This window comes from Mesorhizobium sp. WSM4821 (assembly GCF_055901555.1).
Map to the genome: position 1 here is coordinate 3,638,036 of NZ_CM148371.1, position 57,671 is coordinate 3,695,706.

Annotated in this window: 45 protein-coding genes (2 of these 45 running past the window's edge); 21 read left to right on the forward strand and 24 right to left on the reverse strand. The window is 64.3% G+C overall.

The features are described from left to right. Both AC0NID_RS17670 and AC0NID_RS17675 read right to left on the reverse strand, forming a co-directional pair. Window positions 1–251, reverse strand: the 5' portion of a protein-coding gene (locus AC0NID_RS17670; RefSeq protein WP_473455236.1) for an HAL/PAL/TAL family ammonia-lyase. It extends 1,231 nt beyond the left edge of the window; 251 of the gene's 1,482 nt are visible here — the first part of the coding sequence; it begins with the start codon at window positions 249–251; the stop codon falls past the left edge of the window. Then, a complete protein-coding gene (locus tag AC0NID_RS17675; RefSeq protein ID WP_473455235.1) occupies window positions 248–1,249 on the reverse strand; it encodes an ornithine cyclodeaminase family protein in 1,002 nt (333 codons plus the stop codon). Before AC0NID_RS17675 ends, AC0NID_RS17670 begins: the two co-directional genes overlap by 4 nt. Before the next feature lie 235 nt (window positions 1,250–1,484). On the opposite strand from AC0NID_RS17675, the gene AC0NID_RS17680 reads away from it, so the two are divergent. Then, a complete protein-coding gene (locus AC0NID_RS17680) occupies window positions 1,485–2,936 on the forward strand; it encodes a DHA2 family efflux MFS transporter permease subunit (protein ID WP_473455234.1) in 1,452 nt (483 codons plus the stop codon). A gap of 48 nt (window positions 2,937–2,984) precedes the next feature. On the opposite strand, the gene AC0NID_RS17685 is transcribed toward AC0NID_RS17680, so the two are convergent. The 12 genes from AC0NID_RS17685 to AC0NID_RS17740 form a co-directional block, all read right to left on the reverse strand. Continuing rightward, window positions 2,985–3,872, reverse strand: a complete 888-nt coding sequence (locus AC0NID_RS17685) for an amidohydrolase family protein (protein WP_473455233.1) — start codon at window positions 3,870–3,872, stop codon at window positions 2,985–2,987. Next, the gene (locus tag AC0NID_RS17690; protein WP_473455310.1) at window positions 3,872–4,870 is read right to left on the reverse strand and encodes a vWA domain-containing protein; all 999 of its coding nucleotides are present in this window, start codon (window positions 4,868–4,870) and stop codon (window positions 3,872–3,874) included. The genes AC0NID_RS17685 and AC0NID_RS17690 overlap by 1 nt, the downstream gene beginning before the upstream one ends. Window positions 4,871–5,004: 134 nt before the next feature. After that, window positions 5,005–5,886 carry an AAA family ATPase gene (locus AC0NID_RS17695; protein ID WP_473455232.1) on the reverse strand — a complete coding sequence of 294 codons (882 nt, stop codon included), beginning with the start codon at window positions 5,884–5,886 and terminating at the stop codon, window positions 5,005–5,007. Between the two features lie 9 nt (window positions 5,887–5,895). Next, complete coding sequence (locus AC0NID_RS17700) at window positions 5,896–6,906, reverse strand: xanthine dehydrogenase family protein molybdopterin-binding subunit (RefSeq protein WP_473455231.1); 1,011 nt, start codon at window positions 6,904–6,906, stop codon at window positions 5,896–5,898. Between the two features lies 1 nt (window position 6,907). Next, the gene (locus AC0NID_RS17705) at window positions 6,908–8,275 is read right to left on the reverse strand and encodes a xanthine dehydrogenase family protein molybdopterin-binding subunit (RefSeq protein ID WP_473455230.1); all 1,368 of its coding nucleotides are present in this window, start codon (window positions 8,273–8,275) and stop codon (window positions 6,908–6,910) included. Window positions 8,276–8,289: 14 nt separating this feature from the next. Continuing rightward, window positions 8,290–8,772, reverse strand: coding sequence for a (2Fe-2S)-binding protein (locus AC0NID_RS17710; protein WP_473455228.1), 483 nt, complete (start codon window positions 8,770–8,772; stop codon window positions 8,290–8,292). Between the two features lie 52 nt (window positions 8,773–8,824). After that, complete coding sequence (locus AC0NID_RS17715; protein ID WP_473455227.1) at window positions 8,825–9,619, reverse strand: FAD binding domain-containing protein; 795 nt, start codon at window positions 9,617–9,619, stop codon at window positions 8,825–8,827. Between the two features lie 16 nt (window positions 9,620–9,635). Further along, a complete protein-coding gene (locus AC0NID_RS17720) occupies window positions 9,636–10,079 on the reverse strand; it encodes an SRPBCC family protein (protein WP_473455226.1) in 444 nt (147 codons plus the stop codon). Window positions 10,080–10,236: 157 nt separating this feature from the next. Beyond that, on the reverse strand, window positions 10,237–11,064 hold the full coding sequence (locus AC0NID_RS17725; protein ID WP_473455224.1) for an AraC family transcriptional regulator: 828 nt from the start codon (window positions 11,062–11,064) through the stop codon (window positions 10,237–10,239). Between the two features lie 176 nt (window positions 11,065–11,240). Further along, window positions 11,241–12,008, reverse strand: a complete 768-nt coding sequence (locus tag AC0NID_RS17730; protein WP_473455223.1) for an SDR family oxidoreductase — start codon at window positions 12,006–12,008, stop codon at window positions 11,241–11,243. Window positions 12,009–12,110: 102 nt separating this feature from the next. Beyond that, a complete protein-coding gene (locus AC0NID_RS17735; protein ID WP_473455221.1) occupies window positions 12,111–13,109 on the reverse strand; it encodes an ABC transporter permease in 999 nt (332 codons plus the stop codon). A gap of 33 nt (window positions 13,110–13,142) precedes the next feature. Next, window positions 13,143–13,883 carry an ATP-binding cassette domain-containing protein gene (locus tag AC0NID_RS17740; RefSeq protein ID WP_473455220.1) on the reverse strand — a complete coding sequence of 247 codons (741 nt, stop codon included), beginning with the start codon at window positions 13,881–13,883 and terminating at the stop codon, window positions 13,143–13,145. Window positions 13,884–14,314: 431 nt separating this feature from the next. Here AC0NID_RS17740 and AC0NID_RS17745 point away from each other — a divergent pair, with 431 nt between their 5' ends. Next, window positions 14,315–15,304, forward strand: coding sequence for a sugar-binding protein (locus AC0NID_RS17745; RefSeq protein WP_473455219.1), 990 nt, complete (start codon window positions 14,315–14,317; stop codon window positions 15,302–15,304). Between the two features lie 136 nt (window positions 15,305–15,440). Further along, window positions 15,441–16,292 (forward strand): FadR/GntR family transcriptional regulator, encoded by an 852-nt coding sequence (locus AC0NID_RS17750; RefSeq protein ID WP_473455218.1) that lies wholly within the window; start codon window positions 15,441–15,443, stop codon window positions 16,290–16,292. 27 nt (window positions 16,293–16,319) lie between these two features. On the opposite strand, the gene AC0NID_RS17755 is transcribed toward AC0NID_RS17750, so the two are convergent. Beyond that, window positions 16,320–17,249, reverse strand: coding sequence for an NAD(P)-dependent oxidoreductase (locus AC0NID_RS17755; protein ID WP_473455217.1), 930 nt, complete (start codon window positions 17,247–17,249; stop codon window positions 16,320–16,322). A gap of 153 nt (window positions 17,250–17,402) precedes the next feature. On the opposite strand from AC0NID_RS17755, the gene AC0NID_RS17760 reads away from it, so the two are divergent. Both AC0NID_RS17760 and AC0NID_RS17765 read left to right on the forward strand, forming a co-directional pair. Then, window positions 17,403–18,320 (forward strand): NAD-dependent epimerase/dehydratase family protein, encoded by a 918-nt coding sequence (locus AC0NID_RS17760; RefSeq protein WP_473455216.1) that lies wholly within the window; start codon window positions 17,403–17,405, stop codon window positions 18,318–18,320. 79 nt (window positions 18,321–18,399) lie between these two features. After that, on the forward strand, window positions 18,400–19,197 hold the full coding sequence (locus AC0NID_RS17765) for a FadR/GntR family transcriptional regulator (protein ID WP_473455215.1): 798 nt from the start codon (window positions 18,400–18,402) through the stop codon (window positions 19,195–19,197). Window positions 19,198–19,207: 10 nt separating this feature from the next. On the opposite strand, the gene AC0NID_RS17770 is transcribed toward AC0NID_RS17765, so the two are convergent. Then, entirely contained in the window at window positions 19,208–19,495 is a 288-nt protein-coding gene (locus tag AC0NID_RS17770; protein WP_473455214.1) for a DUF3175 domain-containing protein, read from the reverse strand. Between the two features lie 177 nt (window positions 19,496–19,672). Here AC0NID_RS17770 and AC0NID_RS17775 point away from each other — a divergent pair, with 177 nt between their 5' ends. The 8 genes from AC0NID_RS17775 (at window position 19,673) to AC0NID_RS17810 (ending at window position 28,058) form a co-directional block, all read left to right on the forward strand. Then, on the forward strand, window positions 19,673–20,905 hold the full coding sequence (locus AC0NID_RS17775; RefSeq protein ID WP_473455213.1) for an MFS transporter: 1,233 nt from the start codon (window positions 19,673–19,675) through the stop codon (window positions 20,903–20,905). 370 nt (window positions 20,906–21,275) lie between these two features. Next, window positions 21,276–21,452, forward strand: coding sequence for a hypothetical protein (locus AC0NID_RS17780; protein WP_473455212.1), 177 nt, complete (start codon window positions 21,276–21,278; stop codon window positions 21,450–21,452). Then, window positions 21,449–22,477: an HTH-type transcriptional regulator GntR gene (gene gntR, locus AC0NID_RS17785; protein ID WP_473455211.1), complete on the forward strand. Its 1,029-nt coding sequence runs from the start codon at window positions 21,449–21,451 to the stop codon at window positions 22,475–22,477. Before AC0NID_RS17780 ends, gntR begins: the two co-directional genes overlap by 4 nt. A gap of 300 nt (window positions 22,478–22,777) precedes the next feature. Then, a complete protein-coding gene (locus AC0NID_RS17790) occupies window positions 22,778–23,902 on the forward strand; it encodes a sugar ABC transporter substrate-binding protein (RefSeq protein ID WP_473455210.1) in 1,125 nt (374 codons plus the stop codon). Window positions 23,903–23,972: 70 nt separating this feature from the next. Further along, on the forward strand, window positions 23,973–25,541 hold the full coding sequence (locus tag AC0NID_RS17795) for a sugar ABC transporter ATP-binding protein (protein ID WP_473455208.1): 1,569 nt from the start codon (window positions 23,973–23,975) through the stop codon (window positions 25,539–25,541). Continuing rightward, a complete protein-coding gene (locus AC0NID_RS17800) occupies window positions 25,538–26,518 on the forward strand; it encodes an ABC transporter permease (RefSeq protein WP_292160587.1) in 981 nt (326 codons plus the stop codon). Before AC0NID_RS17795 ends, AC0NID_RS17800 begins: the two co-directional genes overlap by 4 nt. Then, window positions 26,515–27,501: an ABC transporter permease gene (locus AC0NID_RS17805; RefSeq protein WP_473455206.1), complete on the forward strand. Its 987-nt coding sequence runs from the start codon at window positions 26,515–26,517 to the stop codon at window positions 27,499–27,501. Before AC0NID_RS17800 ends, AC0NID_RS17805 begins: the two co-directional genes overlap by 4 nt. A gap of 8 nt (window positions 27,502–27,509) precedes the next feature. After that, window positions 27,510–28,058 (forward strand): gluconokinase, encoded by a 549-nt coding sequence (locus AC0NID_RS17810; RefSeq protein WP_473455205.1) that lies wholly within the window; start codon window positions 27,510–27,512, stop codon window positions 28,056–28,058. A 31-nt stretch (window positions 28,059–28,089) separates the two neighbouring features. Here AC0NID_RS17810 and AC0NID_RS17815 read toward each other — a convergent pair whose 3' ends face one another. Next, the gene (locus AC0NID_RS17815) at window positions 28,090–28,539 is read right to left on the reverse strand and encodes an RrF2 family transcriptional regulator (RefSeq protein ID WP_473455204.1); all 450 of its coding nucleotides are present in this window, start codon (window positions 28,537–28,539) and stop codon (window positions 28,090–28,092) included. Window positions 28,540–28,788: 249 nt separating this feature from the next. Next, window positions 28,789–29,775 carry a sulfate ABC transporter substrate-binding protein gene (locus tag AC0NID_RS17820; RefSeq protein ID WP_473455203.1) on the reverse strand — a complete coding sequence of 329 codons (987 nt, stop codon included), beginning with the start codon at window positions 29,773–29,775 and terminating at the stop codon, window positions 28,789–28,791. A 266-nt stretch (window positions 29,776–30,041) separates the two neighbouring features. On the opposite strand from AC0NID_RS17820, the gene AC0NID_RS17825 reads away from it, so the two are divergent. Continuing rightward, window positions 30,042–30,314: an antitoxin gene (locus AC0NID_RS17825; RefSeq protein ID WP_473455309.1), complete on the forward strand. Its 273-nt coding sequence runs from the start codon at window positions 30,042–30,044 to the stop codon at window positions 30,312–30,314. A gap of 8 nt (window positions 30,315–30,322) precedes the next feature. Beyond that, window positions 30,323–30,712, forward strand: coding sequence for a PIN domain-containing protein (locus AC0NID_RS17830; RefSeq protein ID WP_473455308.1), 390 nt, complete (start codon window positions 30,323–30,325; stop codon window positions 30,710–30,712). Window positions 30,713–30,726: 14 nt separating this feature from the next. On the opposite strand, the gene AC0NID_RS17835 is transcribed toward AC0NID_RS17830, so the two are convergent. From AC0NID_RS17835 to AC0NID_RS17860, 6 genes are all read right to left on the reverse strand, one after another. Next, the gene (locus AC0NID_RS17835) at window positions 30,727–31,767 is read right to left on the reverse strand and encodes a sulfate/molybdate ABC transporter ATP-binding protein (protein WP_473455202.1); all 1,041 of its coding nucleotides are present in this window, start codon (window positions 31,765–31,767) and stop codon (window positions 30,727–30,729) included. 20 nt (window positions 31,768–31,787) lie between these two features. Further along, a complete protein-coding gene (gene cysW / locus AC0NID_RS17840) occupies window positions 31,788–32,672 on the reverse strand; it encodes a sulfate ABC transporter permease subunit CysW (RefSeq protein ID WP_473455201.1) in 885 nt (294 codons plus the stop codon). Next, complete coding sequence (cysT, locus tag AC0NID_RS17845) at window positions 32,665–33,516, reverse strand: sulfate ABC transporter permease subunit CysT (protein WP_473455200.1); 852 nt, start codon at window positions 33,514–33,516, stop codon at window positions 32,665–32,667. The genes cysW and cysT overlap by 8 nt, the downstream gene beginning before the upstream one ends. Window positions 33,517–33,548: 32 nt before the next feature. Next, window positions 33,549–34,577 (reverse strand): sulfate ABC transporter substrate-binding protein, encoded by a 1,029-nt coding sequence (locus tag AC0NID_RS17850; protein ID WP_473455199.1) that lies wholly within the window; start codon window positions 34,575–34,577, stop codon window positions 33,549–33,551. A 406-nt stretch (window positions 34,578–34,983) separates the two neighbouring features. Next, window positions 34,984–37,074: a penicillin-binding protein 1C gene (pbpC, locus tag AC0NID_RS17855; protein WP_473455197.1), complete on the reverse strand. Its 2,091-nt coding sequence runs from the start codon at window positions 37,072–37,074 to the stop codon at window positions 34,984–34,986. 178 nt (window positions 37,075–37,252) lie between these two features. After that, window positions 37,253–42,733, reverse strand: a complete 5,481-nt coding sequence (locus AC0NID_RS17860) for an alpha-2-macroglobulin family protein (RefSeq protein ID WP_473455196.1) — start codon at window positions 42,731–42,733, stop codon at window positions 37,253–37,255. A gap of 376 nt (window positions 42,734–43,109) precedes the next feature. Here AC0NID_RS17860 and AC0NID_RS17865 point away from each other — a divergent pair, with 376 nt between their 5' ends. The 6 genes from AC0NID_RS17865 to AC0NID_RS17890 all read left to right on the forward strand — a co-directional run. Further along, a complete protein-coding gene (locus tag AC0NID_RS17865) occupies window positions 43,110–45,038 on the forward strand; it encodes an autotransporter assembly complex protein TamA (protein WP_473455195.1) in 1,929 nt (642 codons plus the stop codon). Continuing rightward, entirely contained in the window at window positions 45,038–51,088 is a 6,051-nt protein-coding gene (locus AC0NID_RS17870) for a translocation/assembly module TamB domain-containing protein (protein ID WP_473455194.1), read from the forward strand. Before AC0NID_RS17865 ends, AC0NID_RS17870 begins: the two co-directional genes overlap by 1 nt. Before the next feature lie 272 nt (window positions 51,089–51,360). Beyond that, window positions 51,361–53,013 carry an ABC transporter substrate-binding protein gene (locus tag AC0NID_RS17875; RefSeq protein WP_473455193.1) on the forward strand — a complete coding sequence of 551 codons (1,653 nt, stop codon included), beginning with the start codon at window positions 51,361–51,363 and terminating at the stop codon, window positions 53,011–53,013. A 166-nt stretch (window positions 53,014–53,179) separates the two neighbouring features. After that, window positions 53,180–54,214, forward strand: a complete 1,035-nt coding sequence (locus AC0NID_RS17880; RefSeq protein WP_473455192.1) for an ABC transporter permease — start codon at window positions 53,180–53,182, stop codon at window positions 54,212–54,214. Between the two features lie 12 nt (window positions 54,215–54,226). Beyond that, complete coding sequence (locus AC0NID_RS17885) at window positions 54,227–55,384, forward strand: ABC transporter permease (RefSeq protein ID WP_145719508.1); 1,158 nt, start codon at window positions 54,227–54,229, stop codon at window positions 55,382–55,384. A 69-nt stretch (window positions 55,385–55,453) separates the two neighbouring features. Beyond that, window positions 55,454–57,671, forward strand: the 5' portion of a protein-coding gene (locus AC0NID_RS17890) for a dipeptide ABC transporter ATP-binding protein (protein ID WP_473455191.1). Its footprint extends 23 nt past the window's final position; the window shows 2,218 of its 2,241 coding nt (coding positions 1–2,218); it begins with the start codon at window positions 55,454–55,456; its stop codon lies off the right edge, out of view.

Below are 57,671 nucleotides of genomic sequence, written 5' to 3' on the forward strand. Positions count from 1 at the left end.
CTGCGTCCCTCCAGCAACTGGCGCTGGAAGGCGCCGGCGTCGCCGCTGACCGACGTGCCGAGATTGGCGCCCAGCCCGGTGTTCAGCCCATAGATCGGCTGACCAGAAGCGGCGGCGCGATCGAGTACCTTGCGCGCCCTGTCCAGCCTCTCGCGGACGGCAGGCGCCACCTCCACCTTGCGTCCGCCGCGGGCAACCGCCGCGACATCCTCGATGCTGACGCCAGCTCCCGTGAGGACAAGCGCACTCATGCGAAGCGCAGCCGCTGGCCGATGCCTTGCGCTTGCGCCTTGGCCAGCATCGCCTTGCCCAGCGCGATGTCGGAGAGCGACAGGCCGCGATGCCAGAACAGGATCGTCTCGTGGTCGCTCTCACGCCCCGGCTTGCGGCCGGCGGCGATCTGGCCAAGTTCGGCGTGCAGCGTCTGTTCGCTCAGCCGTCCGGTCTCGACATGAGCGCGCAGCGAGCCGAATTTGCCGCCCTTGCACTGACCCCAGTCGTCGACGACGATCTTGGCCATGATGTCGGTCAGCGACAGTTCCACCGCGCTCATCGTGCCGTAGGGCATCACCAGCGCACCGGGCTTGATCCATTCGGTCTTCAGCAGCGGCTGCGGTTCCGGCAGCCGCGAGGCCTCGACGACGATGTCGGCGCCTTCGACGCAGGAGTGCCAGTCGGCGACCGCCGTGACCTTCTTGCCGAGATCGGCGGACAGCCTGGCGGCAAATCCGTCGCGGCTCTCCGGCCGACGCGAATGCACGCGGATCGCGTCGAAGTCGAAGAGATGATCGAGCAGGCGCACGTTCCAGTAGGCGGTGCCGCGCGCGCCGATATGGGCGAGAACCTTCGATGTCTTTTTCGCCAGATGTTTTGCGCCGATGGCGGTGACGGCGCCGGTTCGCATGTCGGTGATGACGGTGGCGTCGAGGATGGCGCGCGGCGTGCCGGTGCGCGGGTCGAACAGGTTGAGGATACCGAATTCCGACGGCAGGCCGTGCAGGTAATTGTCGACATAGTCGCCGACGATCTTGACGCCGGCCGCGTCGAGCGGCGCGACGTAGCCGCGCAGGACGTTGAAATGGCCGTTGAACGAAGGGTCCGGCTCGAGATGGACGCGCGGCTCGATCACCGTCTGGCCGTTGCCTTGCGCCACCAGGCCGGCCTCGACCGCTTCGATGATTTCCCCATCGGTCATATCAAGGGCTTCGATGTCGAGGGCGTTGAGATAATCGATGTAGATTGGCTTCATGCGCAGATTGGTCCTGATGAAGAGGGGTCCTAGTCAGAAAAGGCAAACGAAGTCGCGAAGTATCAAAGGCTGCTTCGGTGCGAGGTTCAGTCATCGCATAACTGGTCGCGATACGACACGAAAGTTTTGTTGGTCCATGTCTGGACGGCGCCGCCCAAATGCTGTTCAAACCGGTGCGTCATCGATTTGCCGGACAATTGTTCGGTCGCCGATGGAGCTTCGGACAGTTCTGCGCATGACCGCCATCCCCGAAAACAAAGCCATTCCCGAAAACAAAGCCTTGGCCGAAACCGCGACGGCGGCCCGGCGCGTGGCGCTGATCGTCGCCGTTGCCTTCTTCATGCAGCTTCTGGATTCGACGATCATCTCGACATCGCTGCCGCAGATGGGAGCATCCTTCGGCGTGCCGGCGGTGGCGATGAGCATCGGCATCACCGTCTACATGCTGACGATGGCGGTGTTCGTGCCGCTGTCCGGCTGGCTCGCCGACCGCTTTGGCGCGCGCAACATCTTCCTCGTGGCGATCGCGCTGTTCACGCTGGCCTCGATCGCCTGCGGCATCTCGCAGAACTTGACCCAGTTCGTCGCCGCGCGTGCCGTGCAAGGTCTGGGCAGTGCGCTGATGACGCCGGTCGGCCGCATCCTGGTGCTGCGCAACGCCCCGAAGTCCGAGCTTCTCAACGCCACCGCGCTGATCACCTGGCCGGCGCTGTTCGCGCCGGTGATCGGGCCGGTGCTTGGCGGCTTCGTCACCACCTACCTCTCCTGGCACTGGAATTTCTTCATCAACATTCCACTCGGCTTGGCCGGCCTGGCGCTGGTCGCCCGCTTCATTCCCGGCGACCGCGATTCCGAGACCAGGCCGTTCGACTGGCCGGGTTTCCTGTGGACGTCGGTGGGGCTCGCCTCGATGCTCTACGGCCTCGAGCGCATCGCCCATACCGAAGACGGCGCCTTGCCGACTATGGTGCCGCTTGTCGCCGGCACCCTGATCGGCTGGTTGGCAGTGCGGCATCTGGTGCGTGCAAACAATCCGCTGCTCGACCTCACCGCGTTCAAGGTGCAGACTTTCGCCATCTCGACGCTGTCGGCCGGCACCATTTTCCGGGTCGCCATCAACGCAACGCCGTTCCTGCTGCCGCTGCTGTTCCAGGTCGGCTTCGGCCTAAGGCCCGTCGATGCCGGCATGCTGATCCTCGCCTATTTTCTCGGCAATCTCGGCATGAAGACTGTGACGACACCGACGCTGAGGCGCTTCGGTTTCCGTTCGGTGCTGGTCGTCAACGGCGTGATCGCCTCTTTGTCGATCATGGCCTGCGCGGCGATCTCGCCGCAGACCCCGCAAGCGCTGGTGGTGGCACTGATGCTGATCGCCGGATTGACGCGTTCGATGCAGTTCACTGCACTCAATACGTTGGCCTTCGCCGACGTCGCCTCATCGCAGCGCAGCTCAGCCGCGACCTTGTCCAGCATGCTGCAACAGGTGGCGATGTTGTTCGGCGTGGCGGTGGCGGCGGCGCTGCTCAACCTGTCGCAGATCGCGAGGGGCGTCCCGGCGCTCGGCCTTGTCGACTTTCGCATCGCGTTCCTGGCGATCGGCGCCATCGGGCTAGCGGCCTCGTTCCGCTTCCTGGCGCTGCGGCCGGCCGCGGGCGCCGAGGTTTCGGGCCATCTTCCGCAGAACTGACGTCGAGCTCGACGTCCTCTCACAACCCGAGAAGGGAAGCGCGTACTCCTACACTGGCCGATAGACCCTATCCGCCGTGCTCCAGAAGATATCCGCTTCGGCGGCCGCTCCATGCTTACCAACCGCATCCCGGTGCGCCTTCATCAGTTCGGCGTGGCTGGTCCACAGTTTCTCGATCGGGAAGTTCGAGCCGAACATCAGGTGGTCGCTGCCGAGGATGTCGATCGCGTTGTCGACGATGTAGGCGATCAGCGCCGGATCGTTGCGGTGGACGAAGGTGCCGAGACCGGACAGCTTGGCGTAGAGGTTACGCGCCGCTGAAAGCGTGCGCAGCCCAGCCTTCCAGGCTTCCGTGGTTTCCTCCGACATGTCGGTCAGCATGCCGGCATGGGTGAGGATGAAATTGGTCTCTGGATTCTCGCCGACGAGCGTCAGCCCGTCCTGCATCTGGGCGGGGAAAAGCTGCAGGTCGAACGACAGGCCGTAATCCTTGAGCCGCGCCACATTGGCCCGGACCTTCGGGTCGATGACCTGATCTGCCGAAGCGGCGAAGCGGAAGGCCGGCGTTTCGTGCCAATGCAGTTGCATCCGCACGCCGCGCAGCAGGGGGTATTTGATCAGCCGGTCGATCTGGGGCCTGACATCGTCCACCGTCATATCGGCATAGCCGACGATGGCATGCGGCCAGCCGGTCTCGTCAGCCGTCTTCTGCAGGAAGGCGACCTCGGTCTCGCAATCCTCCTTGGCCCAGTTGGTCTGGACATAGACTGCCTTCTCGACGCCGGAGCCTTTCTGGTCGGCGAGGAATTCCTCGATCGGATAGTCGCGGCGGATCGGCTCGTAAGGTCCGAAGATGCGCGGCACCATCGGTCCGCGCAGCCAGGGCTGATCCTCTCGGCGCCAGATGTGGAAATGCGCGTCGATCGCCTTTTGCATCACGAAACCCTTTTCCAGATTGCCGCGGCCGCCGGGGCGGGGCGGGCGAGCGACAGGATGAAATCGGTGAGGCTTTTCACCGACGAACCGTCGACCAGATCGTCGAGCACCGGCAGCATGGCGCGCAGGGCCGCCGTCGCTGGCTGGAAACGCGGATCGCCGGCCAGCGGTGTCGCCAGCGAAAGCCGGAAGGCGCGGGCACTCAACCGGCGCATCGCCATTTCCAGCTCGGCATGGTCGCCGCGCTCCAGCGCATCGGACAGGATGACGACCGCCGCACCCCGAGCGAAAGCGGAAAAGCGCGGCACCGACAGGAAGGCGAGCAGCGTCGGTCCCATGCGGGTGCCACCGTCCCAGTCGTCGACCAGTGCAGCCACGCGGGCCAGCGCCTGGTCGCGGTCGCGAATGCGCAGCGCCGAAGTGATACGGGTCAATCTTGTGCCGAAGGTGAAGATCTCCGCCCGGTCCGCGCCTTGCACCGCCGCATGTGCCAGTTTGAGATAGTCTGACGTGTGCAGCTTCATCGACCCGGAAACATCGATCAACAGCAGCAGTTTGCGCGGCACGGTCTGGCGGCGGCGCAGCAGCGGCGACGGCACATCGCCGTCGGCACTGACGATTTCGCGGAGCGAACGGCGCAGATCGAGCTTGCCGCGCGCGTGCGTGCGCACGGTGCGGAAAGAGCGGCGCGCGGGCAAGGCGGACGCCAGTTTGCGGCGGAAGGCGGTCAACCCATCGCCGTCGCGCTGGAGGAAGTCGCGGGCGCTTAACCGTTCGGCGCCGGACGCCAGTTCGCCGCCTTCCTCCTGGCGCGCCACCTGGACTTCTTCTTCGCCCGCGCCGCCGTCGTCCTTGATGCGGTTTTCCTCGTCGGCCTCGCCTTCGACCACGGCCGCGGTATTGCCGTAGAAATAGCTCTGGAAATGCGCCTCGAATTCGTCGCGGCGGTCGGGCGGCGGCGCCAGCGTGGCGAGAGCGGCCTCGTGGATATCCGCCATCGAGCGGGGACCAAGCAGCGTCACCGCCTGCATGAAGCCTGACATCTGCTCCGGCGCGACGGGAAAACCGCAACGGCGAAGCAACCGGCCGAAACCGAGCAAGGGCGCGGCCGCTTGGGGCAAGGCTGTGGCGCTCACGCCAATGCCTCCTCGACGATCCGGCCAAGCTGGGGCGCGATATAGGACAAGTCCTCCTCGTCCTTGATCAGCACGCCGATGGCTCGGCGGAAGGCTTCCGGCCACGGGCTGCCGCCTTTTTCGAGGATCGTCGCGGCATTCGCCCATTCGACCGCCTCGGCGATGCCCGGCGGCTTGGCCAGCGGACGGGCGCGGATGTCGCGCACGGCAGAAGCGACGGCGCGCGCGGTGGCTTGCGCCACATCGCCAGCGCGCAGCATGATGATGGCGGCCTCGCGCTCGGCGTCGGGATAGGTGATCCAGTGGTAGACGCAGCGCCGCCGCAGTGCCTCCGCCAACTCGCGGGTGCGGTTCGAGGTCAGGATGACGATCGGCTGCGCCGTGGCGCGAATGGTGCCGCGCTCGGGAATGCTGATCTGGAAATCGGAGAGGAATTCCAGGAGCAGCGCTTCGAACTCATGATCCGAACGGTCGATCTCGTCGACCAGCAACACGCGCTTTTCCGGCGCCTTCAGCACCTGCAGCAGCGGCCGCGCGATCAGAAAGCGATCGTCATAGATATCGACCTCGTGCTCGCCGGCATGACGGATGGCGAGCAACTGGCGCTGGTAGTTCCATTCGTAGAGCGCGTGCGCGGCGTCGATGCCTTCGTAGCATTGCAGCCGCACCAGATCGCGCCCGAGCACTTCGGCGATCGCCTTCGCCGCTTCGGTCTTGCCGACGCCCGGCGCGCCTTCGAGCAGCAGCGGCTTGCCCAGCCGGATCGCCAGGAAGATGGCGGTCGCCAGGCTCTCATCGGCCAGATAGCGCGAGGCGGCGAGGCGGGTCGCCACCGCCTCGGGTGAGGCTGCTGATATCTCGGCGTTCACCTTTGGCATTTCCAACACTCAGTTCGGCGCGTCGGCCTGCGCCTTCAGCGCGCGCAAAATCCGCTCCGGCGTGATCGGCAGCGTGTCGATGCGCACGCCGACGGCGTCGAAAACGGCATTGGCCACGGCGGGGATCTGCGGGTTGGCGCACATTTCGCCCGGCCCCTTGGCGCCATAGGGTCCGTCGGCCGAAGGCCGTTCCAGCACGATGATCTCGGTTTGCGCGAGATCGCCCGGCCCCGGCATCAGATACTGGTTGAAGTCGGTGCCGCCATGGTCGCGATTGGGATAATAAGGTTCGGTCGTCTCGTAGAGCGCATGGCTGATGCCCATCCATGAGCCGCCGACAAGCTGCTGCTCGACCATTTTCGGGTTCAGCGCGCGGCCGATCTCGAAGACGTTCTTCACCGTCAGCACGGTGACTTCGCCGGTCTCGTCGTCGACCTCGACCTCGGCCACGGTGCAGGCATGCGCATAGCAGGTCGATGGCTTCATCGCGCCAGTTTCTTTCTCGGGGTAGGAGCGCGGGATGAGGAACATGCCGCGGCCGGAAATCGAGCGGCCGCGCTTGAAATGCGCCGATAGCGCGACGTCGAAGATCGAGATCGACTTCTGCGGCGCGCCCTTGACCAGGATGTTGCCCTGGCCGTCGGTGTCGAGGTCCGACGCGTTGACCTCCAGTTCCTCGGCCGCCACTTCCAGCATCACCTGGCGGGCCTCCCTGGCCGCCTGGATGACGGCGTTGCCGGCGCGGTGCGTGCCGCGCGAGGCGAAGGTGCCCATGCAGTGCGGGCCGGTGTCGGTGTCGGCGGTGTCGACGACGACGCGGTCGGTCGGTACGCCGATCGTCTCGGCGCAGATCTGCGCCATGATCTGCTTCATGCCCTGGCCGAGATCGACGCTCGACAGCGTGACCATGAAATTGCCGGTCGGCGTCGAATGCACCAGCGCCTGGGTCGGGTCGCCGCCGAGATTCATGCCGGTTGGATAGTTGATCGCGGCCACGCCGCGTCCTCGCCTGATCGCCATCTCAAGCTCCCTTCGCGTAGGACGACATGGAGAGGTACTTTTCCGCCACCGGCCAGTTGGCGGCGCGCGAGGCTTCCTGCATGCACTCGATCAGTGCCGCCCCTTCGGTCGGCTGGCGATGCGCCTTCATGTCGCCGTCGCGGTAGGCATTGATGAAGCGGAATTCGAGCGGGTCCATGCCGATCAGCCGGGCGAGCTTGTCCATCTGCACCTCCAGCGCGAAATCGCCGATGGTGACGCCGAAGCCGCGCATGGCGGAGGAGGGGGTGCGGTTGGTGTAGACGCAGTAGGTGTCGATCCAGACGTTCGGGATGGTGTAGGGGCCGGGGTAGTGGCCGGCGCCTTTCTGCGCGCCATAGGGCGAGTGGCGCGAATAGGCGCCGGCATCGGTGTAGCCGGTGACCTTGCGGGCGACGATGCGGCCGTCCTTCATGACGCCGTCCTTGATGACGACCTTTTCGGCGGCGCGCGGCGACGAGATCTGCATCTCTTCCTCGCGGCTGTAGATGAAGGAGACCGGACGGCCGGTGAGCTTGGCGCCAAGGATGGCGATCGGCTCGACGATGACGTCGACCTTGCCGCCGAAGCCGCCGCCGACGGTGCCGCCGACGAAATGCAGCTTGCTGCCGGGCATCTGCAGGATGATCGAGGCGTTGTCTAGGGTGAAGAACATCGCCTGCGTGTTGGTATAGCAGGTGAAACGGTCATTGCCCTCGGCCGCGACGATGCAACCGGTCGTCTCGGTCGGCGCGTGCTCGATCGGCGAGGACTGGTAGGTCTGTTCCAGGATGTGGTCGGCGCCGGCGAAGCCCGCATCGACATCGCCGAAGCGCACCTTGCGGCATTCGCCGCTGTCGTAGAGATAGTAGTTCTGGCCGTGATATTCATTGACCAGCGGCGCGCCGGGCTTCAGCGCTTCCTCCATGTCGAAGACGGCCGGCAGCACTTCGTAGTCGACCTTGACCTTGGCCGCCGCTTCCTGCGCCGCCCGCTCGGTCTCGGCCAGCACCGCAACCACGGCCTCGCCCTTCCAGCGCACCTTGCCGTCGGCCAGCACCGTCTCGTCCTCCGGTCCGATCTGGATGAGGATCAGGATGGTGTAGACATTGTGGGGCACGTCCTTGGCGGTCAGCACCTTGACGACGCCCGGGTGCTTCTCCGCCTCCGACGTGTCGATGCTGCGGATGCGCGCGTGATGGTGCGGGCTGCGCACCATCTTCAGATGCAGCATGCCGGGAAAATTTCGGTCGGCGAAATAGGTGGTCTTGCCGGTGACATGGCTGGGGGAATCCGAGCGCGGCCGCGGCTGGCCGATTTCGTGCAGATCGTCCTTGCGCTGGTCGGCGAAATAGCTCTTGCGGAGTTCCATCTTTTTGACTCCCCTCAAGCCGCGTTCTGCGAATTGGATCGCGCGGCCGTCAGCACCGCCTGGATGATCGGCTCGTAGCCGGTGCAGCGGCAGATATTGCCCGACAGCGCCTCGACCACCTCGTCGCGGCTGGGGTTCAGCGTGTGGTCGAGCAGCACCTTGGCGGCCATGATCATGCCCGGCGTGCAGAAGCCGCACTGCGTGGCGAAGGCGTCGAGGAAGGCGCGCTGCAAAGGATGCAGCACGCCACCCTCCGAAAGCCCCGATGTCGTGGTGATTGCCGCACCGTTGCAGGTTTCGGCCAGCGTCAGGCAGGAGAGCCGGAGTTCGCCGTCGATGATGACCGAGCAGGCGCCGCATGTGCCTTGATGGCAGCCGCCCTTCGGCGAGGTGTCGCCGATCTTGTCGCGCAGTGCGTTGAGCAGCGTCGTGCCGCTGTCGATGAATTCGGCCTTCTCCGCGCCGTTGAGCGTGAACTGAACCGGGACCTTTGCCATGTTTTCCTCCTTGCGCGCAGCCAAGCAAGCGCGCGCCTCCCAATGGGAATTTTCAGGCGAGCAGCAGCCGGCCGAGATGGACCGGCAGAACTTCATTGCGGTACCAGGCGCTGGCGATCTGATCGGTAATGGGCGAAGTGCCCTCGCTCGCCACAGTCAGCGCCGGCGCGATGCCGTCGCTGGTCAGCGTCCGGCCTACCAATGCCTTCTCCGCCGCCTTGGCGCGCATCGGACGGTCGGCCATGCAGCCAAGCGCGATCCGCGTCGAAGATACGGTCCCGTCCGGCGCCTGTTCCAGCACGGCGGCGATGCTCAGCACCGAGACGCCCTTCGGCTTGACCCGCGACACTTTCAGGAAGCGAAAGCCGTCTTCCGCTGGCAAGCTGAAACCGACCGCGGTGACGATGGCGTGATTGCTTTCGCGTGTTGCCAGGAAGGTTTCGATCGGCAGCTCGCCGCTATCGCTGCTGACGGTGGCGTCCAACGCCAGCAGCGCGACGGTGAAATCGCCATAGGGCGCCGGGGCGAAGAGATTGCCGCCGACGGTCGCCATGTTGCGGATCGCCGGGCCGCCGACGGCGCGCGCGGCGCGGGCGAGAGGTGCGAGTTCCGGATGACGGGCAATCGCGGCCATCGTCACCGAGGCGCCGATGCTGACCTTGCCGCCCGAAACGGTGATGGCCGACAGCGACGGCTCGGTCGACCTGATGAGGCCGGAGACCGAGATGTCGCCTTCATTGGCAGCGCGCACGACCAGCGTGCCGCCGCCGAGATAGCGGGTGCCGGCGGCTTTCAGCGCCGCATCCGCGTCCTTCACCGTCGAAAAAGTTTGCAGTGCAAGCGCCATGGAACGCTCCCTTGGCTCAACTTTGGCCAGCGAAATGACTTTTCAAAGCATTGAAGCCACCCTGGAAGACGTTGGCGCGCATGCCCTCGGCCAATTTGTCGGCTTCTTCCGGAGGCGCGTCGAAGCTGGCGGCCCATTCGGCATAGGTGCGGTCGCCATCGGTTACCCGGCGCAACTGCAGCGTGGCCTTGTGATTGGTGAGCGGTTGCGGGGTCTCCAGGATGGAGTAGCTGACGAGAAAGTTCTCGTCGGAGAAGTCGAGCAGCTTTTCGCGGATGCGGGCGCCGCTGGCGAGCTCGAAATTGCGCACGCAGCCAATCGTTTCGGCATCCTTTCCGTCCTCGATATGGCTTTCGACCATGCGCGGATGCCAGCTCGGCAGACCGTTGAAGTCGCGTATGCGCGCCCAGACCTTTTCGACCGGTGCGTCGATGACGCTGGAGATGGTGACTTTCGCCATATGATCGTTCCCTTGCGAGTTAGCACCTCAGAAGGCTAGGGCGGCAAGCCCGGCGGCGCTTATCAATGCGTCTTGAATGCCTATCAATGAGTCTGAAAAACAAGCGGTTTGAAATGGCAGTCTGAAAATGGGCAGGCTGGAAAAGCAGGCTGGCGGCTCAGGAAATGGCCCGCGCCGCCTCGCGGTAAAGTGTCGGCGGGACGCCGACATGATCGCGGAAGAAGCGCGAGAAATTGCCCTGCGTGGTGAAGCCGAGATTGCAGGCGACCGAGATCAGCGGCTCCTGGGACCACTGCAATTGCCGCACCGCTTCCTCCATGCGCAGCGTGTTCCAGTAGACGTTGGGCGTCAGGTTGGTCTGCTCCTTGAACAGCGCGAAGAAATGCGGCCGCGACAGGCCGACGCTGCGCGCCACATCGTCGAAGCAGATGCGTTCGCAGACATTGGCCTTCATCAGCTGGATCGCCTTGCGGACGCGGAAGTCCTGCATGGTGTGGACGCGGGCGCGCGCCACTTGCGGTGCCGAGGCGTCGGCGGCATCGAGCACGCTGTCGATGAAGCGCTCGATCTCGTAATTGGCGATGTCGTCGATGCTCTCATTGTCGCTGAGATGGTCGAGAAGGTTGGCCGCCGCCTGGTGCAGCCAGGGCTCCAGCGTGATCGCCGGTGCTGAAAACAGCGGCGCGGAGGCGGGCAGGTCGCGGCGCCGGCGCGCCCAGTCCGGATCGATGTAGAAGGCGAGGAAGAGGCCGGGACGGCCGTCGTGGGACAAAGCGTGGCTGTGCGGCTGGAAGGAATTGATGCCGGCGGCGGTACCGGGTCCAAGCCGCACCGTTTCGCGGCCGATGGTCATCTCGCCGGCCGTGCCTTCCAGCCAAATGATGATATGCGCCTCGACATGGGCATGGGTGACGAAGTCGCTGGCGACGTTCAGGACAGAAACATGTCCGAACCGGCCCCAGTAGAGCCTGATCGCTTCCGTCATGGGTATATCCTCCCGCAGGCGACTGGCCTCCCTTCGCCTGCAATCGGGATAGTGCGGCTCAGTTCGGGCCTGCGTCAAGGCGCATGCGCACGCCTGGTGCCCGCCATGGGCCGCGCCGGCCGATTTTCAGACTGAGCGATAGGAAGAAGAAGGTGAGTGTTTCCAGGCCGGCATGGCTAGACCGAAGCGGTCAGGCCGCCGTCGACAAAGAGCGTGTGGCCATTGACGAAGGACGACGCGTCCGAGGCCAGGAAGACGGCGGCGCCGATCAGTTCGTCGACATTGCCCCAGCGCCCGGCCGGCGTGCGCTTCTCCAGCCAGGCGGAGAATTCCGCGTTGTCGACCAGCGCCTGGTTCATCTCGGTGCGGAAATAACCGGGCGCAATGGCATTGATCTGCAGCCCGTGCTTCGCCCAGTCGGCGCACATGCCCCTGGTCAGGTTCCTGACCGCGCCCTTGGTCGCGGTATAGGGCGCGATGCCGGTTCTCGCCAGTTCGCTCTGCACCGAACCGATGTTGATGATCTTGCCCTTGCCGCGCGGGATCATATGCCGCGCCACGGCCTTGCCGGCGTGGAAGGCGCCGGAGACATTGGTCTTGAACAGTCGTTCCCACTGCTCCTCGGGAAAATCCTCCAGCGGGGCGCGGAACTGCACGCCGGCATTGTTGACGAGGATGTCGATGGCGCCGATCTCCGCTTCGATCCGGGCAACGTCCCGGTCGACCGCATGAAAGTCGGTCACGTCGAAGATCGATGCATGCGCCTCGAAGCCGGCGTCGCGCAGCCTTGCCACGGCGCCACCGACTTTGCCCGGGTCGCGGCCGTTCAGCACCAGGCTCGCGCCATGCTCGGCTAGGCCCCGCGCCAGCGCAAAGCCGATGCCTTGGCCGGAACCGGTAATCAGCACCAGCCGCCCGTCGAGGCTGAACAGCGATTTCGTCACCTGGCTCTCTTTCGTCTGACCTTATCCAAACCGGAGGTCAGCGCAGCAAAAACCGGCTTCGGCTTTTCGCTGACGCGGGGCCTTCGGCTGGGGATCATGGCCCTAATCGTTTCGCCTGAAATTGCGTATCCGGTCGAACAGGACCGCCATCAGAATGGCGCTGCCGATGAAGGTGCCTTGCCAGAAGGCATTGATGCCGAGCAGGCCGAGACTGTTGCGGATCACCTCGATCAGCGCCGCCCCGACGACGGCGCCAAATGCCGTGCCCATGCCGCCGGCCAGGTTGGCGCCACCGATGACGGTCGCGGCGATGACCTGTAGTTCCATGCCGTTGCCGAGATTGGTGGTGACGGCGCCCAGCCAGCCGGTCTGGATGATGCCGGCAATGCCCGCCGCCAGCGCCGAAATCATGTAGACCGCGACCTTGATCTGGCGCACCGGAACGCCGGTCAGCGTCGCCGCATGCTCGTTGCCGCCAATGGCGAAGATGTGCCGGCCGAACTTCGTCCAGCGCAGCGTGAAGCCGGTGATCAGCGCCAGCAGGATCGTATAGAGCACCGGATTGGCGATGCCGAACACCCAGGCGCCGCCGCCCAGTGCGAGAAGCTTGTCGTGGTCCGGTCCGAACTGGAAGACGACGGTGTTGTTGGAGGCGACCATGGCGAGGCTGCGCGCTATCGACAGCATGCCGAGCGTCACCACGAAGGGCGGAAAGCCGAGATAGGCGATCAGGATACCGTTGAAAGCGCCAATGATCAGCGCTGTCGCGATCGAAGCGGCAATGCCAACCTCGATGCCATAGCCGGCATGCATGGTCACGGCCAGCACCATCGAACATAGGCAAAGCACCGAGCCGACCGACAGGTCGATGCCTCCGGTAATTATGACGAAGGTCATGCCGAGCGCGATGATGGCGACGAAGGTGACGTTGCGGGTGATGTTGTAGAGGTTCTTGGTCGTGGCGAAGGAATCGGTGGCCACGGACAGGAACAGGCAGGCGAGGATGACCGCGATCACCACCCAGAAGGTCTGGCTGGCAAACACCCTGGACAGCAAAGTGTGCTGTTTCTGTGCGATCGTCTGGTCAAGAGTTACTGCCATCGTCGACCTTTGTCTGCTTGAGTGGTGGTGACATCAAACCTGTTCGATGGCGCCGGTGATCAGCCCGGTGACCTCCTCGGGCGAACTCGACGCGATCGACTTGTCGGCAACCTTGCGGCCGCGCCGCATGACGATGACGCGGTCGGCAACGTCAAAGACGTCGGGCATGCGGTGGCTGATCAGCACGACCGCAATGTCCTGGTCGCGCAAATGGCGGATCAGGTTCAACACTTCGGCGACCTGCCGGACCGAGATCGCTGCAGTCGGCTCGTCCATCAGCACGATCTTGGCTTGCGAAAGCATGGTACGGGCGATCGCCACCGCTTGCCGCTGGCCGCCCGACATCTGCTTGACCAGGTCGCGTGGGCGGGTTTCGGATTTCAGCTCGGCGAAGATCTGGCCGGCGCGCTTGTACATCGCGGCGTAGTCGAGAATGCGAAACGGCCCGACGCCGCGGCGCAGCTCGCGGCCGAGATAGACGTTCGCGGCGGCCGTCAGATTGTTGCACAGCGCCAGGTCCTGATGGACGATCTCGATGCCGTGCTGGCGCGCCTCCACCGGCTTGTGCAGGACCAGATCCTTGCCGTCCATCTGCATCGTGCCATGGCTCGGGGGAAAGTTGCCGGCGATCATCTTGACCAGCGTCGACTTGCCGGCGCCGTTGTCGCCCATCAGGCCGACCACCTGTCCGGGCTCGATCGACAGCGACACGTCGTTGACCGCCTGGATGGCGCCGAAGTGTTTCGAGATGTTGGTGAGTTCGAGAACCGCCACCAGCCTTCTTGCCTCCCCGTGCTTTCCCGGCCTGCGGTTCTGCCGCGGCCTCGCTCTCCCCAGCTCCTCCCGGAAACAGCGCTTTCGCCCATTTACGCACATGCCTTCTTGGCGTCAACAGCGGCTCCCTTCGAAAAATCCGTTTTGTAGGACAAATAGCAATTGACGTTGGTCGCACGCCGATATTAGCTAGGCGCTGGAGGAGATTATGCCGATCTCCTGTTCCGGCTCGCCGGGCGGGGCGGCGGAGGTTTATCGGTCGAGGATCGGCACGTCCGCGTTTATCGCGCTGGTCTGCGACCGCATCTGGAAATGCTTATCGGCCTGGGTTGACGACACGAGCGCTCGCGAAACGAACCTCTGTCATCACGCATCCGGGCTGGTCTGTGTGGCGGGCACGCCGTGTCCGTCTGTTTCAAGGGAGGACTGACATGAGGAAATCACTATTGCTCGCTGCCGTCGCCATGCTGGCGTTGGGCGCCGGGCCGGCTTTGGCCAAGAAACAGCTCGTCATCGTCGTGAAGGGTCTCGACAATCCGTTCTTCGAGGCCATCAACCAGGGGTGCCAGAAATGGAACTCGGAAAACGCCAGTTCGGAATATGAGTGTTTCTACACCGGCCCGGCGTCGACCTCGGACGAGGCCGGCGAAGCTCAGATCGTTCAGGACATGCTGAGCAAGCCCGATACAGCGGCGATGGCCATTTCGCCGTCCAACGCGCCGCTGATCGCGCAGACGATCAAAAGCGCCAATCCGTCGATCCCGATCATGACGCTCGACGCCGACCTCAGCAAGGAAGATGCGGGGCTGCGCAAGACCTATCTCGGCACCGACAACTACCTGATGGGATACAAGATCGGCGAGTACATCAAGAAGGGCAAGCCGGATGGTGGCAAGATCTGCACCATTGAAGGCAATCCGGCGGCTGACAACATCCTGCGCCGCGCCCAGGGCATGCGCGACGCGCTTTCAGGCCAGAAGGATCTCCCGGCGCTCGCCGGCGAGGGCGGCTGGACCGAGGTCGCCGGCTGCCCGGTGTTCACCAATGACGACGGCGCCAAGGGCGTGCAGGCGATGACCGATATCCTCGCCGCCAATCCCGACCTCGACGCCTTCGGCATCATGGGCGGCTGGCCGCTGTTCGGGGCACCGCAGCCCTATCGCGACCTGTTCAAGCCGATGGCCGAGAAAATCGCCAAGAATGAGTTCGTCATCGGCGCCGCCGATACGATCGGTGACGAAGTGGCCATTGCCAAGGAGGGTCTGGTGACCGCTCTGGTCGGCCAGCGGCCGTTCGAGATGGGCTACAAGGCACCCTCTGTGATGATCGATCTGATCGAAGGCAAGCCCGTCGAGGATCCGGTCTTCACCGGTCTCGACGAGTGCACCAAGGATACGGTCGACACCTGCATCCAGAAGTAGGTTCGCAGCTTTCGGGGCGTCCGATCGACGGGCGCCCCGTCACACCGGTTCACGAAAATGCACGAGGTGACACTGCCGGGGCGATACGCTCCTGCTTTGCCGCGCCTTGAGTTCAGCCTGTGCCGGGGAAACGTGGATGCCGGACGCAAGATCAAGAAAACGACTTACCAAGGTCAAGGCACCGGCCAAGGTCAGGGCACCAGCCGAGGTCAGGGCACCGGCCAAGGTCAAGGCACCAGTCAAGGTCAGGGCACAGGCGGCCCGTCCGTCCCGCACTCGCCGTGCCGACGCGGCGCTCATTCCCGGATCGAGCGTGCATGCGTCGCTGGCCAACGAGATCGGCCTCAGGATCGTGCGCGGCGACTACCCGCCGGGAACCATCCTGCCCAACGAGGCCAAATGGTCCGAGACTTTCAACGTCAGCCGCTCGGCGGTGCGCGAGGCGATCAAGATGCTGATGGCCAAGAGCCTGCTGGCCTCGCGCCCCAAGATCGGCAGCTGGGTCGAGCCGAAAGAGCGCTGGAACCTGCTCGACCGTGACGTGCTCGCCTGGTACGCGACCTCGCCCGACCGCGAAATGTTCCTGCGCACCGTCCAGGAGTTCCGTCACATCATCGAGCCGGAAGCCAGCGCCTTTGCCGCGATCCGGCACAGCGACGAGCAGATGGCCGAGATCAGCCAGGCCTGCCGGGAAATGGGCGAGGCGGCGACGCTGCCGGAGCGCACCCGCGCCGACACGCGTTTCCATCTCGCCATCCTGCGCGCCTCGGGCAACGATCTCTTGGTGCCGCTCGGCGTGCTGATCGAATCCGCGCTCGACCATCTGTTCGTCTTCGTCACACTCCAGACCAGCGACCAGCGGCGGGCACAGTCACTGCACGAGGCGATCGAAAAGAACATCCGTCTCAGGCGTCCGGCGGCTGCAAGGAGTGCCGTGCACAGGCTGCTCGCCAACACCGACGACGTCATCGGGCGATCGCGGCGGTGATTTATTCATCGACGCTGGCGCCGCCCCTCACTGTTTTTTCCCATCCTTGGCCGGCGTCAGGTCGACGCCGTTGACCTTGCCGATATGGGTCGCCAGCATCGGCACATATTGATCCGGCCCAGCGACGAAGGCGCCGGCGAATGCGTTCTTCGTGGCATTGCCGAGCGGGTTGGCGATGCCGGCGGCGCCCGCCATCGATTCGAGGTAGGTGAGGTCCTTGAAGGCGTTGGCGATGGTGAATTTGTGGGCGTCGCGGTCGCCTTCAAGCGTCCAGCGCATGAAGGTCTGGTAGAAGCCGCAATCCATGCGCCCGTTGCGGATGACGCTGTCGAAGCGCGGCGGCGAGATGCCGACCTTTTCGGCCAGCGCCAGCGCCTCGGAATAGAGCGCCGCGTAGCCCAGAGAAATGAAATTGTTGAGTAGCTTCATGCGGTGGCCGTCGCCGGTGTCGCCGATATGGACGATGCGTCCGGCCCAGGTGTCAAGCACCGGCTTGAGGCGGGCAAAGACCGCGTCGGACGCGCCGACCATGGCGTCGAGCGTGCCTTCCCACGCTTCCTTCGGCGTGCGGCTGAGCGGAGCGTCGACATAGTCGACGCCGAGCGCCTCGAGCTCGGCGGCAAGCGCCACGGTCGAGGTCGGATCCGAGGTCGAGCAGTCGACGACCACCGAGCCCTTCCTGAGGCCCTCCTTGAGGCCGCCGGGGCCGCGGATGATGGCTTCGACCTCGCGCGAGCCGGTGACGCAGAGGAAGACGATATCGGATGCCGCCGCCACATCGCGCGATGTCGCGGCTTCCTTCGCACCCCGGCCGAGCAGGTCTTCCGCCGGCGGGCGGTTCTTGCGGCCGAGAAACGTCAGGGAATAGCCCTTGTCGACGATGTTCTTCGCGATTCCGTGGCCCATCAGGCCAAGGCCGATGAAGCCGATCTTTTCGCTCGCGGCAGTCGTGTTCATGTCGTTTCGTCCTGTTTGCGGGTGGTCGATGGCAGCGCTGCTGTCGGCAGGCGAATTGTTGAAGCGGGTTTTTGCCGCAGGCGGTGGCAGGCGATTGCGGAGTTCGATATTGTCTGACAATACACATGAATCCTAGGGAATGTGGAGAGCAAAATGACGAAGCGGATCATGTTCACCGGCGGCAGCGGCAAGGCTGGGCGTCATGTCGTGCAGTATCTGGTCGAGCAGGGCTGCCAGGTGCTCAACATCGACACCAAGCCGCTTGACAATCCCAAGGTGCGTACGCTGATCACCGACATCACCGACAGCGGGCAGGTGTTCAATGCGCTGTCGAGCTATATGGGCCTGCATGAATTCGACCCGTCGCTGCGTTCGCAACCGGTCGATGCCGTGGTGCATTTCGCCGCCATCCCGCGCATCATGATCACGCCCGACAACGAGGTGTTCCGCATCAACGCGCTCGGCACCTACAATGTCATCGAGGCGGCGGTGAAGCTCGGTATCCGCAAGGTTGTGATCGCCTCCAGCGAGACGACCTATGGGCTGGTCTTCGCCAACGAGCCGCGTGATCCGACGCATTTCCCGCTCGACGAGGAGTATGACGTCGATCCAATGGACAGCTATGCGCTGTCCAAGATCGTCAACGAAAAAACGGCGCGCGCCTTCGCGCTGCGCAGCGGCACCGACATCTATGCCTTGCGCATCGGCAACGTCATCGAGCCGCATGAATATTCGCTGTTCCCAAAATGGTTCGCCGATCCGGGTTTCCGCAAGCGGATCGCCTGGAGCTATATCGACGCGCGCGACCTCGGCCAGATCACGCTGCGCGCCATCGAGAAGGACGGGCTCGGTTATCAGGTGTTCAACGCCGCCAATGACGACACTTCGTCCGACCTGCCGACGGCCGAATTGCTGAAGCGGTTTTATCCCGATGTGCCGGTCAAGGGCGAACTCGGCGAATACGAGACGCTACTGTCGAACCGCAAGGCGCGGGATCTCCTCGGTTTTCGTCCGGAGCATAGCTGGCGCAAATACGTCAAAAGGCCTGACGGGGCGACGAAACCGGGCTGACCTGTGCATAGAAGCGGGCTTGGCGGCGCGAGGCTTTTCCCGTGCTTGACAGCTTCCGCAATCCGGACTTTGTGGACGCATGCGGGACGGGAAGCCGAATAAGGGAGAAACTCCGGCCAAGGCGGCGTCCGCCGAGCGTCCGGCCGCCGCTCGCCGTACCCCGGCCGGCGTTCGCCATGCCGACGCCGCGCGGATGCCTGGCTCGAGCGTGCATGCGTCGCTGGCCAACGAGATCGGCCTGAGAATCGTGCGCGGCGACTATCCGCCGGGAACCATCCTGCCCAACGAAGCCAAATGGTCGGAGACCTTCGACGTCAGCCGCTCGGCGGTGCGCGAGGCGATCAAGATGCTGATGGCCAAGAGCCTGCTCGCCTCGCGTCCGAAGATCGGCAGCTGGGTCGAGCCGAAGGATCGCTGGAATCTGCTCGATCGCGACGTGCTCGCCTGGTACGCGACATCGCCCGACCGCGAGGTGTTCCTGAAAACGGTGCAGGAGTTCCGCCACATAATCGAACCTGAAGCGACAGCTTTCGCCGCCATGCGCCGCACCGGCGAGCAGATGGCCGAGATCAGCCAGGCCTGCCGGGAAATGGGCGAGGCGACGACGTTGCAGGAGCGCACCCGCGCCGACACGCGTTTTCATCTGGCCATCCTGCGCGCCTCGGGCAACGATCTCCTGGTGCCGCTCGGCGTGCTGATCGAATCGGCTTTCGATCATCTGTTCGCCTATACGACGCGGGAGCTGGACGATTTGCAGCATGCGCAGAAGCTGCACGAGGCGATCGAGAAGAGCATCCGCCTGCAGCGGCCGGATGCAGCCCGCAACGCGGTGCGCAAGCTGTTGGCCAACACCGACGCCGTCATCAAGTCGCGGTAAGTCGATGCCTCTAGTCCTCTCTCGGACGCCCAAACGCGGCGCGCAACTCGTCCTTGGCGTCCTCCAGCACTTTCTTCTGCTTGGCCGGCAGGTTCTTGCCGGCGCGGTTGATGTAGAAATTCAGCATCGACATGGCGGACTGGAACGGCTCGGCCTTACGCCGGTCGCTATGTTCGGCCGAGCGTTTGAGCGAGGCCGCGATCTTCTTGGGGTCGTGGGATTCGAAGACGTGCTCCTCGAGATCCATGGCATCGCTGTGCTCGGTCACATCGGCGGACCATTTCCTTTTCGCGGTCATTAAAAACTCCTTCCCTGGTGATCGATGGGGAAACTCCGGATGACGTTGGCGGTTCCCGGAGAACCCCCGAATCCCTGGAGCCACGGATTTGTGCGATGTGGCGCTGCACGGCACCGCGAATGCACCGATACTGGTGTCGAACCGGTCGATTTCACAGAACCGCGACAGGAAACGCCCTTGACCACAACCGTCTCCAGCCAGGCAGGCGCCTCCGGCATCGACAGTGGCTACGCCTGGATGCGGCTCGGCATTTCCGTGCTTTTGGCGACCATCGGCGGCGTCGGCATGTGGGCGGTGGTCGTGGTGCTGCCCGCCGTGCAGGCCGAATTCGGCCTCGATCGGGCAGCCGCGTCGATGCCCTATACCGCGACCATGGTGGGTTTCGCCGCCGGCAACGTTCTGGTCGGCCGCGCCATCGACCGCATGGGCTACTGGATCCCGGCGCTCATTGCCTCGGTGGCGCTCGGCGCCGGTTTCCTGCTGGCGTCGTTGACCACTTCGATCCTGCAATTCACCCTTGCCCAGGGGATTTTGATCGGCGTGGGCACATCGGCGATCTTCGGGCCGCTGATAGCCGACATCTCGCACTGGTTCAACCGCCGGCGCGGCGTCGCGGTGACGGCTGCCGCCGCCGGCAGCTATCTCGCCGGGACAATCTGGCCGATAGCCATGCCCTATGTCATGCGGTCCGAAGGCTGGCGCTTCACCTATGCCGCGATCGGCGTCGTCTGCGTCGCGACCATGGTGCCGCTGATCCTGCTGCTGAGGCGTGGCGCGCCGCGTGCCGCCGCTCCCGGGTCGCCCGGCAGCCGGCAGGTCCAACCGATCTCACTGTCGCCGGCAGCCCTGCAGGTGCTGCTCGTCGTCGCCGGCCTTGGCTGCTGCGTGGCGATGTCGATGCCGCAGGTCCATATAGTCGCCTATTGCATGGACCTCGGCTATGGCGTGGCGCGGGGCGCCGACATGCTGTCGATCATGATGGCGGCGGGCGTCGTCAGCCGGCTGGCGTCCGGCTTTCTCGCCGATCGCATCGGCGGCGTGAAAACCCTGCTGATCGGCTCGATGCTGCAAGCCCTGTCGCTGTTGTTCTACATCCCCTTCGACGGGCTTGTCTCGCTTTACGTGGTCTCGCTGGTCTTCGGCCTGTCGCAAGGCGGCATCGTGCCTTGCTATGCAATCATCGTGCGCGAATACATGCCAGCCAAGCAGGCCGGCCAGCGCGTCGGCATCGTCATAATGGCAACCATCTTCGGCATGGCGATCGGCGGCTGGATGTCGGGCTGGATCTACGATCTGACCGGCTCCTACGCCGCCGCTTTCCTCAACGGCATCGCCTGGAACCTGCTGAATGTAGCGGCCATGGTGCTGGTTTTGTGGAAGGCACGGCGCAGCGCCGCGGCGATGGCCTGAAGCGACGCTGCCCGAGCCGGCACAAAACCCGCCTCGGCAGCGGGTTGTGACGCAAATCAGCACCATGAATAAATTCCTAACATAACTGCCGTCACCTGTCAAGTTGATACTGCCCACAGTTGCAGGGCAATCGCTTCAGGTTGACGCTGCCCCTCATTGCCCTGCCGGGCATTTCTCCCCGTATAGTGACGGGGAGAAAGACAGTCTTCGCAAAGGATTTCGCCAATCTCCAGCGTTGCAGAAAGGCTGCCGACGTTGCGGCCAGCCCCTTCTCCCCGTCACTATACGGGGAGAAGATGCCGGCAGGCAGATGAGGGGCGGCACCGACATCGACAATCAGTAGCCTCCAATACGAGCTGGATGCCATCGTTTGTCTGAAGCGATTGTCCTGGCCGACCCCGCCCGTTCGCTTGACAATGCCGCAAGGCTGCGCGACGCCAGACAGGGTGCGGCAGGTCGGGTTGGCATGGCGACAGTGGCAAAGACGCTGAACATCGTTGCGCGGCCGCGCTTCGGCGCAGGTGCCGCGTTCGGGACAAGGCTGTGATCAAACCGCGCTCACGCCGCGGCGGCGGCCGTCCGACTATCGCCGATGTCGCGCGCAAGGCTGGCGTCGGCGCCATCACCGTCTCCCGCGCCTTACGCAAGCCGGAGCGCGTTTCGGAGGATCTGCGCCGCCAGATCCAGGCGGCCGTCGATGAGCTCGGCTATCTGCCCGATCCGAATGCGCGGGCGCTGGCTTCGGCGCGCGCCGAGGTCTTTGGCGTGCTGGTGCCGTCGCTCACCAACAGCGTCTTCGCCGAAGTGCTGCGCGGCATCTATGACAGCCTGTCCGACAGCTCCTTCCGCATCCAGCTCGGCAATACCCATTATTCCGGCCTCGAGGAGGAACGGCTGCTGCAGGTGTTCGGCCCCCAGCGCCCGGCGGCGCTGATCGTGGCGGGCATCGACCAGACGCCAACATCGCGAAGACTGCTCGAGACAGCCGGCTGCCCTGTGGTCCAGGTCATGGAGACCGGACCCGATCCGGTCGACATGATGGTTGGCTTCTCGCATTTCGACGGGGGCAGGGCGGCGACCGAGCACATGATCGAAATGGGCTATCGCCGCGTCGGCTTCATCGGCGCGCGCATGGACCCGCGCTCGCAGCGGCGCTTGGCCGGCTACCGCGCGGCGATGGAGGCGGCCGGCCTGTTCGACGCGCGGCTGGTCACCACCACGCCGGTGCCGTCCAGCGTGACGCTCGGGCGCGAATTGTTTCGCGATGCGCTGGCCAAGGCGCCGACGCTCGACGGGGTTTTCTGCAACAATGACGATATCGCGCTCGGCGTGTTGTTCGAGTGCCACCGCGCCTCGATCGCCGTGCCGAAGACGATCGGCATCACCGGCTTCAACGATCTCGACATGATGGAAGTGGCCTTTCCGTCGGTCACCAGCGTCAGGACGCCTCGCTACGAGATCGGCCGGCGCTCGGTCGCCATGGCTCTCGCGGCGATTGCTGGCAAGCGGCCGCAGGAGCCGGTCGTCGACCTCGGCTTCGAACTCAAGCGCCGCGAGAGCACGGCCCGCTGAAAGCACTTTGCAGGCATTTGCGAAATGCCGCTTTACACCGCCTCATGGTAGCGCTACCATTCGCCCTGAGCGAAAACTCGCGGCAAAGACCGACGTCTGTTTATTATATATAAGCGACAGCTCACACTTGTTTATTATGTATAATATGATAGTTTTTGCTCCGGTTTACCGAGCGGCAAGGGAGGAGGTCGGGTCGGCATTCGGCCACCTGAAAGGCGCGACGGGCAAGGCGGGAGGTGCCGGGCCAGACGCGCGAGGCGCGTAACAATAATCAGAAACTGCAACTGGGAGGAAATATCGATGATCAAGTCACTCGTTGGCGGCATCGTTGCTGCCACTGCATTCGTTATGCTGAGCTCGTCGGCGCTTGCCGAACCCGAAATCGTCACAGGCCCGTCCGCCGAGCCGGACTGCTTCGCCCCTTGGGCGGCCGACACGCAGTTCTTCAAATTCCCCAAGAAGGAAGGCCCATACCGCATCGCGCTCGCCAATGGCTACATCGCCAACACCTGGCGCATCCAGATGGTGCAGACGGCGAAGGCCTATGCGGCACAGCCGGAGGTCGCGGCGAAGCTGAAGGAGTTCAAGGTCGTCTCGACCGGCGAAGATGTGCCGGCGCAGATTTCGGCGATCAACAACTTCATCGATTCCGGCTATGACGCGATCGTCGTCAATGCGCAGAACCCGACGGCATTCGGGCCGGTCATCAAGCGCGCCAAGGAAGCCGGCGTCGTGCTGGTCGCCTTCGACAACATTCTCGACACCAAGGACGCCATCAACGTCAACGTCGACCAGAAAGGCCTTGGCGCGCTGTGGGGCAACTGGCTGATCAAGCATGTGCCCAATGGCGGCAAGATCCTCGAAGTGCGCGGCGTCGCCGGCACGTCGGTCGACACCGATCGCCACAACGGCATCCACGAGGTTCTCGACGCTTCGGGCAAGAAGTGGGAGGTCACCGAAGTCGTCGGCAAGTGGGACGACGGCGTTGCGCAAAAGGCTTCCGCCGACGCGATCGCCACCAACGGCCCCTTCGACGGCGTCACCGGGCAGGGTGGCGACACCGGTATCGTGCAGGCGATGATCGACGCCAAGCACCCGTTCGTGCCGTTCGGCGGCGAGACCGAAAATGGCTTCCGCAAATACTGCGCCAAGTTTGCCGCGGAGGGGCTGAAATGCTCGTCGGCCGGAACCGGCCCCGCCCAGGTCGCGGTCGCCGTCAAGACGGCGATCGCCGCGCTCGAAGGACAGGTCATCCCGCAAGCGGTGAAGCTGCCGCTGGCGATCGTCGAGGATCCGAACTTCAAGGAAGGCCAGGACTATTTCCCCGACCAGTCCGACAATTTCTTCGTCGGCAACTCCTTCCCGACCTGCGGCATCAACTTCACCGCGCAAGAAATCATGGGTCAGAGCAAGGAAAACCAGTAGGCTGATCGCTCGGCGCCGTGGGACATCCCGCGGCGCCGGTCCCGAAGAACGCGCGCCTTGGGAGGGGCCGATGGACGGTGCGGTTCCGCTCTTCCGCATGGAGGGCATATCCAAGCGCTATGGCGGTGTGCGGGCGCTGGAAAAGGCCGAGCTTTCGGTCACATCAGGCAGCATTCACGCCATTCTCGGTGAAAACGGCGCCGGCAAATCGACGCTGATCAAGGTCATGGCCGGCGTCGTCGCGCCCGACGAAGGCCGCATGATCCTGGACGGAAGCGAGGTGACCTTCGCTTCGCCGGCCGCCGCCAACCAGGCCGGCATCGTTTGCATCTTCCAGGAACTGTCGCTCGTCCCCGAACTCAGCGTCGCCGACAACATCGTCATTTCCGATCCGCCGAAGCGCTTCGGCATGATCGACCGCAAGGCGCAGCGACGGATCGCCGAGGAGGCGCTGGCGCGCGCGGGCGCCGCCGACATCCACCCGCTGGCTCTGGTCAAGGATCTTCCTCTTTCAAGAAGGCAGATGGTCGAGATCGCAAAGGCGCTTGCCAGGAAGCCGCGCATCCTGATCCTCGACGAGGCGACCTCCGCGCTGACCGCGGCCGACGTCGCCAAGATCTTCGGCGTCTTGAAGCGGCTGCGCTCGGAAGGGCTGGCGCTGCTCTACATCTCGCACCGGATGAACGAGATCGCCGAGCTTGCCGACCAGTGCACGGTGTTCCGCAATGGCCGCAATGTCGCCAGCTACGTGGCCGGCACGAAGAGCGACAATGAAGTGGTCGAGCTGATGATCGGCCGCGAATACAGCCACATCTTTCCGCCAAAGCCGGTGCGCGCGACGGCCACCGCCGCGCCCGTTCTGGAGGCGCGCAAGCTTTCCTGGACCGACCGGCTGGACAACATCTCGCTCACAGTCGGGGCAGGCGAGGTCGTCGGCCTCGGCGGCCTCGACGGCCAGGGCCAGCGCGAATTGCTGCTCGCCTTCTTCGGCGTGTTGCGCGGCCTCAGCGGCCAAATATTGATCGATGGCAAACCGGTCACGATCGCCAGTCCGGCCGCCGCGCGCGACGATCGGATCGGCATGGCGCTGATCCCGGAGGACCGCAAGACGGAAGGCTTGATGCTGCCGATGACGGTGCGCGAAAACCTCTCCTTCGCGGCACTCGATCGCTTGTCCAGAACCGGCATCATCGATCGTGCCGCCGAGCAGCGGCTGATCGACGACATGGTCGGCCTGCTGGCGATCAAGACGGCCGGCCTCGACATTCCGGTCGGCGCGCTGTCCGGCGGCAACCAGCAGAAGGTCGTCATCGCTAAATGGCTTATGCGGCAGCCACGCATCATCCTGCTCAACGATCCGACGCGGGGCATCGATGTCGGCACCAAGCAGGAATTGTATCAGCTGATGCGCAAGCTCGCCGACCAGGGTGCGGCGATCCTCTTCTACTCGACCGACTATGACGAGCTGATCGGCTGCTGCGACCGGGTGCTGGTTCTCTATGACGGAGCGATCAAGCGCGAGCTGGTCGGCGCCGAAATCACCGAGCGGGCGCTGATCGCCAGCGCGCTCAACATCCATGGCGAAGAGATGCCCGTTGGAGGCATGGCGAAGACGCCAGCCCGAGGAGCGGACGCGTGAAAGATTGGCGCTACTGGCTTGCCGAACAACGCGGAACGCTGCTGGCGTTCGGCATCTTCATCGTGATGTTCATCATCTACACGTCGAACCACCCGGCGGGCTTTACCGCCAATGTCGTGCAGACAGCTTCGAACAAGGGCGTGCTGCTTGCCTTCGTCGCCATGGCGCAGACGCTGGTGGTGATCACCGCCGGCATCGACCTTTCCGTCGGCATGATCTTTCTGCTGACCAACTGCCTGGCCTCATGGCTGGTCATCGGCACCGGCATCGAAACTGCCTTCGGCGTCGTCGCGGTGCTCGGCACCGGGCTGCTGTGCGGGGCGATCAACGGCGCCATCGTCATTTACGGACGGCTGCAGCCGATCGTCGCCACCATCGCTACGGGCGCGGTGTATTTCGGCATCGCGCTGCTTTTGCGACCCTTCCCGGGCGGTTCGGTCAACGAGGATCTCGCCGACGCACTGACCGGGCGGCTGTTCGGCGTGGTGCCGGCGAGCCTGGTCGTGCTTTTGGCCGTCGTGCTCGTGGTCTGGGTGCCTTTCAGCCGGTCGGTGCTCGGCCGCGCCGCCTACGCGGCCGGATCGTCGGAGATGGCGGCCTATATGTCCGGCGTGCCGATCCGCCGCGGCAAGTTCGCCGCCTATGCGCTGGCCGGCCTGCTGGCGGCGATCGGCGGGCTTTTCCTGACCTTCTTCACCTATACGGGCGAGGCGGCCTATGCCAGCGGCAATGCCTATACGCTGTTCTCCATTGCCGCCGTGGTGCTTGGCGGCGTCTCGCTGTTCGGCGGCAAGGGCAGCGCCATCGGCGCGATCTTCGGCGCGCTTGCCTTCCGTACCATCGGCGACCTGCTCTTCGTCTTCGATTTCGACCCCCTCTGGCAGCCGCTGTTTCAGGGGGTCATCCTGCTGATCGCGGTCAGCCTCGGCGCCTTCGCCCTGTTCAGGGTCCGCAACCGGCTGGAGTGGTTCCTGTGAGCGAAACGACACTCGGCGGCATTGCCGGCCGCATGCCGAAATTCATCCGCCGCGCCGACCCGGCGGTGCTGACCGCCTTTGCCTGCATCGTGTTGCTGCTGTTTGTAGGCAGCCTCTACTCACGCAGCTTCCTGTCGCCAGAATATCTGCTGCAGCAGCTCAAGGTGGCCTCGTTTCTCGGCGTCATCGCCACCGGCATGATGCTGGTCATCCTGCTCGGCCAGATCGACCTGTCGGTGCCGTGGTCGGTGGCGGCGGGCGCGATGATGGCCTGTGCGGCGGCCGCCTACGGCCCGGTCGGCGTGGCGCTGGCGATCCCGTTCGGCATTTTCTGCGGTGTCGCGATCGGCACCGTCAACGGCATCGGTGTCGCTTATCTGCGCATTCCCTCGATGATCATCACGCTCGCCACCAATGCCGTCGCGCAAGGGCTGATGGTGGTCTATACGGGCGGCTTCTCGCCGCAGGATTCGGCGACCCGGGCGATGCGCTATCTGGCCACCGGTTTTGCCATTCCGGGCGTGCCCAACGCCGTTGTCATCTGGGCGCTGATCGGCGCCGCGACGATTTTCGTGCTGACCCGCACCGGCTTCGGCCGCACCGTCTACGGCATCGGCAACCGCGAGCGCGCCGCCTACCTCTCCGGCATCGACACGCGGCGTGTGGTAATGATCGCCTTTGCCGTCTCCGGCGGTCTTTCCGCCTTCGGCGGCGTGCTTCTGGCCGGCTATGCCTCCAAGGCCGCGCAGTCGATGGGCGACGCCTATCTCTTGCCGTCGATCGCCGCGGTGGTGCTTGGCGGCACCTCGATCCTCGGCGGACGCGGTTCCTATCTCGGCACGGTCGCGGGCGTCATCCTGATCACGCTTTTGCAATCCATTCTTTCGGTCATGCAGATGCCGGAGGCGGGGCGGCAGATCATCTACGGCGTCGTCATCGTCGCCATGCTGTTGCTTTACGGCCGCGCGCCGGCCAGCCGCTGACCCGCGTCGTGGACGAAAAAGCAGCACAAGTGCAGAGGTTTCCCGTTCGGTCCGCACCGGCCATCGTGGTGATGGGCGTCGCCGGTTGCGGCAAGTCGGCTGTCGGCGAAGCGCTGGCCGCGGCGTTGGACGCTGTCTTTGTCGAGGGCGACAGGCTGCATCCGCCGGAAAACGTCGCGCGCATGGCAAGCGGTGAGCCGCTGACCGACGCCTTGCGCGAAGGCTGGCTCGACGCGATCGGCCGGCGCATTGCCGGATCGGTCGATAGCGGGCAAGGCGTCGTCGCCGCCTGCTCGGCGCTGAAGCGCAGCTACCGAGAGCGTCTGCGCGGCTTTTGCCACGACATCGTTTTCCTCTATCTGGAAATCGATCCCGCGACCGCGAAGCGGCGTGTCGGCGCCCGCCAGGGCCATTTCATGCCGGCAAGCCTGGTTGACAGCCAGTTCGCCACGCTTGAAGCGCCGGCAGCGGATGAGAACGCATCGACGCTCGATGCGACGCGCCCGATCGCCGACATTGTCGCCGATGTCATGAGCCTGTTCGAGGCGAATTCATGAGCCGCCGGCGCTGAACTCGCGATGGGCCTGATCAGATCTGCGACGTCAGCTCGACCGGAAAATCGTCATTGTCGGCGTCGCGCATGGCGGCGAGGCTGCGATTGTCCAGCACCTCGGCGACCGCCTGGCGCACCTCCAGCATCATGTGCCGGACCTGACATGTCGCCTCGTCGCAATCGTCGCAGCGCTGATATCGGGTGCGGCTGGCGCAAGGAATGGGCGCCAGCGGCCCGTCGAGGACACGCACGACATGGCCGATCTTGATCTCGGAAGCCGGCCGGGCGAGGCGATAGCCGCCTTCCTTGCCCTTGCGGCTCTGGACGAAGCCGGCATTGCGCAATTCGCCCAGGATGGCATCGAGGAATTTCTTCGGGATGTTGTTGGCGACCGCGATGTCGTTGACGAATGCGAGCTGGCCGACCGGCAGGCCGGACAGGTGCACGAGGGCCTTGAGGCCGTATTTGCCTTTTTTGGTCAGCATGCCCGAGTCAACCCATGAAGCCCCAACCACCCGCGTCTGGCGGCTGTTTGTGTGCAAATCATGACGGTCAGCCGTGCGATGCCGTTCCGCGCAGACAATCCGCCTGATGACACATTGCCCGCAAACGCGTTGATTCTTCGTAACGTTTTGCAGGGCAGGCGCCTGGAAGCGGGAAATCACCTTTCCCGAGCGGAAAACGAAGAAAGCCAGCAAAAGCCGGCTTCCCATCGTGTCCGAAGATCGCTTGCTTCAACGGCTGCCATAGCTCTGGTCGAGCAGTCCGCCCGCGGCGAAATGCTCGGCCTGGATCTTGGCCCAGCCGCCGAAGACATCTTCCACCGTCAGCAGGCGGACATCGGGGAACTCTGCCTTGTATTTGGCGGCGACGGTCTGGTCGCGAACCCGGTTGCCGTTCTCGGCAAGGATGTCCTGGCCCTGCGGCGTGTAGAGGAAGTCGAGATAGGTCTTGGCGAGGTCACGCGTGCCATGCTCGTCGGCGACCGTGTCGACGATCGCCACTGGAAACTCCGCCAGCAGGCTGACCGAGGGCGTCACCTGCTCGAACTTGTCCTCGCCATACTCCCTGCGGATGCCGCGCGTTTCCGACTCGAAGGTGATCAGCACGTCGCCGATCTCGCGCTGCACGAAGGTGGTGGTCGCGGCGCGTCCGCCGGTATCGAAGATCGGCACGTTGTTGAACAGCTTGGTGACGAATTCCTTCACCTTGGCGTCGTCGCCCTTGAAGGCTTCCTTGGCATAGGCGGTGGCCGCCAGATAGGTGTAGCGCGCGTTGCCCGATGTCTTCGGATTGGGGAAGATCACCTGGACGTCGGCGCGCACGAGGTCGTTCCAATCCTTGATGTTCTTCGGATTGCCGGCGCGCACCAGGAAGGACGGCAGCGAATAGAAAGGCGAGGCGTTGTCGGGGAAATCCTTCTGCCAATCGGCGGAGACGAGGCCATTCTTGACCAGGAATTCGATATCAGGGACCTGGTTGAAGGTGACAACGTCGGCGCCGAGGCCTTCGACGATGGCACGCGCCTGCGCCGAGGTTCCGGCATGCGACTGATCAATGGTCACGCCGGGGTGCTCAGCGATGAAGGCCTTGTTGACCTGCGCAAACAATTCGCGGCCGACATCGAAGGAAGCGTTCAGCAATTTGTCGGCCGACCAGGCTTGGGAGGATGCGAGGAACAGGCCGGCCAATGTGGCAACGCCAAGCAAAAATCGCTTCATGAAAACAGGGCTCCAATACAATGCGTTTGTTGCCGGACCATAGCGTTTGCGCATCGTTCGCGGCGAGGCATACACTGCGGCTCCGGGGCCTTGCTGCGAGAAAAGACATCGCCGAAACAGCCGGTTGTTAGGATTTCCTTCCAGCTGGAATTTTCCTGGCGCCTGAATTTTTCTGAAACACAGTTTTTCTTAAACCTGTTTTCCTTAAACCTTGCATCGCTGTGCTGTATGGCATATACAAAAGGCATATACAAAAAGCCGCGATCATGCCCCAGAACCGTCATTCAACAACGCCACCGAAGGAGGCGAAGCTGTTCCGCAACAACCGCAGCCAGGCGGTGCGCATTCCTGTTGAGTTCGAGCTTCCCGGCGAAAAGGTCTTGATCAGCCGTGAAGGCGACCGCCTGGTCATCGAGCCGGTCCGCAAAGCTGGCCTTACGGCACTGCTCACCCAATGGGCGAAAGAGCCGCCGCTCGGTCCCGAGGACGACGTCCCCGAAATCAACGATACGCCGGTCCAATCCGAGGAAATTTTTTAGTGCGGTTCATGTTGGATACGGACATTATCAGCGACATGATCCGAAACCCGGCCGGCAAAGCCGCCAGTGCCGTGCTGCGCGAGGGAGACGCCGCCGTGTGCACCAGCATCGTGGTCGCCTCGGAACTGCGATATGGCAGCGCCAGGAAGAGATCGGCCAAGCTGCTCAAGAAGGTCGAGGAGCTGCTGGCTGAGATTCCGATCTTGCCGCTCGATGTGCCAGTGGATGCCGAATACGGCGCACTTCGCGCCGAGCTGGAAAGCATGGGTCAGACCATCGGCCATAACGACCTTTTTATTGCTGCCCACGCCTGTGCGCTGGGCACTACGCTGGTGACGGCCAACACCGGAGAGTTCACCCGGATCAAGGGTCTGAAGGTCGAGAACTGGCTGGTGTAGGGCCGGATAGAGGATCAAGCGGCCGGAAAAAGCTTCCAGCGCCGCGGCCTGAACGCCACCCGGCTTTTCTGCGCCGCCGGATGGTCGACGGGCAGCTCGATCTCGACCCGCCGGCGCTCGCCGCCGATTTCGAGTTCCACGCGCCTCGTGCCGGCGACGCGGCGGCTGGCGGCGACCGTGCCGGCGATGCAGCCATTGCATTCGTCCACCAGTTCGACATCGTGCGGGCGGAAGAACAGCGTCGCTTCGCCCTGCGGCGCCTGCGGCGCGGAGAGCCCGATCGGGCGGTCGGCGATCCAGACCTGACCGTCCTCGACCTTGACCGGAAGCGAGCTCGATTCACCGATGAAGCCGTAGACGAAGGGCGAGTTCGGCGTGTCGTAGATCTCGTCGGCGGTGCCGACCTGCTCGATGCTGCCCTGGCTCATCACCACTACGCGGTCGGCAAGCTCAAGCGCCTCTTCCTGGTCATGGGTGACGAAGACCGTGGTGTGGCCGGTGGCGTCATGGATGTCGCGCAGCCAGCGGCGCAGTTCGCGGCGGACCTGGGCATCGAGCGCGCCGAACGGCTCGTCGAGCAAAAGCACGGCCGGCTCGATCGCCATGGCGCGAGCAAGCGCCACGCGCTGGCGCTGGCCGCCCGAAAGCTGTGCGGGATAGCGCTTTTCCAAGCCGGAAAGCTGGACGAGGTCGAGAAGCTCGGAGGCCCGGCGGCGAATTTCCTGCGTCGACGGGCGCGTCGGCCCATGCCGGACCTTGAGGCCGAAGCCGATATTGTCGGCGACCGTCATATGGCGAAACAGCGCATAATGCTGGAAGACGAAGCCGACATTGCGCTCCTGGATCGACTTTTGCGACGCATCCTCCTCGCCGAAAAAGATCTTTCCTTTCGTCGGCCGCTCCAGCCCGGCGATCAGCCTGAGAAGCGTCGTCTTGCCGGAGCCGGAAGGCCCGAGCAGCGCGATCAACTCGCCGGACTTGATGTCTAGCGAAACGTCGTGGAGGGCCGGAAACCGCTCAAACTCCTTGCGCACGTTGGCAACGCGAACTTCCATCAACTGTCCCTTTTCAGTTTTCAGTGTCCGCGCGTCGCGGCGATCTCGGCGCCGTAGCGCATCTCGAGAAGTGTTTTCAAGACCAGCGTGACGAGCGCCAGGCCGGCAAGCAGCGAAGCGACGGCGAAGGCGGCGGCGGCATTGTACTCGTTGTAGAGGATTTCGACATGCAGCGGCATGGTGTTTGTCAGCCCGCGTATGTGGCCGGACACCACCGACACTGCGCCGAACTCGCCCATGGCGCGGGCATTGCACAGCAGCACGCCGTAGAGCAGCCCCCATTTGACGTTGGGCAGCGTCACGTACCAGAACGCCTGCCAGCCATTGGCGCCGAGCGACAGCGCTGCCTCCTCGTCGCCATTGCCCTGTTCCTGCATCAGGGGGATCAGTTCACGGGCGACGAAGGGGAAAGTGACGAAGATGGTGGCGAGTACGATACCCGGCACGGCAAAGAGGATGACGATGCCATGCGCCTTCAGCCAGGCGCCGAGCAGGCCCTGTGCGCCGAACAAAAGCACATACACCAGGCCGGAAATGACCGGCGAGACCGAAAACGGCAGGTCGATGAGCGTGGTCAGGAAAGCCTTGCCCTTGAACTCGAACTTGGCGATCGCCCAGGCGGCGGAAATGCCGAAGACGACGTTGAGCGGCACCGAGATCGCCGCCACCAGCAGCGTCAGGAAGATCGCCGAGCGCGTGTCCGGGCTGGTCAGCGCCTCAGTATAAGCACTGAGACCCTTTGCGAAGGCTTCGTTGAAGACGACGATCAGCGGCAAGAGCAGGAAAATGCCGAGGAAGGCAAAGGTCACGATCATCAGCACGGCTTTCGCCGGGCGGCTTTCGGTCACTGCCGCCGACTGGCTTTCGTGGTGCGGTGCGTAGGATTTGATCTCCGGATCAGCCATAGCGCTTGCGGCTCCATGTCTGCACCAGATTGATGACCAGCAGCATCACGAACGACAAAGCGAGCATGATTGCCGCGGTCGCGGTCGCCGCCGCGTAATTGTACTCCTCCAGCCGGATGACGATCAGCAGTGGCGCGATCTCGGATTTGTAGGGCAGGTTGCCGGCGATGAAGATGACGGAGCCGTATTCGCCGACGCCGCGCGCGAAAGCCAGCGCGAAGCCGGTGACGATGGCCGGCGCGAGGCCCGGAAGCAGGACCCGGGCGATGGTCTGGAAGCGATTGGCGCCGAGTGTGGCGGCCACTTCCTCGACCTCCTTGTCGATCTCTTCCATGATCGGCTGGACGGTGCGCACGACAAATGGCAGGCCGATGAAGATCAGCGCGATGACGATGCCGAGCGGCGTGTAGGCGACCTTGATGCCGAGCGGCGCCAGCAAACTGCCGAGCCAGCCATTCGGCGCGTAAAGCGTGGTCAGCGCGATGCCGGCGACCGCCGTCGGCAGCGCGAAGGGCAGGTCGACCATGGCATCGACGATGCGGCGGCCGGGAAAGTTGTAGCGCACCAGCACCCAGGCGACGATCGTGCCGAAGACGACATTGACGGCGGCCGCGATAAAGGCCGTGCCGAAGCTGATTTCAAGCGCATTGATGGTGCGGCGATCGGTGGCGATCGCCCAGAAATCGGCCCAGCCGAGCGCGGCCGATCGCCAGATCAGCCCCGACAGGGGAATGAGGATGATGAGGGTGAGGTAGGCAAGTGAGAAGCCGAGCGTCAATCCGAAACCCGGAATGACGCTCGGCTGTCTGAACCGCCACCCCGCCTTGGCGGGTGCTGTGGTCATGTCGTCCCGATCTAGAGTCTGGCTTGCTGGTCTTACTGGGCTGGCTTGTAGATCTGGTCGAATATACCGCCATCACCGAAATGGTAAGGCTGCGCCTTCTTCCAACCGCCAAAAAGTGGATCGTCGATGGTGATCAGCTTGATGTCAGGGAGTTTGGCAAGGTCCTCCGTCGGCACCAGCTCGGGCTTCGACGGACGATAGTGGTTCTTGGCGATCAGCGTCTGGCCTTCCGTGGAATAGAGGAAGCTCAGATAGGCTTCGGCGACTTTTCGCGTGCCCTTGGCATCGACATTGGCGTCGACCACGGCGACCGGCGGCTCGGCCAGGATCGAGGTCGGCGGGTAGACGATGTCGAAATTGTCGGCGCCGAATTCGTCAAGCGCCAGATAGGCCTCGTTTTCCCAGGCCAACAGCACGTCGCCCAGGCCCTTTTGCGCGAAGGTCACGGTCGCGCCGCGCGCACCGGTGTCGAGCACCGGAACATGGGCGTAGAGGTTGCCGACGAATTCCTTCGTCTTGGCCTCGTCGCCGCCATCCTTGGCGTTGGCATAGGCCCAGGCGGCGAGATAGTTCCAGCGCGCGCCGCCCGAGGTCTTGGGATTCGGCGTGATCACCTGGACGTCGTCCTTGACCAGGTCGCCCCAGTCCTGGATGCCCTTCGGATTACCCTTGCGCACAAGAAAGATGATGGTCGACGTGTAAGGCGCCGAATTGTTCTCGAACTTGGTCCGCCAGTCCGGATCGATCTTCTTCGATTTCGAGACGATGGCGTTGATGTCACCTTCGAGCGCCAGCGTCACCACGTCGGCGTCGAGGCCGTCGATCACGGCGCGGGCCTGGGCGCCCGATCCGCCATGCGACTGCTGGATGCTCACCGTCTCGCCGGTCTCGGCCTTCCAGTGGGCGGCAAAGGCCTCGTCGAATTGCTTGTACAACTCACGCGTCGGATCATAGGACACATTGAGGATGGTGGTATCGGCAAATGCGAAACTGAGCGTTCCGAACTGGACCGATGCAGCGACCAGGGCGCCGAGCAGTTTCCTGAAACGAGGATTGGTCATTAACGCCTCCGTTGAACCCCCTCAACTCTACTGAATTAGTAGAGATTAGATGCATCCAATGTTGCTTTCTTCGTCGTGCTGAAGCAATTTTTCGCGGATGTTGGGCCTCATGAGGAAATTCTTTCCTAGTCACGCCGCCGTGCGGAATCCGGGCTCAAGAAGCAATCCAGCCAGGGACAGGTCGCGCCTCGGCAATGGCAGGATGTGATCGGGGTGCGATTTGCGCTCGCCGTGGCCGGTGGTTTATTCGGCGGTGACGGTAAAATCGAAGCGCCGCTTTCGAAACGGCTCGTTCGTTCCGGCGCAACACCCGCTGCCCGGCAGGTGCCTCGGAACAGGCATTGGTGAGTATCCCGCTCTCCGCGGGCCTTCCGGAAAGTCAATGCCGTGAATCGCTTGGCGCCGTCTATTCAACAAAGACTTTCACGCTCGCGGCACGCCCGGCCGCGTCGATCACCGTCAGGGTCGAATAGCCGACGCCGTCCGGCTGCCAGGTTGCGGTGCGCCGCCGGTCGATGCCGGCCAGCGGCTTGCCGTTGGCCAGCCAGCGGAACGGCGCGCGGCCGCCTTGCAGCTTCAGCACCAGCGGCGAGGCGTCGGCGGCCGCGGTGCCGAGATCGACGCGGGCGCCATCGGGCGGAAAGACGATCGTCGGCGCGGGCTCGGTCACTGTGGCCTGGACCAGCCCGTCGGCGCCAGAACCGAAGCGCGCCAATGTCACCGGCAGATCGTCCCGCCTGGTTCTGATCACGCCCGCCGGCTGGCTTGGCAGCGGCACGGCAGCCAGGCCGGAGCGGACAAAGCCCTCGAACAGGATCGGGGCGGCCGAGACATATCCGGACAGGCCGGGCACCGCGCCGGCATCGGGACGGCCGACCCAGACGCCCAGCACGTAGCGCCCGTCGAAGCCGACCGACCAGGCATCGCGGTAGCCGTAGGACGTGCCGGTCTTGTAGGCGATGCCGCGCTGGGCAGCCCCCTCGGGCGGGTTGACGCCCGCCAATATGTCCGTGATCTGCCAGTTCGCCTGATCGTCCAGGATGGTCACGGTGGAGCGTTCGGCATCCGCCGGCTCGGTGCCGTCATGCAGCGTGTGCGCCTTGCCGCCATTGGCAAGCCCGGCATAGAGCTGGACGAGGTCGCGCAGCGTCACGCCGACGCCGCCAAGGCCGATGGCGAGACCCGGCGCCTTGTTGACGGGCAGGACCGGCGTGACGCCGGCCTGCCGGAAGCGCGCCAGCAGCCGCGCCGGCCCGACCGCGTCGAGCACGCTGATCGCCGGTACGTTGAGCGACAGTTGCAGCGCCTGCCGGATGCTGACGTCGCCCTGGTAGCCCATATCGAAATTCTTCGGCCGGTAGCCCCCGAAATCCGTCGGACTATCGTCGATCAGCGTCTCCTGAGCGACCAGTCCCTGTTCGAAAGCGAGCCCATAGATGAACGGTTTCAGCGTCGAGCCGGGCGAGCGGACGATCCTGGTCATGTCGATCCAGCCGGAACGGCTGGCGTCAAAAAAATTGGCCGAGCCGACTTCGCCGAGGATGTCGCCGGTGCGGGCATCGGCCAGCACCATGGCGACGGACAGGCGGGGGCCGAGCCTGGCGGCGGCGTCCCTGGCCACCTGTTCCAGCCCTTCCTGGACGCTTTTGCGGATGGTCAGTCGCAGCGGCTGGCCGGGAACGGCCCTGGGCAGCATCGCATAGGCTGCATGGGCGGCGAGCGCCGGCAGCGTGCGGCGGATGCCGGAAACGTCGTCGAGCGCGGCGCGCGCGGCCTCGCGCTCGCCGAGCAGGCCTGATGAAACCATGCGCGTCAGCACCCGGTCGCGGGCGGCGTGGGCGATCGTGAGGTTGCGGTCGGGACGGCGCCTTTCCGGCAGTTGCGGCAGGGCAACGAGCAGGGCCGCCTCCGAAACCGTCAGCCGCTTCGGCTCCTTGCCGAAATAGGCCAGCGAGGCGGCGCGCACGCCTTCGAGATTGCCGCCGTAGGGGGCCAGCGTCAAATAGCGTTCGAGGATCTCGCGCTTGGTTAGCCGCCGCTCGATCTGAATGGCGCGCAGCATCTGCGTGACCTTCGAGCCGAGGCTGCGGCTGTCGCGCGGTTCGGCCAGCCGGGCGAGCTGCATCGACAGCGTCGAGCCGCCGGAGACGATCCGGGCATTGGTCGCGAGCTGGCCGGCGGCGCGGGCCAGCGCCAGCAGGTCGACGCCCTGATGGCCCCAGAAGCGCTTGTCCTCGTAGCTAACCAGCATGTCGACGAACTGCTTGTCGACCTGGTCGAGGCGGGTGGCGAACCGCCAGTAGCCGTCGGGCGTGGCGAAGGCCCGCAGGAGCTGGCCGTCGCGGTCCTGCACCTCGGTCGATACGGTAAGCTCGGCCGGCAGCGGCGGCGGAAAGGCGCGGTCGAGCTGCCAGAGGGAGGCAGCAGCGATCGCCGCAAGGCCGGTGAAGGAGGCAGCGGCGATGGCCGACCGGCGCAGGAATTTGCGGGAGAGCATGGCGCCGCCCCTCATCCGCCTGCCGGCACCTTCTCCCCGTGAAGGACGGGGAGAAGGGGATTGGCCGCAACGCTGGCGACTCCCTCTTCCCGTTCTTCACGGGGAGGGCGTAAGGGTGAGGGGCGGCGCGATGGGTCGTCGTTAGCCTCAGCCAACCAGTTTGCGGCCCTCTTCATGGTTACGGCGCCTTGACCTCCATCATCCCAGTCGCGGTGCGGGCCGAATATTGCGGCCGGTACATGTCCTCCACCGTTGCCGCGGGATGGGCATAGCTGCCTGGCGTCACCGCGCGCACGACATAGGCGAGCGTGATGTTGCGGTCACCGTCGCCATCGTTGGGATTGAAGGCCGCGACGAAACGGTCGTCGCGGAATTCGAGATGGGCGGCGTCGGTCTGGGCCAGCCAGGAGAAGTTCGACAACTGGGCGCTGGAAACCAGGCCCGGATTGTCGATCTCGAAGCCGGCCGGCAGCAAATCGGTGACCACCAGCCGCGAAGGCCATTTGTTCTGCTCGTAGACATTGAGCACGACGACATAGCGTCCGTTCTGGGTCGCCTCCGTGACGTTGGCTTCGGTGCCGTCGAGCTTGTAGTAGGTGCGGCCGATGGTGAAGCCGTTGCCGCTGGCCGGCAGAGGCTGGATCGGCGAGGCCACGGTGGTGACAACTGCCTGCAGCGGGTTGCTGCCGGTGTTGGCGACGGTCAGCGGGCTGCCGGCCAGGTCGCTGCCGGCGATCTGGTCCGAATAGGCGCCAGCATGCGGCGCGCCATTGATGGTCAGCGCGATCGCAGCATTGCCGGCCTTCAGCGCGCGGGCCGCCAGCAGCATCCAGGACTCGTCCTGCGTGCTGGTCCATCGGACGGCGGCGCGTTCCTTCGTTACCAGCTTGATCAGCGCCGGCACGACCGTCGGCACCGGCTTCGATTCCGCAGCCAGCGCCAGCATCGCCGCCCCGTCACGCAGCGGCGAGCCATAGTCGGACCTGTAGTAGTCGTATGCGGAGGTCGACTGGGCCAGTTGCAGGGCGGCCTGGAAGGTGGCTTCCGAGCGCTGCGTGTCACCGTAAAGCGCCAGGCCCGCCGCCAACTGGGCGACGGCCATCGGACTCGTAAAGGCTTCGAGCTGGGTGTCGGCATAGTAGCGCAGATCGCCGATCGAGGCCTTCTTGTTGCGGGCCAGCACATAGAGCGCATATGCGATCTCGCTGCCGCGATCCTGGACGTCCTGATCGTAGCCGATCGAGTTCTGCAGATTGCTCAGCGCCTGGTTCATCGCCTGTGCCGGCACGTCGTATTTCTGCTCGCGCGCCCGGGTCAGGAAATCGGTGACGTAGGCGTCGAGCCACAAATCGCCGGAGCCCGGACCCCACAGGCCGAAACTGCCGACCGACGCCTGATAGCTCAGCACTTTGTAGATGGCGTCCTGGATGCGGCCGTGCAGGTCGGGATCGCTAGCCATGCCGATGCCCGACGCCATGTCGTTGACATAGAGGAGCGGCATGGCGCGGCTGGTGGTCTGTTCGGCGCAGCCATAGGGATAACGGTCGAGCGTCATCAGGAGCGACGGCACGTCGAAGGCCGCCGCCTGTGAAACGCCGACGCTGACCGAAGCGCCGTCGAGCAGGCTTGCCGCCAGCAGCTCCTTGTCGACGCGCAGCGAGCCGCCATTGCCCTTGAGGTCGACGACCATGCGGGTGGTTACCGGCAATTGCGCCGGGCGCACCGGAACATGGAGCGTCTGCTCGACGGCGGTGCCGTCGGCATGGGCGAGCTTGATGGTGATCGAGGCGTTGCCCGGCGCCTCGGCCATCAGCGGCACGGTCAGCGTCTGCCGCTTGCCCTTGGCGAGCGTCAGCTTTTCGGGCAGGGCGGCACTGCCGGTCGAAAGATCGCCGGTGGTGTCTATCGACAATGCATAGTCGCCGTCCGGACCGTCCGTGTCGCTGACGTCGAGCCGCATGACGGCCGAATCGCCGGGCGCCAGGAAGCGCGGCAGGCCGGCGGTGATCACCACCGGATCGCGCACGATCACGTCGGACTGGGCATGGCCGACGGCGTCCCTGGTCCAGGCGACGGCCATGACGCGCACGGTGCCGTTGAACTGCGGGATGTCGAAGTCGATCCGCGCCTTGCCGTCGGCGTCGAGCTGGACCGGACCGGAGAAGAAGGCGACCAGTCTTTCGGTCGGCGGGTTGCCTTGCGACTGTATGTTGGCGCCGTCGCCGCCGGTGCGCAGCTTGCCGGTCGTGCCCAGCGAGCCGTCGATCAGGCGGCCGTAGAGGTCGCGCACTTCAAGGCCGAGCATGCGCTGGCCGAAGAACCAGGTCTCCGGATCCGGCACCTTGTAGTTGGTGAGGTTGAGGATGCCGACATCGACGGCCGCGACCATGACATAGGCGTTGGCGCTCGGCTGTACGCCGGCCACCGAGACAGGGATCGACAGCTGCTGGCGCGGCATGGTCTTGTCCGGCGGCGTCAAGGCGACGGCGAGCTTCTTCGAACCCGGGTCGACCTTCAGCCATTTGACGCCGATGGCCCGCGCCGGCATGCGCGTTTCCTGCGCATCACCCGGCCTGAACAGCGTTGCCGTGACATAGGCGCCGGCGCCCCAATCGCCCGCGACCGGGATGTCGATGGTGCTGCCGCCGGCCGGCACGCTGGCGGTGAGGGTCGTCAAGAGCTTGTCGGCGCCGATGGTGACGAGCAACTCGCCGGCAAAATGCGGCGACACTTTGAGCTTGGCCACTTCGCCTGCCGCATAAGTGTCCTTGTCGAGGGCAATCTCGAGGCCGTCAGGTGTTTCGGTGGTGGTGGAGCTGACATACCAGCCGGCGTCGAACTCGTAGCTGGTTGCCGGGCCTTCCGGATCCGATGTCTCGATCTCGAGCCGGTAGCGGCCCCAGTCGACCGGTAACGAGACGGTGGCTTCGCCGTCGGCGGTCATGTCGACCTGTCCGTTGGCCACGGATTTGGTGAAAGTGACCGGCTCATAGTTCCAGGAATTGCTCGAGCGGTACCATTGGTAATTGCGTTCGACCTTGACCAGCGACCATTGCGCGCCCTGCAGCGCCTCGCGGTTGCCGTCGGGGTCGACGGCGATCAGGCTGAACTTCGCCGTGCCGCCTTGCGGCACCTCGTCACCGTCGAAATCCGGGCGGATGCCGATCATGTGGCCCTGCGGCCGGATGCTGATGTTGAGCGAGCGCTCGACGGCGCGGCCGCCGGTCTCGCGCATCCTGATCGTAACCTTGGCATCGACGAGCTTGGTGGTCGAAGGCAATTGGTCGACGGAAACCGGGAAGGTTGCCTTGCCGTCCTCGCCGACCACCGGCAGGCCGGCGAACGGCGTGACCGACGGTTCCGCCGACTGCTCGTCGGCGAGGCCGAAGGAATAGCCCTTGAAACGGTCCCAGTCGCGGGTGGTCGACAGCGTCAGCTCGCCTTCGAGCGCCAGCCCGGCGGCCGGCGCGCCATAAAGGAAGCGGCCGTCGACGGTGACGTTGGCGGCTTCGCCCTCTGCGATCTCCTGCTTGTCGGAGGCGAGGTCGAACTCGATGCGATCCGGCACGAAATCTTCGACCAGGAACATCTGGCTGGCGACCGCCGCCTGCTTGGGGTCGGTGTGGATCGCCACCGTCCAGGTGCCGCGCATGGCGTTGGATTCGAGCGGCAGGTCGACGGCATGGCCGCCGGCCGATGCGCCGTCGCTGACGATGCGGCGGTTCTCGACGCCGTCGGGGCGCGTGAAGATGAAGGTCAGCGGCAGGTTCTCGACCGCCTTGGCGGCGCCGTCGCGGGCAAGGGCTGCGACATGGACGTCCTCGCCGGCGCGGTAGATGCCGCGTTCGGTCCAGGCATAGACGTCGAGCGAGCCCGGGGCCGAACGCCCGGTGACGCCGCGGTCGGACAAGTCGAAGCCGGCGCGACCCATGTCGAGGAAGACGAAGTCGCTGTCGCCCTGCTTGGCCATCAGAACGGCCGGCACCATGCTGCCTTCGCCGCGCGTCAGGCCGGGGTTGAAGACGGCGTGGCCTTCCGCATCCGATGTCGCGGTGCCGAGGATTTCATTGTTCCTGGCGAGCAGCGTCAGTTCAGCACCGGCGATCGGCTTGGCGGTTCCGAGCGAACGGGCAAAGACGTTCAGCCCATCCTGTCCGGTATAGGTCGACAGGCCGATGTCGGAGACGACGAACCATTGCGTGGCGCGCGAATCATAGTCGTCGCCATTCTCGTCGACCGGTTGCGCTGTCAGCACATAGACGCCGGGTTTGCGCTGCGGCAGGGCTTCGTCGACCGGGAAGGAGGTGGTGACTTCCTTGTTGAGGGCGTTGGCGATGTCGAGCTGGCCTTCCCAGACCGGCTCGCCCATCTGATCGGTAATGTTGGAGATGTCGTAGCCGTCAAGCTGGCGCAGGAACTGGTAGCCGGACAGAAGCTGGGTCAACGAGCGGTCGCCGATGCGGTAGAGCTTCATTTCGGCGGCGTTCATGTTGACGGTGACGACCGGGATGCCACGGCGCGCGCCGGCAGGCAGCACGAAGCTGTCGCCGGTGAAACGGGCTGACGGGGCGCGGTCCTGCACATAGATCGACAGCACCACCGGGGCGGTGATCACCTCGCCGATGGCGGCCGGCAGGCCGGGACGGAAGGTCACGTCGTAATGCTGGCCGTGCTCGAGCCCTTCGACGCAGATCTGCCTGTCCTTGGCCTCGACACCCTTGGGGGCGGCGTTGTCGACGGTGACGAATTGCGAATAGTCGACGCCGGTCTTGACCAGATCCTCGGAAAACTGCGCGCAGATGCGCGGTGCGCTGGTGTCGGCTTCGACCGTGTGTTCGACCACGCGGAAACCCTTGCGCGCCTTCAAATCTTCATAGTCGGCCTTGACTGCCGGTGAATTGACCAGCGCGAGGCTCGCTTCGTAAGCCTGCAGGGCGAGCCGGGAGAGGTCGCGGCGATCGAGCGCGGCGCCGAGCAGCGCCAGCGCGTCGGCGCGCGTCCTGGTGGTGCGCAGCAATTTGTAAGCGTTGAAGCCGGCGGAGGTGGCGTTTGCCGGCAGGGTCGAGGCCTCGGCGCTGTTGGCGGCCGGCTGCACGGCGAGTGTTTCCCGCGCGAGTTCGAACCAGAGCTGGCCGTCGTCGGGCGATACCGAAACCAAGGCCTCGTACTTCTGCATAGCCGAGCGGTGGTCGCCCGTCTGCGACGCCTGTTCGGCCGCTTGCCTCAGCGCGGTCAGTCCTTCGGTGGGCTTGGTGTAGGCCGGATCCGCGAGCCTATTGCGGTATTGCTGGGCCTGGTCGGCCATCCAGGCGGGGAAGAAGGCGAGCTCCGGCGGCGCGCCGATATCGGGGTCGCCATCGATGTTGACGATCTTGCCGGCGACGGCGCCGTTGAAGGGTTTCAGCGCATTATAGTCGGATTTGAGAAAACACCACTTGGCCTTGGGATTGTAGGTGAAGGCGCGGCAGGCGGGATCGCCGAGACATGTCGTCTTGCACTGGTCGAGGCTGACGTTCTGGTCGGATCTGAGATCGAAACCGAAATAATCGGAATTGTCCGATGTCACCACCCGGCGCGCTTCGGCCGCTTGCGCGGCACTGCCCAGGGCGAAAAAGAGGAGCAAAAGGACCGACAGACCACGAGCCGCGCGCATTGCCATAACACCCTCCCGACACTGCTTACGCATCGGCCCGAAAATCGGAATCGATTTTCGGAAAGCACGATGCGTCACTTCAAAGTCCTAGAGCGTACTTTGTGCGTCCGAACGGACGCACGTCGCTCTAACGTCCAAACATGTTCAAGCTTCAGTCCAGCTTGTCAACACGACGACGCGGCAGGTTCCGCCTACCAACGGTTCCCTTTCCGGCCGATGACCGGTAGTACCTCCATAGGACAGGGATCACGCTTTCTTGCGGCGATGCAGAAGGTTGTGAATTCCAAGCCCTGTCCATTTCAGACAATTGGATTGTGGCTCCTTTACGAGCAATTCAGAAGTTCATTCCAATTTTAGCTTTGGGAGCTAGGGTAGAGTTGTAATGTTGGCGTATGAAAGGCAGATGTCGGGAGGAACCGCGCCACGGCGTGTGTTTTCGCACGCCCTGCTTTTGGCTTTGCTATGCTCGACTGCATTGGTTGCCGATACCGGAAATGTGGCCGCTTTCGAGATTTTCGGCATCAAGCTGTGGGGATCGTCGGAGGACGAAGACGCCGATATCGTCGATCCGCTGCGATATTCCGTGACGATCGAGGCGCCCGATGCCGACGAGGATCTCGTCAAGAAACTCGAAAACGCCTCGACGCTGAAGGCCGATGAAAGCCGTCCGGTCTCTGGCTCGCTCGGCCTGCTGGCCAAGGCGCGCGGCGACCGCGACCAGCTTATAGCCGCGCTCTACGCGGACGCCCGCTATGAGGGTGTCGTCACCATCACCATCGAAGGCAAGCCGCTCGACGAGCTGCCGCCCGATGCTGAATTTTCGGGTCCGCAGCCGATCCCGGTGGTGATCGGCGTTGCGACCGGGCCGAAATTCACGCTTGGAGACATCAGGCTGGAGGGTGATGCGGCGGGGCTGGCGAGCGCCGATTTCGGCCTGATCGCCGGCGGCGATGCCGCTTCCGGCGCTGTGCTCAAAGCCGAGGCGTCGATCGTGCGGGCGCTCAAGGAAGAGGGCAGGCCGCTGGCCAAGGTGACGGACCGCGAGATCGTCGCCGACCACGCAACCGCTACGCTCGACGTGACGCTGACGGTGGCGGCCGGACCGGTTGCTGGCTACGGCGAGACCACCGTCGAGGGCACCGAGAAGGTGGACCGCGATTTTACCGAATACATGACCGGCCTGAAGCGCGGCCGCCAATATTCACCGGAGGAGATCGACGACGCGCGCGACCGGCTGCTCGGGCTGGAAGTTTTCAACAGCGTGACTCTGAAGGAGGCGGACAGTCTCGACGCCGACGGCAACATCCCGATCGGCGTCGAGGTGAGCGAGCGCAAGCCGCGCTATTTTGGTCTTGGCGGCACCTTCTCCAACACCGAGGGGCTGGGCCTCGAAGGCTATTGGGGCCACCGCAATCTGTTCGGCCGTGCCGAAAAGCTGCGCATCGAGGGCAAGATCAGCGGCATCGGCAGCAACGAGCTGACCGAGCTCAACTACAATGCCGGCATCATGTTCGAAAAGCCTGGCGTGGTCGGGCCGGCTTCGAAATTCTTCGCCGGCGTCAAGACCGTGTTAGAGCATCCCGACGCCTACGACCATTTCTCGGTCAAGGGAAACACCGGCCTGTCCTATGAACTCGACAAGCAGCAGACGGTTTCCGCGGAAGTCGCGCTCGACTATTCGAAGATCGAGGATTCCTTCGGCAAGCACACCTATCTGATCGCCAGCGTTCCGCTGCAATATGTCTACGACAACCGCGACAACCGGCTGAACCCGACGAAGGGCTTCAGGGTGCTGGCCTACGTCGAGCCGAGCTACGACATTTTGAGTGGCGCGGCATTCGTCAAGCTGAGGGGCGAGGGATCGGCCTATCAGTCGCTCGACTCGGCTTCGAAGTTCGTTTTGGCCGAACGCGTCGCCATCGGCTCGATCGTTGGGGCCGGCCTTCAGGACGTTCCTGCCGACCGGCGCTTCTATGCCGGCGGCGGCGGTTCGGTGCGCGGCTACGCCTATCAGGGCATCGGTCCGAAGGACATCGACGATCAACCGATCGGCGGGCTCTCCTTGTTCGAGACATCGGTCGAGATGCGCATCGCCGTCACCGACACGATCGGCGTCGTGCCATTCGTTGACGCCGGCACGGTCTCGACAAAGGAATTCCCGGATTTTTCCGACATGAAGGTCGGCGCTGGCGTCGGCCTGCGCTATATTACGCCGTTCGGGCCGCTGCGCGTCGATGCGGCGGTGCCGCTCAATCGCGGTCCCGGTGACCCGCATTTCGGAATCTATGCCGGTATCGGCCAGGCGTTCTGATGACAATGTTCAAGCGCATCCTCCGCATTGTCCTTTACACGCTGCTCATCGCGGTGGCGGCGGTGGTCGGCGCGCTCGTCGTGCTGACCAAGACCGAGCACGGCCGCGACAATCTCGCCGGCATCATCTCGACCATGGCTTCGACCGATGACCAGAAGGTCACGGTCAGCGGCATCGACGGCATCTGGTCCGGCGCGCTGAGGCTCGACCATGTGGTGCTGGAAGATCGCCAGGGCGCCTGGTTGGTGGCCCGCAAGGTGGCCGTCGACTGGTCGCCGCTGGCGCTTCTGTCGAAAAACTTCAGCGCCGGCCGCATCGCCGCCGATCGCATCGAACTGGCGCGGCTGCCGGTGGCCGGCACGCAGCCGAGCGAAGGTGGCGCCACCACGCTGCCGGTGTCGCTCGACATCAAGCAGATAGACCTGCCCGAAATCGCGCTCGGGCAGGCGCTGGCCGGCAGCGGCATCGCCGAACTCGCAGCCAAGGGCTCGTTCAAGGCCGACGCGGCGCCATTGGCGCTCGAAACCAGCCTCAACATCACCCGCCACGACGGCAAGCAAGGCAAGGTCGACGCCAACATCCATTTCGCGCCTGCCGACAACAAGCTCGATCTCGATCTGAAGGCATCCGAGCCGGCCGGCGGCATCATCGCCAATCTGCTCAATTTGCCGGATGCGCCGCCGGTCGACATCGTCGTCACCGGCTCGGGGCCGGTCGCCAACTGGAGCGGCATCGGCACCTTCGTCGTCGACGGCCAGATCGTCACCCAGCTCACCGGCCGTCATCAGCTCACCGACAAGGGCAGCATGATAGAGGCCAAGGGCGATGGCGACTTCCAGCGCTTCATGCCCGACAATCTGAAGCCCTTGTTTGCGGGCAAGACCAGCTTCGACCTCGCCGGAACCGCGATCGACGCGGGCGGCGTCGATGTCGAGCGCGCCAGCATCGACAGCGATGCCGTGCATGGCACCGCCGCCGGTATTGTAGATCCCAACGGCGCCAGCGACCTTTCGGTGGAGCTCGCCGCCAAAGGCCCGCCGATCGTGCTCAGCCTCGGCACTGCGGCGCAGCCGGTCACCGTCGCGGTCACAGGCGCCACGGCCCGTGCGTTCGGCGGCGGCAAGGCGCCGATCGTCGACATCGGCGCATCCCTGGTCTCGGTGGTGGCAGGCGGCACGCGGCTGGACGATCTGGCGGCTGAAATCCATTCCGACGGCTTCGACATCCAGGACCGCAGCGGACCAGTGACCATCAAGGTTACGGCCGGCGGCCTGAACACCGACGTGGCGACACTGGCGCCGCTGGTGACCGGCAGGGTGACCGCTGATCTCGCCGGATCGGTCGGCAAGGACGAGATTGTCCTCGATCAAGGCACGCTGCGCAGCGACGCGCTCAATGCCTCGGTGACGGCCAAGGTGACGCTGGCCGATCTGGCGATGACGCTCAAGATGAACGCCGATGCCGTGTCGACGGCGCTGCCGCCGCAGATCCGCCCGGTGCTCGGTGAGCGCGTGACATTTTCGGCTACCGCGACGCGCGATCCGCAAGGCTCATTTGCCGCCAATGCGCTGCAATTCACTTCCGGCTCGCTCAGCGCCAGCGGCACCGCCAGCGCGACGGGCACCGACATCCAGGCCGACATCAAGGGCACGCTCGGCGACGTTTCGGTGCTGTCGCCCATGGTTGGCGTGCCGGTCGGCGGGGCCGTCGATTTCGCGCTGTCGGCGAGCGGCGCGCGCACGGCGCCGGATTTCTCGGTCTCGGCCGACAGCGACAGCCTGACGGCGTCGGGACGCACGGTAAAGCAGATCAAGCTGTCGGCGACCGGCAAGGCCGACATCGCCAATCCGGCCGCCGATGTCTCACTGACCGGGTCCGTGAACGATCAACCGCTCGATCTCCGGGCATCATTGGTCACAAGCGACGGAAAGCGTTCCCTCAACGGGCTCAGCCTGTCGCTCGCCGACAACAAGGTCTCGGGCGACCTCGTTCTCGACGACAGCTTGCTGCCGCTCGGCACGTTGACGCTCGAAGCGCCGGACATCGGCCCGCTGGCCGCGCTTGCCGGGCAGACGGCGGCAGGCGACGTGCAAGGCAGCATTCGCCTCTCGAACGATGGTGGCGCCCCGGCGGTCGCCATCGACATGACGAGCGCCTCGATTTCGCGCGGCGATCTGGCGGCGAAGACCATCGCCGTCAATGCGCTGGTCGCCAACTATTTCAAAGGCCCGGCGATCTCCGGCACGATTAAGGCCGATAACGTCACATCGGGGACCACCGTGATCAGCGGCATCGGCGTCGATTTGAAGCGCGACGGCGACTGGACCGGGTTTGCCGGCGGCGCCACCGTCGCCGGTATTCCGGCGACGGCTGCAGGCCGGGTGAAGATCGCCGACGGCACGACAAGCGTCGAGATCGCTTCGGGCGAAGCGACGGTCCGCGGCATCAAGGCGGCGATCGCGCAGCCATCCACCTTGAGCATCGCCAATGGCGCGACCAGCATCGACAGACTGGTGCTCGATGTCGGCGGCGGATCGGTGTCCCTGTCCGGCACCGCCGGCCAGACGCTCGACCTCGCGGCAGAGTTTTCCGCGTTGCCTGCCGCCCTTGCCAATGATTTTTCGCCTGGCCTCGACGCCGCGGGCACGCTCGGCGGGACGGCGCAAGTGACGGGACCGTCGGCTGTCCCCCACATTCGTTTCAACACGCAGCTCATCGGCGCCGAGACCAGCCAGACCCGCCAGGCGGGACTCGGGCCGCTCAACCTCGACGCGGCAGGCAGTTTCTCGTCCGCCGTCGGCATTGCCATCGACCAGGCGACGCTTGCCGGCGACAAGGTTTCCGGCAAGGCGACAGGCACGATCAATCCTAACGGCGCCAGCGATTTTACGCTCGACCTTGCCTCGACCGGCCCGAGCCTGCCGCTGGCGCTTGGCAGCAGCGAAAGCCCGATCAAGCTCGAGCTGCAGGCGCTATCGGTAAAGGCGACAGGCCAGGGAAGGCAGCCGAAGCTCGATATCTCCGTGACGCTGCCATCGGCGGCCGCCAAACTTGCCAACGCGGAAGGCATCACGCTTGCGCTGCATTCCGATGCCTTCGACGTGCGGAGCCGGACGGGGCCGATTTCAGGTACGGTGACGGCAGACAAGATCGGCTTGGACAATCCGACCATCGCGCCGCTGATCGCCGGAAAGATCACCGCCAAGGTTGCCGGCAGCCTTGCCACCGACACCCTCGTCATCGACAGCGGGTCGGTGACAGGCGACGCGCTGAACAGCGGCTTCAACGGAAAGGTCTCGCTGGCCGACGGCGCGATCGATCTCAACCTCAAGGCGGATGCGGCTTCCGCGGCGCTGCCGGCGGCAGCGCGCGGCGTGCTGGCGGAGCGGACGGAACTCAGTGCCGCACTGAAGCGCGACGCCAACGGCAATGTCACCGCCAACGCGATCAGGCTGGTGTCCGGCGCGTTGACCGCCGACGGGCAAGCCAGCCTTGCCGACAACAAACTCGCCGCCGACATCAAGGGCGCGCTGACCGACATCTCGCTTCTGTCCGGGGATGCCAAGGGCGCCGTCGCTTTCGCGCTGAACGCGCAAGGGCCCAGCACCGCGCCCGAACTGTCACTCACGGTGAACAGCGACCGGCTTTCGGTGGCCGAACGCGAGATCACCGGACTGAAGCTTACCGCCACCGGCAAGGCCGATACCGCCAACCCTGCGGCCAATGTGCAACTGACCGGAAATGTCGCGGGCCAAGCCCTGCAAGGCAGCGCAGTGCTGGCGACGTCCGACGGCAAGCGCGCCATCGACGGACTGTTGCTGTCGCTCGGCAAGAACCGGATATCGGGTGACCTCGCGCTCGATGAGGCCTTTGTGCCTGAAGGCACCGTGGCGCTCGACCTGCCCGATATCGGGCCGCTCGCGGCTCTTGCGCTGGAAAAGGCGGAAGGCGACGTGCGCGGCACTATTCGATTCTCGAAGACCGGCAACGCGCCTGAGGTCACCATCGAGGCTTCGACCGCTTCGATCTCGCGCGGCGACGTCTCGGCGAAGACGGTCACCATCGACGCGCTGATCGCCAATTACCTCGCCGCGCCGGTGATCTCCGGAAAAATCCGTGCCGATAGCGTCACCTCGGGCGGTACCGTCATCCGCGGCATCGACGTCGACCTCAAGCGTGACGGCGACTGGACCGGCTTTTCCGGCGGCGCCACCGTCAAGGACATTCCGGCCAGGGCCGCCGGCCGTGTCAGGATCGCCAACGGCACGACGACGATCGAGCTCGCTTCCGGCGAGGCGACCATGCGCGGCATCAAGGCGGCAATCGCCCAGGCGTCGACCATCACCATCGCCAACGGCACGACCAGCTTGGAGAGGCTCGCGCTCAATCTCGGTGGCGGCACGGCGACGGTTTCGGGCAAGGTCGGGCAGGCGCTCAATCTCAATGCGGCGCTGGCCCGGGTGCCGATCTCCCTCGCCAACAGTTTTTCGCCGGGTCTCGATGCCGCCGGCTCGATCTCGGGCACGGTGAAGGTGACGGGCGCGCCGGCCAATCCGGCCGTCGCCTTCAACATAGACGCCGCGGGCGTCCAGACGTCGCAGACCCGCGGCGCCGGTTTCGGCGGCATGGGGGTTTCGTCCTCCGGCACATATTCGGGCAACAAACTGGCCTTCGACGCCGACATAAGCGACGGAGCCGGCCTTGACCTCAAGGGTGGCGGGGCGGTGACGACATCAGGCGCGCCTACCCTTGATCTCGACTTTTCCGGCAAGGTGCCGTTCGCCTTCCTGACCCGGACACTCGCCGCGCAAGGCCTGTCGTTGAGCGGCACGGCCAATGTCAATGTGCAGGTGCGCGGCCCGGCGACGTCGCCGGTGATCTCAGGCACGGTCGGCACATCAGGCGCCCGTCTGGTCGATGCACGCTCGGGCCTTGCGATCAACGACATCGCCGCCGACGTCGCGATCGGCGGCGGCGTCGCCAGGATCAATCGCCTGACCGGCACGCTGTCGACGCGCGGCAGCCTGTCGGCCAGCGGCACGGTCGGCATCGACCCGGCGAAAGGTTTTCCGGCCGATCTGTCGGTCAAGCTCGTCGATGGCCGCTACACCGACGGCAGGGTGGTCACCGCCAATCTCGGCGGCGATCTAACCATCAAGGGGCCGCTCGCGTCCGCGCCGGTGATCTCGGGCACGATCAACCTGGCCAAGACCGTGATCACCGTTCCCGAAAAGCTGCCGGGCTCGCTGGCGGCGCTCGACGTCAAGCACAAGAACGCGCCGAGCGCCGTGCGCGCGCAGGACAAGGCCTTGCACCCGGCGACGGCGAGCGGCGGCAGTGGTGGCAGCGGCCTCAACCTCGATGTCACGGTCAACGCGCCGAGCCAGATTTTCATCCAGGGCAGGGGCCTCGATGCCGAGTTCGGCGGTTCGCTGCGCCTGACCGGCCCGGCCGCGTCGCCGCAAGCGGTCGGCACCTTCACCTTGCAGCGCGGACGGTTGTCGATCCTCGGCAAGCGGCTGACCTTCACCGAAGGCACGGTCGGCTTTTCGGGCTCTCTGGTGCCCTATCTCAACCTCACGGCGACATCGACGACGAGCAGCGCTACCGTCACCATCGTGGTGTCGGGCGAGGCGACCAATCCGAAATTCACCTTCTCGTCGGTGCCGGCCCTGCCGGAGGACGAGGTTCTGGCGCAGTTGATCTTCGGCCGTTCGATGTCGAACCTGTCGCCGCTGCAGATCGCGCAACTTGCGGAGGCCGCCGGGCAATTGGCCGGCGTCGGCGGTTCGACCTCGCTGCTTCAGAACCTGCGCAGCGCGATCGGCGTCGACGATCTCGACGTGATCACCGACGATGAGGGCGGTACCGCCGTCTCGGCGGGCAAATATCTGAACGACCGCACCTATGTGACGATCCAGAAGGGCGACAAGCCAGGTTCGGGCAGGGCGGCGATCGATTTCAATGTCGGACGCGGCGTCAAATTACGCGGCGAGGCCAGCGATGCCGGCGAAGCCAAGGGCGGCGTTTTCTATGAACGCGAATATTAAAGTCGGCCGCCGGCAGCACCGCATTGGCATGATGTTCGGGATCGGCTGGCGCTGTGCAGACATCGGTGAATGTCTCAGTTTAATCGATGCTGGAGATTCCGAAGAAATCTGCCGGGCAGTAGCAATTTTGCGCCAAGACTGTCGTTATCACGCGAACTGCTTCCCTTCCAAAGTTGCACATTCCTTGGCATGTTCCCAATCCGTGCCGTTTTTGACATCATGGCCCGGATGCGGAATGGTAAAAGGCAGAAAGCCAACAATGGGAGTTCATGATGACTATCTACAGTAGTAATGGCGATCGCGTTCCGGATCACATCCATGCAATGGCCGAGGAAGCCAGGGCCGGACGTGTCGATCGCCGCGAGTTTCTCGCCTTGGCCAGCGTCTTCGGGGCGTCCACGGCAATGGCCTATGGAATGCTCGGCCTCGCCGACCCGACGCCGGCGAGAGCGCAGGACGCGGAGGCCAAGAAGGGCGGCATACTGAAAGTCGCGATGTGGATCAAGGATCCGAAGGATCCGCGCAAGGCCGACTGGTCGGAAATCGCCAATGCCGAGCGCCAGGCGCTCGAGCCGCTGGTCAAGTACACAACCGAATACACGTTCCGCCCCTATTTGCTCGAAAGCTGGGACGTCAACGACGATGCCACCGAGTACACGCTGCATGTGCGCAAGGGCGTGACGTGGTCGAACGGCGATCCCTTCACCGCCGAGGACGTGATCTTCAACATTCGTCGCTGGGCCGACAAGAAGGCCGAGGGCAATTCCATGCCGGGCCGCCTCGGCACGCTTGTCAAGGATGACAAGCTGGACGAAAGCGCGGTGACCAAGGTCGACGATTTGACCGTGAAGCTGAAGCTCGGCACGCCTGATATCGCGCTCATTCCCAACATGTGCGACTATCCCGGCCTCATCGTCCACAAGACCTTCGACGAAAAGGGCGGCGACTTCAAAGCCTGCCCGATCGGCACCGGCCCGTTCGAACTGGTGTCCTACGATGTCGGCCAGAAAGTCGTCTACAAGCGCCGTGAAGACAACAAGTGGTGGGACGGCGAGGTCTTCCTCGACGGCATCGAGTTCATCGACTACGGCACGGATCCCGCGGCCACGGTCAGCGCCTTCGAATCGGGAGAGGTCCACACCAATTTCGAGACGTCGGCCGACTATGTGTCGATCCTCGACGGTGTCGACCTGGTCAAGTACGAGGTGGTCACCGCAGCAACCATCGTCTGCCGCACCAATGTGGCCAACAAGCCCTACGAGGACCAAAAGGTTCGCAATGCGCTGCAGCTCGCGGTGGACAACGCTGTCGTGCTCCAGCTGGGCAACGGCAATGCCGGCACTGTCGCCGAAAACCACCATGTCTGCCCGATCCATCCGGAATATTACGAGCTGCCGAAGATTGCCCGCGATCCGGCCAAGGCGAAGGCGCTGATGGAGGAAGCCGGTCAGGCGGATTTCGAGCACGAGCTGATCACGGTCGACGAAGACTGGCACAAGAATACCGGCGACGCGATCGCCGCGCAGATGCGCGACGCCGGCATCAAGGTGAAGCGCACGGTGCTGCCGGGTTCGACATTCTGGAACGACTGGACGAAGTATCCGCTGTCGATGACCAACTGGAACATGCGGCCGCTCGGCGTGCAGGTTCTGGCGATCGGCTACCGCACAGGAGAGGCCTGGAACGAAACAGCCTGGTCGAATCCCGAATGGGACGCCAAGCTCAACGCCGCGCTTTCGGTCGCCGACGCGGCCAAGCGCAAGGAGATGATGAAGGAGATCGAGCAGATCCTGCAGGATTCCGGCATCATCATCCAGCCCTACTGGCGTAAGCTCTACAGTCACTCGGTGGCTGCCGTTAAGAACTACGCCATGCACCCGACATACGAGCGCGATTACGGCAAGATCTGGCTCGACGAGGCCTGACCGGTCGAAGCAAACGGGGAGGGAGGGCGTTCGTCCCTCCCTCCTGTTTCGAACAGGATCCGCAAATTTGGGTCAGCGCAAAAGGCTGCTGACTTTTCGAGCTGATTCATGCGACAAATCAAGGGTTGACAGCACCTGACCCCAACCCAGCCGGCAGGGGGCCGCCATGCTTTCCTTCATCCTTCGACGGCTCGGCACGATGGCATTGACGATGCTGTGCCTGACGTTGGTCGTCTTCTTCCTGATCAATCTCGATCCCAATCTGAAAAAGCTGGCGATCAGCCAGACCGAAATGCACACCTCGGCCGAGCAACTCGAAAGCTGGCTGGTAAACCACGGCTACCGCCAGAATTTCTTCTCCCGCTACGGCCAATGGCTGGGTATCGTGCCCAAGCAGCCGGTGATCGACCCTGCGACGGGGGCGCCTACCAAGCGTTTCTCCTTCTGCAACGATCCAGTCGTGCCGACATTCTCCGGCGTCCTGCAAGGCGACTTCGGCTGCTCGACCAAGTTCAAGACCACAGTGGCGTCGAAGCTCTTTCCAGCACTTGGCGCCACCGGCATCCTGATGTTCTGGGTGCTTGTGGTGATGGTGCCGATCTCGTTGCTGATCGGCATCCTCGCCGGCATGCGCGAGGGCACGCGAACCGATCGGACGCTGTCCGTCGCCTCCATTGCCTCCACGGCGACGCCCGAATATGTGTCGGGTGTCATCTTCACCGTCATCTTCGCCTCCTGGCTCGGCTGGCTGAACGGATCGGCGGCTTCGGCCAGCCGGGGCATCACCTTCTACAACTTCACCTTGCCGGTGATGACGCTGGCGATCTACGGCATCGGCTACATCGCAAGAATGACCCGCGCCTCGATGGTCGAGGTGATGACGCAGCAATATATCCGCACCGCGCGGCTGAAGGGCCTTTCCTTCGGCAGCGTCGTGGTCAAGCATGCGCTGCGCAACGCCCTGATCGCGCCGTTCACCGTCATCATGCTGCAATTTCCCTGGCTGCTCACCGGCGTCGTCATCGTCGAGGTGATGTTCCGCTATCAGGGCTTCGGCTACACGTTGGTCGAGGCGGCCGGTAACAACGACATCGATCTTTTGCTCGGCTGCTCGCTGGTCTCGGTGTTCATCGTCCTGATCACGCAACTCATTTCCGATGTCGGCTACGCGTTTCTCAATCCGCGTATCAGAGTTCAATAGGGGATCGGGCGGATGCAGCTTGAATATATAGGCGCCTTCGATGTGGTGCTTGGCGTGCTTGCGCGTTTCTGGCCGGTCTGGGTCGCGCTCGTCGTGGTGATGGGGGCAAGCTTCGCCTATAAGAAGAGGCTCGGCCTCTACGGGCAGCTCTTCGACAGCGCCGTCGGCATCGCCGGCGTCGGCATATGCCTGTTCTGGCTGTTTACGGCGATCTTCGCGTCGACCATCGCGCCTTTCAATCCACTTGCCCAGGTGGCGATCATGAAGGATGCGCTACCGGGCGCCGTCGAGCCGCAATCGGGACTTGTCTATCTTTTCGGCGGCGACAAGCTCGCCCGCGACGTGTTCAGCCGCATGGTCTACGGCAGCCAGATCGTGCTGATCATCGCGCCGGCGGCGACCGGTTTCGCGCTGATGGTCGGCATCACGCTCGGCCTGCCGGCCGGCTATTATGGCGGCAAGATCGACACTGTGCTGTCCTTCCTCGCCAACCTGGTGCTTGCCTTCCCGGTGATCCTCCTGTTCTACTTGCTGGTTACGCCGGGCATCATGGACACGCCGATCCCCTATGCGATGGCCGGGCTGTTCTTCCTGTTCCCGATCGTCTTCTTCAGTGTGCTGTTCTGGACGCGCTACAAGAAACGGCCCGACCGCCTCTATATCCTCCTCGGACTGACGCTGATCATTGGCGGCTGGGTCTATGCCGGCCTGGTCTTCGATGCCGACCCGTTCAGGATCATCCACATCGATCCCAACCAGCTTAACATCTTCGTGGCAGTGGTGTTCGCCTCCAGCCCCGGCGTGTTCCGCATCGTGCGCGGCCTGGTCATGGACATCAAGACGCGCGACTATGTTGCTGCGGCGCAGACGCGCGGTGAATCGCCCTGGTACATCATGCTTTGGGAGATCCTCCCCAATGCGCGGGGGCCGCTGATCGTCGACGCCTGCCTGCGTATCGGCTACACCACGATCCTGCTCGGCACGCTCGGTTATTTCGGCCTGGGGCTGGCGCCCGAAAGCCCGGACTGGGGCACCGCGATCAAGGACGCCAGCCGCCTGCTGCGTTCCTTCATCCACCCCGCGCTGCCCCCGACGATCGCGCTGATGTCGTTCGTGCTGGGCCTTAATCTCCTGGCCGACTCGCTGCGTGAACAGTCGATGAAAGATTGATGAGCGGGCGATGAAAGATTGATGGACGGGTCTTCGACCCTACTTGAAAGACAAGGATTGGAGCGACCCATGAATGAGGCAGTTCGAAATCCCGGCAAGCCGACCAATGGGCCGACCAATGGGCCTACCGATGGGCCGATCATCGAGATCGAGAACCTGTCGATTTCCTTCTTTACCCGCAAGGGCGAGATACCGGCCGTCATGGACTTTTCCTGCACGGTCATGCCCGGTGAAGCGATGGGCATCGTCGGCGAATCCGGTTGCGGCAAGTCGACCGTGTCGCTCGGCATCATGCGCGATCTCTCCAACATCGGAAAGATCGTTGGCGGCCGGATAAAGTTCCAGGGCAAGGACATGGGCGAATTGTCCGAAGAGGAACTCCGCTCCATCCGCGGCAACAAGATCGCGATGATCTACCAGGAGCCGATGGCCAGCCTGAACCCGGCGATGAAGGTCGGCCAGCAATTGATGGAAGTGCCGCTGATCCACGACAAGGTATCGAAGGAAGAGGCTTATAAGAGAGCGCTCGAAATGGTGCGCTCGGTCAGGCTGCCCGATCCAGAGCGCATGATGCGCTCCTTTCCGCACCAGCTTTCGGGTGGCCAGCAGCAGCGTATCGTCATCGCCATGGCGCTGCTGTCGAAGCCGGCGCTGCTCCTGCTCGACGAGCCGACGACGGCGCTCGACGTGACGGTGGAAGCCGGCATCGTCGACCTGGTCAAGGGGCTCGGCGAGAAGTTCGGCACCTCGATGATCTTCGTGTCGCACAATCTCGGCCTGATCCTGGAGACCTGCGACCGCATCACTGTGATGTATTCGGGCGAAGCGGTCGAGACCGGCAAAATCAAGGACGTCTTCGACCGGATGCGCCATCCTTACACACAAGGCCTGTTCCGCTCGATCCCGCTGCCTGGTGCCGACAAGAATTCGCGGCCGCTGATCTCCATACCGGGGCAATTGCCGCTGCCGCACGAGCGGCCGAAGGGCTGCAATTTCGGCCCCCGCTGCCATCATTTCGTCGAGGGCGTCTGTAACGCCGCCGAAATCCCTATGATCGCGGTCGATGGCCATGAAGGCCATTTTTCGCGTTGCGTGCGCTTCAACGAGATCGACTGGGAAGCGCTGCCGCCCGGCGCCAAGAAGGTCAACGAGCGCGTCGAGCCCGGCGCGCCGGTGCTCAAGATCGAGGACCTCAAAAAATACTACAAGGTCGGCGGCAGCGAAGTGTTCGGCTCGAGCGGAGGCCGCGTCGTCAAGGCCAACGAGACGATCTCCTTCGTGGCGCGGGAATCCGAGACCGTCGCCATCGTCGGCGAGTCCGGCTGCGGAAAGTCGACGCTGGCCAAGGTGCTGCTTGGGCTGGAGACGGCAAGCTCCGGCAATGTGACGCTCGGCAACACGCAGATCCAGTCAACCAGCGTCGAGAAACGCAGCGTCGACACGGTGTCGTCGATCCAGATGGTGTTCCAGAATCCGTTCGACACGCTCAATCCCAGCCACACGGTCGGCTCGCAGATCATCCGCACGCTGGAAAAGTTCAATGTCGGCAAGACCGTCGCCGATCGCCGCAAGCGCATGCTTGAGCTTCTCGACCTGGTGAAGCTGCCCCGGGCGTTCGAGACCCGCAAACCGCGCCAGCTTTCCGGCGGCCAGAAGCAGCGCATCGGTGTGGCGCGGGCCTTTGCCGGCGATGCCAAGGTGGTGGTGGCCGACGAGCCGGTCTCGGCTCTCGACGTGTCGGTGCAGGCTGCGGTGACCGAACTTTTGATGGACATCCAGCGCAAGAACAAGACGACGATGCTGTTCATCAGCCATGACCTGTCGGTGGTGCGCTATATCGCCGACCGCGTCGTCGTCATGTATCTTGGCTACATCGTCGAGCAGGGCACGACCGATCAGATCTTTTCGCCACCCTATCATCCCTACACCGAGGCGCTGCTGTCGGCGATCCCGATCGCCGACACATCAGTGATCAAGAAGCACATCGTGCTGGAAGGCGACATCCCGTCGGCGATGAACCCGCCAACCGGCTGTCCGTTCCAGACGCGGTGCGGTTACAAGAAGCTGGTGCCGGACAATCTTTGCGAGACGCAGGTGCCGCCGGTGAAGAATCTCGGCAATGGCCATATGAGCCTGTGCTGGCTTGCCGACGACGTGCTGGCGAAAATGGAGCCGGTGATCAAATTCGACAAGGAGCACGCCGCCAATGAGGGGGTGCCGGACGACGCGCCGCAGGGCGTAGGCCCAGGCTTCGCCGGCGCTCCGCCAAAGCGTCCGCGCGGCAAGA

Excerpts from the sequence above, each read along its gene's own strand:
- AC0NID_RS17675 (WP_473455235.1), bottom strand. The coding sequence starts at position 1,249 with ATGAAGCCAATCTACATCGATTATCTCAACGCCCTCGACATCGAAGCC.
- AC0NID_RS17680 (WP_473455234.1), top strand. The coding sequence starts at position 1,485 with ATGACCGCCATCCCCGAAAACAAAGCCATTCCCGAAAACAAAGCCTTG.
- AC0NID_RS17685 (WP_473455233.1), bottom strand. The coding sequence starts at position 3,872 with ATGCAAAAGGCGATCGACGCGCATTTCCACATCTGGCGCCGAGAGGAT.
- AC0NID_RS17690 (WP_473455310.1), bottom strand. The coding sequence starts at position 4,870 with ATGGCGGATATCCACGAGGCCGCTCTCGCCACGCTGGCGCCGCCGCCC.
- AC0NID_RS17695 (WP_473455232.1), bottom strand. The coding sequence starts at position 5,886 with ATGCCAAAGGTGAACGCCGAGATATCAGCAGCCTCACCCGAGGCGGTG.
- AC0NID_RS17700 (WP_473455231.1), bottom strand. The coding sequence starts at position 6,906 with ATGGCGATCAGGCGAGGACGCGGCGTGGCCGCGATCAACTATCCAACC.
- AC0NID_RS17705 (WP_473455230.1), bottom strand. The coding sequence starts at position 8,275 with ATGGAACTCCGCAAGAGCTATTTCGCCGACCAGCGCAAGGACGATCTG.
- AC0NID_RS17710 (WP_473455228.1), bottom strand. The coding sequence starts at position 8,772 with ATGGCAAAGGTCCCGGTTCAGTTCACGCTCAACGGCGCGGAGAAGGCC.
- AC0NID_RS17715 (WP_473455227.1), bottom strand. The coding sequence starts at position 9,619 with ATGGCGCTTGCACTGCAAACTTTTTCGACGGTGAAGGACGCGGATGCG.
- AC0NID_RS17720 (WP_473455226.1), bottom strand. The coding sequence starts at position 10,079 with ATGGCGAAAGTCACCATCTCCAGCGTCATCGACGCACCGGTCGAAAAG.
- AC0NID_RS17725 (WP_473455224.1), bottom strand. The coding sequence starts at position 11,064 with ATGACGGAAGCGATCAGGCTCTACTGGGGCCGGTTCGGACATGTTTCT.
- AC0NID_RS17735 (WP_473455221.1), bottom strand. The coding sequence starts at position 13,109 with ATGGCAGTAACTCTTGACCAGACGATCGCACAGAAACAGCACACTTTG.
- AC0NID_RS17745 (WP_473455219.1), top strand. The coding sequence starts at position 14,315 with ATGAGGAAATCACTATTGCTCGCTGCCGTCGCCATGCTGGCGTTGGGC.
- AC0NID_RS17750 (WP_473455218.1), top strand. The coding sequence starts at position 15,441 with ATGCCGGACGCAAGATCAAGAAAACGACTTACCAAGGTCAAGGCACCG.
- AC0NID_RS17755 (WP_473455217.1), bottom strand. The coding sequence starts at position 17,249 with ATGAACACGACTGCCGCGAGCGAAAAGATCGGCTTCATCGGCCTTGGC.
- AC0NID_RS17760 (WP_473455216.1), top strand. The coding sequence starts at position 17,403 with ATGACGAAGCGGATCATGTTCACCGGCGGCAGCGGCAAGGCTGGGCGT.
- AC0NID_RS17765 (WP_473455215.1), top strand. The coding sequence starts at position 18,400 with ATGCGGGACGGGAAGCCGAATAAGGGAGAAACTCCGGCCAAGGCGGCG.
- AC0NID_RS17770 (WP_473455214.1), bottom strand. The coding sequence starts at position 19,495 with ATGACCGCGAAAAGGAAATGGTCCGCCGATGTGACCGAGCACAGCGAT.
- AC0NID_RS17790 (WP_473455210.1), top strand. The coding sequence starts at position 22,778 with ATGATCAAGTCACTCGTTGGCGGCATCGTTGCTGCCACTGCATTCGTT.
- AC0NID_RS17795 (WP_473455208.1), top strand. The coding sequence starts at position 23,973 with ATGGACGGTGCGGTTCCGCTCTTCCGCATGGAGGGCATATCCAAGCGC.
- AC0NID_RS17815 (WP_473455204.1), bottom strand. The coding sequence starts at position 28,539 with ATGCTGACCAAAAAAGGCAAATACGGCCTCAAGGCCCTCGTGCACCTG.
- AC0NID_RS17820 (WP_473455203.1), bottom strand. The coding sequence starts at position 29,775 with ATGAAGCGATTTTTGCTTGGCGTTGCCACATTGGCCGGCCTGTTCCTC.
- AC0NID_RS17825 (WP_473455309.1), top strand. The coding sequence starts at position 30,042 with ATGCCCCAGAACCGTCATTCAACAACGCCACCGAAGGAGGCGAAGCTG.
- AC0NID_RS17830 (WP_473455308.1), top strand. The coding sequence starts at position 30,323 with ATGTTGGATACGGACATTATCAGCGACATGATCCGAAACCCGGCCGGC.
- AC0NID_RS17835 (WP_473455202.1), bottom strand. The coding sequence starts at position 31,767 with ATGGAAGTTCGCGTTGCCAACGTGCGCAAGGAGTTTGAGCGGTTTCCG.
- cysW (WP_473455201.1), bottom strand. The coding sequence starts at position 32,672 with ATGGCTGATCCGGAGATCAAATCCTACGCACCGCACCACGAAAGCCAG.
- cysT (WP_473455200.1), bottom strand. The coding sequence starts at position 33,516 with ATGACCACAGCACCCGCCAAGGCGGGGTGGCGGTTCAGACAGCCGAGC.
- AC0NID_RS17850 (WP_473455199.1), bottom strand. The coding sequence starts at position 34,577 with ATGACCAATCCTCGTTTCAGGAAACTGCTCGGCGCCCTGGTCGCTGCA.
- pbpC (WP_473455197.1), bottom strand. The coding sequence starts at position 37,074 with ATGCTCTCCCGCAAATTCCTGCGCCGGTCGGCCATCGCCGCTGCCTCC.
- AC0NID_RS17860 (WP_473455196.1), bottom strand. The coding sequence starts at position 42,733 with ATGGCAATGCGCGCGGCTCGTGGTCTGTCGGTCCTTTTGCTCCTCTTT.
- AC0NID_RS17865 (WP_473455195.1), top strand. The coding sequence starts at position 43,110 with ATGTTGGCGTATGAAAGGCAGATGTCGGGAGGAACCGCGCCACGGCGT.
- AC0NID_RS17870 (WP_473455194.1), top strand. The coding sequence starts at position 45,038 with ATGACAATGTTCAAGCGCATCCTCCGCATTGTCCTTTACACGCTGCTC.
- AC0NID_RS17875 (WP_473455193.1), top strand. The coding sequence starts at position 51,361 with ATGACTATCTACAGTAGTAATGGCGATCGCGTTCCGGATCACATCCAT.
- AC0NID_RS17880 (WP_473455192.1), top strand. The coding sequence starts at position 53,180 with ATGCTTTCCTTCATCCTTCGACGGCTCGGCACGATGGCATTGACGATG.
- AC0NID_RS17885 (WP_145719508.1), top strand. The coding sequence starts at position 54,227 with ATGCAGCTTGAATATATAGGCGCCTTCGATGTGGTGCTTGGCGTGCTT.